Origin of the sequence: Dyadobacter chenhuakuii (assembly GCF_023821985.2) — a bacterium.
Classification (GTDB): Bacteria; Bacteroidota; Bacteroidia; order Cytophagales; family Spirosomataceae; genus Dyadobacter; species Dyadobacter chenhuakuii.
Genome location: NZ_CP098805.1, coordinates 634384 through 692054, shown reverse-complemented (window position 1 = coordinate 692054; position 57671 = coordinate 634384). Strand labels below are relative to the sequence as shown.

Genomic DNA, 57671 nt, shown 5'->3' with positions numbered 1-57671 from the left:
GACGCCTGCATCCGCTGAAAATAATCCTTACCCCGCGCAGACAAATTTTCATTTTCGGTTTCCAGTATCCTCGTCGCGAATGTCTGGATTTTCCGCAATGGCTCCTGCAAATCGTGGCTGGCCACATAGGCAAATTGCGCAAGTTCCATATTGGTCTTCACCAGCTCGCTGTTGGCAATGGTAAGCTCTTTTGTACGGAGCTGAACCTGGGATTCCAGCTCATCAGCCAATGTTCTGTATTTATCTTCGCTTATTTTAAGTGCTAATTCGTCCTCTTTCCGGTCGGTAATGTCCATCATGGTGCCGAGCATCCGGTGCGGACGGTGATGCTCATCATACATAATTTTTCCCTGTGTCCGTATCCAATGGATCGATTCGTCCGGGTGGATAATACGGGCCTCGTAGTAATAGGTGCCGGTCTCCAAAGCAATCTGGAACGCTTTTTCCACCACAGCTTTCCTGTCCTCCGGATGGATCAGCTCACGCATATCCTGATGCGTCAGAAGTTTGGTTTCTTCAAATCCAAAAATAGTAGCAAGGCGGCCGGAATAGATAATGTGCCTGGTTTTCAGATCCAGATCCCACGTAGCAAGCTGCGTTCCGTCAGTGGCCAGGGAAAGTCTTTCCGCAGCATCCGTAATCTGTTTGCGAAATGTTACTTTGTCGGTAACATCATTCAGGGAGATCATTATGCCCGAAACTTCATCATCTGCTTCAACCGTAGGCGCATATTGGAAATCCACGTAATGTTCCTTCGGGCCATCGGGGCCGCTAATGATCATGGATGCCTCGCTATCCCGGTATAATTTACCTGTCTGGTAAGCATTCCTTAGGATTTTACCCATATTCTGGTGTTCCAGCTCGGGAAAAACGTCAAACAACCTTTGCCCAACCACTTCATGCATTTGCCGCCCCCAGAGGTTGGTAAGCATACTTTCGTTGGCAAGGCTGATCACAAACTCCGGGCCTTTCACAATGGCCTTGGCAAATTGCGACTGAGTAACCAGCGTCCTGAACTGCGTTTCGCTGCGTTCAAGCCGGTGTTTGGCAAGCACTTGCTGGGTAACCTCCGTCGCAACCACAAATATGCCCGAAATCTCACCTGTTTCCTCGGTAATGGGCTGATATACAAAATTGAAATAGCATTGCTCCGGCTTGCCGAAACGCCTCATCGTAATCTCAAACTCATTCCCGTTATAGGCAATGCCTGTTTTGATCACATTATTGAGGATTTCTTCAATGGAGACCCTCACCTCGGGAAGTGTAACAAACAGCGGTTTATTGACAAACTCCTCTTCACTTTTATCAATGATACTGAGATACGTATCATTGGCCATCTCCACAAAAAAATCAGGCCCCCGCAGGATAACTATTCCCACGGGCGCCTGTCTCATTGTATTTCTAAACCTGCTTTCGCTATCGACTACGTTAGTTTGCACATTGTAAGATTCTGTTTTGTTGACACGATCATCTGAATCCGTGTGCTGCTGTAAGTTGTCCACTGCTTTCTATAAAAGATCTTTTTACAAACTTAGGAGGTGAACAATTGAGGATTAGTATTGATAGTAAAAATTTTCTGCAACCGGCTTCCAATTATGCTTAGCCCAGTCGATATCGAGGATCTGCTTAATGGCCTGTTTCAGTTTGGGGAAAGATCCTGGTTTCCTTATAAAAAAATTGGCTCCCTGTTCGTGTACTTTCCGCACCATTTCCTCTTGTCCGGTTGTCGAAAATATGACAACGGGGATCGACTCCCAAGCTTTTGTACTCCTGATTTGTTCCAGGCACTCGAAACCGTTTTTTCTGGGCATGTTCAGGTCCAGAAAAATCACGTCTGGCGGCGGCGGAACGTTATTTTCCATTAAATGGATCAATTCAACCCCGTCATTTGCCGTAGTAAGTTCCGTCGATGTGCTCACCTCTCTCAATGCATCTTCGAACAGCATGCAGTCATCTGCATCGTCGTCTGCAAGGAAAATAGTTTTATTTGGAATAGCGCTCATATACGGTATTAAATTTCTCAGTTAACGTTTTCTACTGGCCTTCGACAAACATGGAGAATTCATTCAATGCATTTTCAGCCAAATCATAATAAAGTTAAAAAAGTTTTACCGTTTAATAAAATTTCAGCGCTTAAAATTCGCCTTCAACACCTTCCTTCGGTTTCTTCTTTGCCTGGTGTAATCTGTAATTTAAAGTCAGGTTGATCTGCCTTCTGCGGCCTTGCGAATTATTCACCGTGTAGAAATTCGCCCCTTCAATGACCGACCTGAATTTACGCGAGTTGAAAACATCTATCACGCTCAGCGTCAATGTCCCATTGTTCTTCAAAATATCCCTGCTGGCAGCCAGATCCAGCGTCGCCATTGCTTTGCGTTTGCCCTGTGGAGTCTGTTGCGGCGCTTCGTAATTACCCCTTAACTGGACGTCCGTATTCTTCCATAATGTGAAGCGCGACATCATCCGCACGAACCAGCTGTAAGTATCGCTCTGGAAGTCTTCGTCCAGGCCCGTCCCGTCCGTAATGGCGCGGAAAAAGTTGACGCTGCCATCGAGCTTCCACCATTGATAAGGTGTAAATGAGCTTGTGAATTCTGCACCGTAGGCATCTTCGGTGCCCAGGTTTTCGGGACGCGTGTAAGAGCTTCCGTCTTCCTGCACCATTCTGATACTCGTAATTTTGCCATTCGTATGGCGGTAATATAGTGAAGACGTCAGCGAACCTTTGCCCATATACTTAATGTGCCCGAACTCAAATGCATTGGTAAATTCCGGGTTAAGGTCCGGGTTGCCACTCCAATAATTACGATTGTCACTATAAGTCGCAAAAGGGGTGAGGTCATTATATTGCGGCCTGCGGACGCGACGGCTGAAACTCAGCTGGAATGCGTTCTGCTTGGCAAAATCGTAAGTCACATGGACGCTTGGGAACAAGTTCGCATAATTGCGTTCATTCACTTCGCGGGTTTGCTTTAATTCTGTTGTAACACCTGTCCATTCAGCCCGCAAGCCAGCCTGATAAGAAAATTTGCCCGTTTTATTTCCAACAATCCCGTAGGCTGCATTGATATTTTCTTCATACAAGAAGTCATTAGTCAGATTGGGCAAAGTAATCCAGCCTTCGCTGGTTTCCTGCGTGACCGCATAGTCGTTTGTCATATCGCGTGAACTGCTTCTTGCCCCGGCTTCCAATTTCCCGTCTTTTCCAAAAGGATGCACATAATCCACCTGAAAAAGCAATTGTTTTTCTGTCTCATAGTTCACGGCACGTTGCAGCAGCGGCGGAATATCCGATGGACTGCCGTCGGGCCGGTAAACATTCTCCCGGTAATACTGGTCCGAATCCTCCCAGTTGTCGAGATACCGAACGTCAGCCGTAAGCTCCTGCCCTTTCTTGTTAAATGTCTTCCTGTAAGTCAGCGAATATTCAGAGTTCGGTTCCGTTTCGGTCTCGTCCTGCGTCCGGTTAGTGAAGCTTGTCAGATTGTTGACGCTCCCCAGATAATCCCTGTATTTTAATGTTGAAAAGCGTTTTCCCTTGCTGGTGCGCCAGGTGTAGGAACCGGTCAGAATATTTTTTGGATTAAAATAATAATCTATTCCGCCGCGTGCGCTGTTGTTCATCCCTTTGAGATTGGATGTCATATCCCGCTCCATAATGAAGGTCGAATCGTTGCGGTAAAGCTCCTGGTAGAGGTAATTTTTCCCGGGCGTATTCCGGTAAGACAATGTATAATTGATGAAAAAGTTCAGGTTTTTGCGACGGTAATTTACATTCGCAGCCGCACCATAATTGGTTGGATAACCTGTTATAATGTCAAATGAGCCATTAATCCCCTCTTTACGCTCTTTTTTTAACACAATATTAATTACGCCACCCATCCCCTCGGCCTCATATCGGGCCGAAGGATTGGTAATGATCTCGACGCGCTCGATCATGCTTCCCTGCAATTGCTGCAAGCCGCTGGCGCCCTTGATACTCACTAACCCGGAAGGTTTACCGTCAATTAATATACGCACATTTCCGCTCCCCCTGAGACTGACATTGCCCTCCACATCCACAGCAACCGATGGAATGTTGGTCAGGATATCCACGCCTGTCCCACCCGCATTAGCAAGATCTTTTCCCACATTGAAGATCTTTTTATCCAGCGATAATTCCATTGAGCTTTTCTCTGCCTGCACGGTGACTTCATCCAATGTCCTTGCCGATCCCGAAATTTTAATGGTGCCGATATTCAGGGGTGAGTTGGCGCCGTTAAGCTTGATATCCTGGGTGATTTGTGGTTTATAACCAATAAATTCGGATAACGCATAATAGGAACCGGCAGCGATATCGACAACGAACCCTCCCGTTTCATCCGTAATGGCACCTGCTGTAAAAGTGCTGTCCGCAGTCCGGAAAAGCCTAATGCTCGCATATCCCAGCGGGCTGTTGTTCTGACCGTCAACGATCTTCCCGGTAACGGTCAATTTATTCGCAGTTTGCGCAAGCAATGGCTGACAGCCGCAAATAATCATTATTAACACTCCCAATCTGGCAAACGTATACGTTACCGTTGCCCTACTGAGCCCTCTCGCTGCAATGCTGCTTTTAATAGCCATTATAAAATTTTGTAAGCGTTCTGTCGATATTCTCTTTTTTGTACAAATATAGAAACCTATTTTCTCATTGTTTTTACTCTACCAACTTACTGGACAGACGAATAATTCCGGGGTTGACCTGGACTGTTCACAGATATTTAAAGAAGTTGACTTTGCATCGAATCAAAGTTTATCCGGATGGGTTATCTAACTTTGCATTCTTTTTTAGTATCTGTTAGCGTGCCATGAAAACCGAAGCATCACAAACATTAAAATTAGCTTTACCCATCATCATCGGAGAACTTGCCCAAATGGCCCTCCACCTTATTGACAGTGCGATGGTCGGCGCGATCAGCTACAAGCAACTCGCCGCCGCCGCCTTGGTCATCAATGCCATGAACATTCCTTTTGTGATCGGCATAGGAATGACTATTTCGGTTTCCCAAATGGTTTCTCTGGCCAACGGGCGCCGCGATTCCCAGCTGGTTTCACATTATTTGTTCAATGGTTTTTGCCTTTGCGCATTAACGGCCGTTGCCATCTCGCTTACGCTGGTTTTTGGAAAAGGCTTGCTGCATAACCTGGGACAGGATCCCGAAGTGGTGGAGCTGGCGATCCCGTTTATGAAATTAATGGGCCTTTCCATCATTCCCATGCTGCTCTTCATGACCTTGAAACAATTTGCGGACGGCCTGGAATATACCAGGACGGCCATGATATTGTCGCTGGCCGGGATGCCGCTGAACATTCTGCTGAACTGGCTGCTTATCTACGGCAACTGGGGTTTTCCACGCCTTGAATTGGAAGGTGCAGGCTGGGCAACATTGATCACGCGGTCCTGCATGTTTCTGGCGCTGGCCGCCGTTGTTTTAAAGCACAAAACCTTTTCGCGATACATTGCTGTCAGCAGCAGTCAATGGAAATTTAAAGCGCAAACCTGGAGGGAGCTGCTGCATATTGGCATTCCCAGCAGTTTGCAGATTGGTATGGAGGCCGGGGCATTCGCTGTTTCGGGTATCATTATAGGAACATTGGGCGCGGTGGCGCAAGCCGCGCATCAAATTGCATTAAGCAGCGCTTCCTTAACATTTATGGTTTCTATGGGCCTTGCGCAGGCGGGCTCGATCCGCGTAAGCAACGCGCTGGGCAGGAAAGATTGGCTCAAAATCTTTGTTATCGGAAAAAGCACCATTCTCACCGCATTGATTTACGGAACGCTCTGTGCGATCCTGTTCTCGGTTTTCCGATTCCAGATCCCTACCCTGTTCAATAAGAACACAGAAGTTCTGGCGCTGGCTGCACTCCTCTTATTGTTTGCAGCCGTATTCCAGATCTCCGACAGCACCCAGGCGATCGGCGCGGGGCTTTTGCGTGGGATTAAGGACGTAAAAACGCCAACCGTCCTGATTGGCGTGGCCTATTGGGTCATTGGAATTCCAGTTGGCTATCTGCTGGCATTTCACTTCGGTATGGGCGCTGTGGGCATGTGGCTGGGCCTGATCCTCGGGCTGACGATGGCTTCGATCTTTTTGATCACCCGGTTCTTCAAAATGACAAAACATAGTAATATTTGACAATTTTAAGTCATTTTATGTCGAAATCAATCCATTAAAGAATTGTAAAGTCCGCTAAGTTTGTTTCCGTATTAGGGATAAAATGGCTAAACCTCGTCATCATCCCAGTGTGTTAAAATGTTACGGTTTCACAATAAATAATGACTCAATGGATTTCAATTCCACGTTAAAAAACATCTTTGTTGAAGAACAAGACATTCCCGCAGCGTTTTTGCTGCCTTCATTGATCCACCAGCGCGAGTATCTGAGCAATGGCGAAATGAAGACCTGGGATGGCCCTGTGCATGAGGTTTACTCACCTGTTTGTATCAAAACAGAAAATGGCCTTGAACGCAAACTGATAGGCAGTTATCCGATATGCACAGCCGACGAAGCAGCTGCTTCGCTGGACGCTGCTGTTGCCGCTTACAACAATGGCCGTGGCGAATGGCCTACGATGAGTGTTGCCGAACGAATTCACTGTGTGGAGCAGTTCACCGGTAAAATGATCGAGCAAAAAGACATTATCGTAAAGCTCATCATGTGGGAAATCGGTAAGTCGTTTGCCGATTCAACAAAAGAATTTGACCGGACCGTTGAATACATTTACGCAACCATTGATTCCCTGAAAAACCTGGACCGCGACTCTTCCGGGTTTGACATTGTGGACGGCATTGCCGCTCAGGTAAGACGCTCACCCTTAGGCGTTGTGCTTTGTATGGGACCATTTAATTACCCCTTAAACGAAACTTTCACAACCCTGATCCCCGCATTGATCATGGGTAACACGATACTTTTCAAACCTCCGAAGTTTGGTACATTGCTGCATTATCCTTTGCAGGAAGCCTTCATGAACAGCTTTCCGAAAGGCGTAGTGAATGTGATTTACGGCCGTGGCAATGCGATTGTTCCGGGGCTTATGCAGTCCGGGAAGATCAATGTGCTCACATTGATCGGTTCGAGTAAAGTGGCCAACGAACTGAAAAAATCCCACCCGAAAGTAAACCGCTTACGTGCAGTTCTGGGTCTGGATGCGAAAAATGCAGCGATTGTTACGCCGCATGCAGACATCAACCTCGCTGTAAAAGAGATCATTACGGGCTCGCTTTCCTTCAATGGCCAGCGTTGCACGGCTTTGAAGATCGTCTGGGTACACAGGAGCATTGCGGATCAATTCCTGAAAGAGCTTTGTGATGCGGTCGGTGAATTGAAATTCGGGATGCCGTGGGAAAAAGGCGTCGCCCTCACTCCCCTGCCCGAAACCAATAAAATTGAATATCTGAACGGCTGCATTTCTGATGCACTCGAAAATGGCGCGCAGATCATGAATGAAAACGGCGGCGCTTCGGAAGGCTCGTTCTTTTATCCGGCTGTGGTTTATCCGGTTAATGATAAAATGAAGCTTTATTACGAAGAGCAATTCGGCCCCATCGTGCCCGTTGTGCCGTTTGATGACCTGGAAGAAACGATTGAATATTTAATTGAATCTACACACGGACAGCAGGTTAGTATATTCAGTAACAATGCCGATGAAGTTGCTTCGCTGATCGATCCGCTCGTAAATCAGGTGAGCCGTGTGAATGTGAACAGCCAGTGCCAGCGCGGTCCGGACGTGTTCCCATTCACCGGACGCAAGGACAGCGCGGAAGGAACATTGTCTGTTGCCGACGCGATCCGCTCGTTCTCGATCCGCTCATTGGTTGCATTTAAAATGAACGAAGCGAATAAGCAGCTGATCAACGAAATTGTTCACGAGGATACTTCCAACTTCCTGAGCACTAAATTTATTTTTTAGAAATACCCGTGTTTTAAGCTAAGTGATATTCAAAAAACCGCAGCAGATGTCACAACGAGTGTTTGGACATTTGTTGCGGTTTTTGACTCTTATACTGCACATTGCTTAAAAAGCAGCAGGCCAAAAATCGCCCAACTAGTTTTACAAATTCACCTTCCAAACAGTAACATTGCAATATAAATTATCTTAATTTAGATGAATATTGGAACAGGTTAGCTAATGAGTTCAGTGTTTACAATCGAGTCTTTGGAAATGGTGATTTCCGGTATAAATGCCGGAATATGGGATTGGGATTTTGAAACAAATAAGCAGACTTGGTCAGATCGGCTTTTCGAACTTCTTGAATATCAGCCAGATGAAATTACGCCGGGTTACGAGAATTTCACAGAAATGCTCGTCCATCCCGACGACCGGGTAATTGTGAGAACGGCAATCAATGCCCAGCTCGAACAAAATATCCCCTACAATGTGCAGGTCAGGCTGCGCACAAAATTTAAAGGTTACCGCTATTTCGAATGTTGCGGGAATGCCAAGTTTATCGATGGAAAACCGGTGCGAATGGTGGGGTCCATCACGGATATTCACGAACGCTATTCGCTGCGGGAAAAGCTGAGCGTAGTTTTTGAACGTTCAACGGATGCTCATTTACTGATTGACAGCCAGGGCGTCATAGACTGCAACAAAGCAGCCGTAACGATGCTGCGATGCAAGGACAAGAGCGAGCTGCTCTCAATTCATCCCGCGAAATTTTCACCTGAATTCCAGCCCGACGGAAGGCGCTCTGACGAAAAATCATTGGAAATGGACCGCATTGCGCACGAAACGGGTTATAACCGCTTCGAATGGATCCATAGGCGCCTGGATGGCGATGAGTTTCCGGTAGAAGTGACGTTGAATCCGGTCCATGTCGATGATAAGATGGTGCTCCTGGTGGTATGGCATGACATCAGCCACAGGAAAAATGCGGAAGAATTAATCAGGCGGAACGAAGCCATGCTTGCTGAATCCCAACAACTTACACACAGCGGAAGTTGGGAAGCGGACCTGGTTACCAACCAGAATTACTGGTCCGATGAAGCATTCCGCATCTTTGGCCTCGAACCCAATTCCACGGGCCCGAATACGGAGCTTTTTTCTAAAATGATCCATCCGGATGATATGCACTTATACATTTCGCATATCAAGGATGCTGTAAATAACCTGAACCCGGCGAGCTTTGACCTGCGGATTGTGCTTCCGGATGGTAAGATCAAGTTTATCCATGCCATAGGAAAGCCGTTTGCCGACCATACCGGGCGTGTCGTGAAGCTTTACGGCGCCATTATGGACATTGATGCGCAAAAGAAAAATGAGCAGGAACTGATCAAAGCGAAGGAACAGGCAGAGATGGCGGCTGTGGCGAAATCCCAGTTTTTGTCCACGATGAGCCATGAGATACGGACACCTATGAACGCAGTGATCGGTTTTACGCATTTGCTGCTTCAACACGATCCGAAGCCGGAGCAGATGGAATATCTGAACATTCTGAAATTTTCGGCTGAAAACCTGCTGGTGCTTATCAATGATATCCTGGATTTCAGCAAGATAGAAGCCGGAAAAATTGAGTTTGAAGAGGTCGATTTTAACATTCTCGTATTACTCGAAAACATCCGTTCCGGCAGTATCCAAAGAGCCGACGAGAAAGGGATCTCACTTGAATTGAATGTGGATGAGGCACTTAACCTCAATGTAATAGGCGACCCAGTTCGCCTGGGCCAGATCCTCACCAATCTGGTAAGCAATGCTGTGAAGTTTACCGAATTTGGAAAAGTCACAATTTCTGCCACCATAGCAAAGCGTGATCCGGATTCTGTAACCATTGACTTTGAAATACAAGATACCGGAATCGGAATTCCGTCTGAAAAGCTGGATAACATCTTTGACAGCTTCACGCAGGCAACTTCGGATACGACCAGAAAATACGGAGGCTCGGGCCTTGGCCTTACGATAACAAAAAGACTGCTGGAATTGCAGAAGAGCACCATTAACCTGCGCAGCAAACCAGGAGAAGGTTCGGCCTTTTATTTCAGCCTTACATTTAAACTAAGTGAAAAACAGATTCCGGCCCAAACCAGCCACTCCGTTACGGATATTAAGAGTCTGAAAGGCATGAAAGTGCTGATCGTTGAAGACAATGCGGTCAACATATTCCTGATGAAAAACTTCATGAAGCAGTGGGAAATAGATTACGACGTGGCCGAAAACGGACTTATCGCTTGTGAAATCGTGCAGCAGAATGACTATGATCTTGTTTTGATGGATTTGCAAATGCCCGAAATGGACGGCTACGAAGCCACAGCAAAGATCCGGTATCTGCCCGACCCGAAATATGCACAGCTTCCTATCATTGCACTTACCGCCTCGGCTATGCTGGACATTAAGGACATTGCCTTTAAAGTAGGCATGAACGACTACATCAGCAAACCTTTCACGCCCAACGAATTATATACGAAAATCGCTGCTTACAGAAAAAAATAAAGGCAACCGCCGATGACCGGAAGTTGCCTTGAAGGAACCGCAATAAATTGCGAATAGGTGTGTGATTGTTAATGTTTGTATAGGTGTCAGGCAGTTTGTAAAAAGATTACCCGTTTGTAATATTCCGGGTCGTACTTAACCAGCACCTGGCTGCCTTGTTTCATCGCATCGTATTTGGAGTAGGACAATGTTTCTGTTACTTCTGCAACGAAGTCCGTGCCTTTCGGATGCTGGATTTTTACTTTCATCTGGTATTCGGGTAAATTATTCAAATACTCGCCGGTCGGTTTAATGTTCAGGACCGTTGCATTTGCTTCAATGCCTTCACGTAGGATTTTTTGCTTTTGTTTTGCTCTGTGATTTTTCCGGATAGTGGAAAAGATCCAGAAAATTATCATTCCAAATAATATGATCGTCGCGCCGATCTCTCTATTACTGTCCACGGTTCTGATAGTTTTGAGTGACGTTCAAAATAACCGAAATTGAGCCATACATCCGGTATTTGTGTTATCAAACGGTTCTACACTTATTAAATGGCAAGCCGCCAGGTATTATTACGCGGTAACAAATGCGTTATTCATCGTGATCCAGCGTTGTTGGCTTCTGTTCAATTTTTGGCTGGCTGATCTGTGGAAGCTTGTTATAATCCATCCAATAGTGACAGATCGTTTCCAACATGTATCGCAGCTCTTCAAATTCCTGGGGTTTCAGAAAAAACGAATTAGCGCCTGCCAGGTAACATTTGTTGATAATGTCATTTGAATCGTCATTGCTGAGGATAACGATCGGCATGGTCTTCCATTTTGTTTTTGCGTTGTCCGGTGTCCGGCGGAGTAGTTTCAGCACTTCAAGCCCACTGATGGCAGGCATTTGATGGTCCAGTATGATTAGCGCGGGAAGTCTGCCGGCGTAGTCCGGGGAAGATTGCAGGATCAGAAATTGATATAATTCACTGCCCCCTTGGAAAAAACGCACATGATAATTGGGAAGAAATTTGTTAAAGATTGTCCGGACAAGATATCTATGATCCGCCGAATCGTCTACAAGGTAAATCTCTCTTTGATCCATTTTTATGATAGTACTTGTTTTACTTTCACTTTAATCCTTACGAATTAAGAAAATGGACGTAAAAAATCATTCCTGTCAGCAACCCTGGCTGGCATGGAAGAGTTGACGGGTTAACAATGGAATTAAGTATATAAATTTGTTGACGGAGGGCACACATTTCTACACAACGTCAGGTCAGAAAAAGTCTTTTAAATGCTGGCATGGCAAATTCATTGCCGGCATGACAGACGACTATCGTTTCTGAACCTGACGTTATGAAATAACTTCTAAGCGCTAAGCATTACTCTTCGCTTTGATTTAGTAGCTCTTTTGCACTTTATATTTTGAAAACAAAGCCCAGCCAAGGGCCGCGGCCGCGGCAACTGCCCCAACTGTAAACAGCACTTGGTAAGGTTCGGCAGTTTCTTTCGGTACAGACACTATTCCTTCACTATCCGTAATGGCAGGGCTCATTACATAACGGCCTGTGCTTGGCACCGCTTTCTCTTCAAAATAATAGGCAAGTTCCAGCAGCTGCTGTTGCATTTCCTTTCCATACATGGGTTTGCCATGGCCCGTCGCAAGCACATTAGGTTGTAACGAAGCAAGCTGGTCCACTGAATCTTCCGCTTTCAGCCAGTTGCAGGTGAAGTATTTTGGCGGACCGCTAATGATTTTCTTTTGAAGCAAAACCGCCGTTGCCGACTCCTGTTTGGTGGTTACCACGGCATCGCCCGCGATAAGCACTTTGTCTTTTTCGCGCCAGAAACTTACGTGTCCGGGTGCATGCCCTGGCGTATGAATGTATTTCCATTCGGGCATGAAGGGAATGTCGGCCGTTATGCCCGGAAACTCGCTTACCCGGTCCTGCAAATCAATCGGACTGGATGAATAAAGGTCCGCCATATAAGCCATAAGCCCGCCGCCTACGCTGGAATCGGGTGGTGGATAGCTGGATTTTCCCCTGAGATAAGGCAGTTCCAGATAATGTGCATAAACGGGCACGTCCCATTCTTCCGCCAACTTTTTCAGAGACCCAACATGATCGAAATGACCGTGCGTCAGCACAATTGCCGCCGGCTTCGCTCCTTCCCCAAAAAGCTGGGTTACCATTTTCTTGATTTTTGGATAGGCAGATTTAAGCCCGGCATCTATCAGGACCCAGGACTGATCCTCCTTATTTTGGACAACATATACATTCACCATAATGTCCGTCAACCCCCAAACGCCCTCCGCAACTTTAAAGAAAGCGTCTTTTTCCTGTGTTGTTATTTGCTCCATTTGAATACTCGTTTTGGTTAACAGATTTTAAAAGATACCCCGGCGATCTAAAAACTGTGCCACAACATCCATTAATACATATCATTGTAGGAATGATGCAACTTCACTTGTTGTTACGATCGCTCCTACTATTCTTGTAGGCTCGATTTTTTACGTCCAAAGGCTTTTGAATGATCAAAACCCACAATTATGGAGCAAGTAATAACACAACCATCTGTAAGGTCACAGCATCTCTGGTGGCAAAATGGCGTTATCTACCAGATCTATCCAAGGTCTTTTCAGGATTCAAACGGTGATGGCGTTGGTGATCTGCAAGGCATTATCAGTAGGCTCGACTATTTACAATGGTTGGGTGTGGATTGCGTCTGGCTCTCGCCGATATTTTCTTCGCCAATGGCCGATTTCGGTTACGATATATCAGATTATCAAGGTATACACCCGCTTTTCGGGACAATGGAAGATTTTGATGAATTGCTCGGCGAAGTCCACAACCGGGGCATGAAGCTGCTTCTGGACCTGGTCCCAAACCACACATCAGACCAGCATCCGTGGTTCCTGGAAAGCAGATCTTCCAAGGACAATCCCAAACGCGACTGGTATATCTGGCACGACGGGAAAGCCGATGGCGGGCTGCCTAACAACTGGCTGAGCGTTTTTGGCGGACATGCCTGGGAATGGGACGAAGTTACCCAGCAATATTATTACCACGCATTTTTGAAGGAACAACCTGACCTAAACTGGCGCAACCCGCAAGTTCAGGAGGCCATGATGAATGTAATGCGATTCTGGCTGGACAAAGGGATTGACGGTTTCCGGGTGGATGTTATGTGGCATATGATTAAGGATGAGCAGCTGCGCGATAATCCGCCGTTCCCAGGTTCAACATTTAACCCGAACGACCTGATTTACGATCATTACACACCTGTTTATTCCACGGACCAGCCCGAGGTGCACGAAATTGTACGCATGATGCGCGCCGTTACGGATGAATACGACGATCGCGTGCTGATCGGTGAAATTTATCTGCCGATCCACAAGCTGGTTACCTATTATGGTCAGGACAACAACGGTGCTCACTTGCCATTTAATTTCCAGTTACTAACATTGCCCTGGGACGCACCTGCGATTGCTATGGCGATTGATGAATATGAAGGCGCATTACCAGCCGAAGGGTGGCCAAACTGGGTGCTGGGAAATCATGACAAACCCAGAATATCCAGCCGCGTTGGCCGTGAACAGGCAAAAGTCGCCGCGCTCTTGCTGCTGACATTGCGCGGGACGCCTACTATATATTACGGAGATGAAATCGGAATGCGCGATGTGGCGATTCCGATGAACGAAATTGTAGACCCGCAAGGCCTGAATATGCCCGATCTGAATATCAGCCGCGATCCTGCCCGTACACCTATGCAATGGAGCGGCGAGATTAATGCAGGTTTTTCAAATCACAAGCCATGGCTGAGATTGCCGTTCAACTCCGGACGGGTAAATGTGGAGAAGCAAAAGGGCGATATGTATTCCAAACTGCATTTTTATCGGAAACTGATCAGCCTCCGCAAAGAACATGCAGCGCTGAATGTCGGATCTTACAGGCCTGTTTATGCGGACCAGCAACTGATCTCTTACCTGCGCGAATCGGGCAATGAAAGATTTCTGATTATTTTGAATCTGAGTCACAGACCTGCCTATTTCAAACCCAGACAGGAATCTTACTCGGGTACGGTAATCCTCGGAACAGAAATTGAACGCATCGGCATGCAGGTTGAAGATATCATTACTTTGGGCGGAGACGAAGGACTGCTGATCCGGCTTTCCTGATTACCCCATCACAATGTTAATCTGGATAAAATTTTAAAAGAAGCCTATTAACCCAACAGAAGCTTATAACATCCAACTAAACAAAAAACCAAGTATGAAAGCGCTAAAATCAATCATTACCATGTCTGCCTTTGCCATCTGCATGTCACTTGCTTCTTGCGGAACAGTGAACGACTCCGAAAAGGGAAGCGAAGGTTCAGGAAGCAAGTCAGAAACAACGCCGAATGACAGCAGCGGAGCAGCGAGCCGCGCAGCGACAGGCGTGGGTGAAGATAACCAGAATGACAGCCTGGGTTACCCATCCAACCAATCCAACCTGAATGCTGATTCTACCAGTCGCAAGCATGATGATGAGTCTGTGAAGAAACCACAGTAATTTATTTGAAGATTATGCATAAAAAAAGGGCCGATTTACATCGGTCCTTTTTTAGTTCGTTGATGATGAATGGTTATTGGGACATTCTAGCTGAATCACGAAGACGTTTGATTGTGTCATGTCCGTCTTTCAGGATTGCTTTTTGTCTTGTTATTAATGATCTCAAATCCGGCGTTAACTCATCAGATGCCAGGGCCGTTTCATAAGCCTTTTGCGCAGCGTCTTCGCCGAATTCCGAATTTTCAAGTGATGTTTTTCTACCATCACTGCTGAATGCTGATTTTACATCCATCCAGGTTCTGTATAATTTACCCGAAACCATGGTGCCGGTCGCAGGCTCTCCGCCTAACGCTGTAACCTCTCTTTTAAGTTCGGAAGCAATTTCACGGCTATGGTCTGCCAGGTTGGAATATAGTGATCTTAGATCTGTGTCCGAGCTGTCTGTCTCGTCAGTTGACTTTTTATATCCTTCAACACGGTCGTTATTAATCAGGATTAAATCATTAAGTATGTCTACTACTGCTGAATTACTTGCCACGACTTGTTTGTATTTGGTTATGTCATGCACTCATCAACTATTGTTCCACCGCAAGAATGGGCCAAAAAAACATCCAAAAGCACTTTGGATTTGTGCTAACTAATAAATTTGTGGAGCTTTTTGCGCCGTATACATACAAATTAAGGAGTAACTGCAAGCGGCACTTATTTTTCGCTTAGCTTTTTACGCACTTTACTTAGAAATTCAGGAGAAAAACCCAGGTAGGAGGCGATGTAGTGCTGGGCAACACGTTGTGGAATGGCGGGGTAACGGTTAAGAAAGTCCAGGTATTTTTCAACAGCAGTGGTTGATATGGTTCTGAAAAGACGCTCCTGCAACTGAGCCAGGTTTCGCTGCACCATCAACCGGAACATCCGTTCAAAGCCGGGCACTTTGGCCAGCAGCTTTTCTTTGGTTTCCGGCGTGAGTATAAGCAGTTCGCAATCTTCGAGCGTTTCAATGTAAACCAATCCGGGCGTCTGGTTCTGGAAGCTGGTAATGTCACTCACCCACCAGTCTTCCACCGCAAACTGCAATGTTACTTCTGTACCCGAATTGTCGATGTGATAGGTCCGTATGCAGCCTTTCAGAATGTAGGCTTCGAACTGGCATATTTCCCCTTCCTGTAACAGAAAGCTTTTCTTAGGGTATTTTTTAAATTGAAGCAAAGAATCAAAATATTCGAGATCCTCAGGTGCGAACGTCATGCACCGCAACGCATAATCATTTATTTTTTCAAACATGCTTCAATTTTTCGATTTAACGCTGTGTCAGCGCGTGCTTGATTTCGGAGTAAAGCAAGCCGCTTCCACCTCCATAATGCCGCATACATACTGTTTGAGGCGCAACCGTTTCGCATAAGCGCAAAATCTGCGATTCTGCTTCCTCATCCACGCCGACGCCTAAAAGTACTAAATCAAATTTATTTATCTCAAAAGCCATCCTGGCTTCATCCAAACTGCTCACGCCCGTTCCATTCCACTGATCATTTTTGTTGATCAGGCGGATCATGGTTTCCAGGATCTCCGCATGATCAGCCAGAACGAGAATATTTATATTTGCCATTTTATTTTGGGGTTTAGTTCCGTTGGATCATTATTAATCAGGCAATTGGTTTAATCAGGCTGCATTGCGCCAGACTTCATTTCACCATTTTTCAGGAATTTCCATTAAAAGCACCTCTGCGTCGCTTGTTGCTGTAATGTTCACATCTGCTTCCGGCCACAAGCCATATCCATCCCGCCGCTCCAACGCCTCGCCGTTGACATGAACATTGCCTTTGATCACAAATACATAGAGTCCGTTTCCCGCTTTTTTCAACGAATATCTGGTTCCAAAACCTGCGTCCAGTTCACCAATGTGGAACCACGACTGCTGCTGGATCCATACGCCTGCATCGTCCGGATCAGGTGAAAGGATCTGCAAAAACTTGTTGTGCTTATCGCCTTTGCTATAGTCCAGCTGATCGTAACGCGGGGCAACATTCAATTGATCGGGGTAAAGCCAAATCTGCAAAAATGTCACAGGCTCGTCGGGATGCTTATTGAATTCGGTATGATAGATACCCGTCCCCGCGCTCATAGCTTGAATCTCACCCGGATTGATCACAGCCACATTGCCCATGCTGTCCTGATGCTCCAATGTGCCTTCCAGCGGAATCGAAATGATCTCCATATTATCATGCGGATGCCTGCCAAAACCCTTTCCACCATTTACAATGTCATCATTAAGGACTCGCAAAGCCCCGAACTGGATGCGCTGCGGATCATAATGATCGTGAAAACTGAATGTCTGGGCACTTTTAAGCCAGCCATGATCCGCCACAAAACGGGAATCGGCTTTATGCAAAATACTGTTTTTCATGACTTTCTTATTTAACTTATGCTCAAATTGATGCATTCAAAACGTGCTTATTAGCCAACTGGATTTCTGGTGAAGAAATCGTGTGCTGGCGCCCAGGATAAATGGCAAACGTCACAAATGCATTCATCCGCTCCAAAATCGCAATACTTTCTTTCACTCTCGAAACCGGCACGTGCGGATCCGGATCACCGGTCGCGATGAAAACGGGAGTCATGGCAAAATCACCATTATAATTCCCCTCATTGATTTTTTCACCGATCAGGCCACCTGTAAAGGCAATAATGCCACCATAACGTTTTGCATTTCTGGTCGTATATTCCAATGTGAGACATGCACCCTGCGAAAAACCTGCAAAGTATATGTTCTCCGGTAAAATTCCCGCCGCCTCAATCTCCGTAACAACCTGATCAACAATATCCAGCGCTGAATTTAACGCGGGCTGATTTTCTGTTTCCGGCGCCATAAAACTATACGGATACCAGCTGTTATTGAATGCCTTCGGCGCATAAATGGCCATATCACCTATATTCAAAACGCGTTTTAGGGAAATGATATCCTCCGCAGATCCACCCCTGCCGTGGAGCATGACAATCGCTTTTTTTGCTTCCTCAATGCCCATGCCATCGTTTAATATTTGCTTGCTATGCGTATACATATTGTTGTATTTAAATGAATGAAAATCAGCCGGACAAGATTGAATATCAATGCGTCCGGCTAATTAAAACGTGTTCCTTAAACTAACTTAGGAAGCACACTTTCAATCTGAGCCCTGCGGGGTTCGTATTGAGCGGGAAGCTGCAAACTCGTTCCCAATTCCTCAACCGTTTCATCCGTTGCAAACCCAGGATTATCACTGGCGATTTCAAACAACACACCGCCTGGCTCGCGGAAATACAGCGAATAGAAGTAATTCCGGTCAATTTTATCCGTGATCTGGTGTCCCGCTTCAATCACTTTTTTACGGAATTCCATCAAAATATCATCATTAGCAACGCGGAAAGCTACGTGGTGAACAGATCCGCCAGCTACATGACCGGCACGTTCGCCAGGCACTTCAACCAGGTCAACGATCGCCGCATTTTCAACCGCATCCGTCACAAAACGGTAACGGTTCACATGTTGTTCCAGCAGTTTATAACCAAAAATGTCTGTCAGGATCTTCGCCGTTTCTTCGATTTTGTTGCTGGTGATCGTGATGCTGTGGAATCCGCGTGTGGCGTTTTCCGCAGTCACTTCCGAGGTTTCGTAAGGCGTTCTGTTATCAGCCGTTTTGGACACAGTAAGCTCGAATTTCAAACCATCCGGGTCCAAAAACGTCAGGTATTGCTCTCCGAATTTTTCGGCCACTTTGTTGTAAGTAACGTGGTTGGCATCCAGTCTTTTCAACCAGAAATCAAGACTTCCTTCCGGCACAGAGTAACCGATCTCAGTAACCTGCCGCGTTCCCCGGCGACCCGCAGGAATCTGGCTGCCCCATGGGAAGAATGTCAGGATTGTACCCGGCGTTCCTTCCTTGTCGCCGTAATAAAAGTGATATGTATTAGGGTCATCGAAGTTGACGGTTTTTTTCACCATCCTCAAACCTAAAACCCTTGTATAGAAGTCATAATTTTTTTTAGCATCACCAGCAATAGCCGTAATGTGGTGGATCCCGTTGATTGTATGTTCCATGTTTTCTAAAAAGTTTAGTTCTCTTTGTTTTTGCTGACACAAAGATACCACCCTACGAAAGGGCAAAACATTGAACTAGGACAAGAAAAACGGGACGATGGGAAGTTTCAGGCAATGCGCTTCGCCGCTTCCGCGAGCAAAGCCACATCTTCTGTTACCCGCTTATTTTGCTTTGCAGCTTCCAGGTAGACGCTCATGGGAAACTTGCCGTCGAAAGTGGGGTCGATTTCGACCATGGGGACTTTGAGCCTGGCGTGTTTGATGCTTTCCAGATCGGTGATGGAAACGTAGCTCAATTCTGGTTTTCCCTGGCCCAGATCGCACAAACCGAATGCAATGTTGTTAGTCGCATCCAACTCGGACAATAGCCATATTGCCTTACCATATTTAGAATGAAGCTTCACGACAGGCGGGTGATCCTTGGCCAGGTCGCTTTGAACTTCCTGCGCATTATGGATCATTATTTCTCGTAAATTCTGTGGGATCATCTTTGTCATTCTACAAAAATAGTTGATTTCCGGCTTAAAACCGGGCGTAGAATTAAAGCTACGCGCTGTCTATACGGTTAATAAATAATGCGGAGGGATTGGCAAAAACTGGGAATCATCCCCTATTTTACACCTGGCAATTTTCTCATTTCTCCAAGGCAAAGCCCTGATAGATTGGCAAAACATCAACTCTGGCGAGTCAGGACACTTATGTCGGATTGTCTGAAAAATCTTATAAATAAATTAAACAATAATCACAACCAACTTCTACTCTATGAAGAAAAATCTACTCACAATCTTCTCATTACTTCTTCTACTCCTCAGCCAATCGGTCTTCGCACAGGTCACAGTAACTTTTCCTACGGAACGGGCGGTATTTCAAAGAAACAATGCCAACGAAGCAAACGTATACATCGGAGGGTATATCACTGAACCTTTTGAGCATATCGAAGCGCGGTTCGTGCCCCGCGTTACCGGCGAAGGCGAAGCAGCCCCTGCCGGAGGTGGCTGGACTATTATCGACGCAAGTTTTTCCAGCGGGCATTTTTACGGGATGATGACCGTTAAGGGCGGCTGGTACAGGCTTGAAGTGCGGGCAATAAAGGCTGGCAGCGAGCCAAAACTTTCCAGTGTGGAGCGCGTGGGCGTCGGCGAAATTTTCGTTGTGGCAGGTCAGTCCAACGCAACAGGTGGCGATGCTAATCCTAACGGCCCCGGCGCTTCCAATGACCAGGTAAACAGCGTGAACTTCCAGAATGTGAGCGACGGCGCTGTTACAGAATACAATAATGTTCAGCTGCCCTGCCCGGAATTTGTTCATTTGGATGCCGGCACAAAGACTTCGCCATTTGGCAATTATGCCTGGTGCTGGGGATCATTTGGTGACAAAATTTACGAAAAATACCGCGTCCCGGTCATGATCTTCAATGCCGGCTGGTCGAGTACAGGGATTGAAGAATGGCGGCAGACGATTGATCCTGATGCCATTACCACAGGTCCATTTGGCTATACTTTTCCAAGAGGTTTACCGTTCGGTCACCTCAGGTTAGCGTTAAATAACTACGTTGCTCAGCTTGGCATCCGCGCCGTCCTATGGCACCAGGGAGAAACCGATAACTTTATCGAAAGCTCAATTGTGGGCAGCCCCAAGGACCGTTACCGCGATAAACTTTGGGAGGTGATCAATGCGAGCCGAAATCTTTCGGGCAAAAATAACCTGGCATGGGTTGTAGCGCGGGCTTCGCGCTTCACTTTTGATGGTGCAACAAGGGTTTCTGCGAACGTGATCGCTGCTCAAAATGAGCTGATCGACAATGATGCCACCTATGCGCACGTATACCAGGGCCCCGATACGGACCCGTACTACAGCATTGAATACCGCGCCGATGAAGTCCATTTCCGAGGTGATGGTGTCACGCAATCTCCCGATGGGAATGTGTATTCAGGATTAATTTCCCTCGCGGGATTTTGGAACGACAGGATTACCAGTGATTTTCTCAGCCAGTCCACCCCCTATCCTGCATTGCCCCCCGTGGAAGTCACAGCAACTCAGGCGGCAGGAACCACGGATCTCACATTCGCAGGGCCAGGCATTCCGAGCGGCTCGGTATACAATTGGCTGAGCGCAGATAATTGCAATCAGGTAGAGGCCACATCGCAGCAGTGGACGGCAGGAACAGGGTTTTACAAATTAAAAATTATCGACGCCAATAAAAACACCATCTTCTCCCCTCGCCTCTATGTTTCCGGCACGGCACTCCCTGTAACCTGGAAATATTTTAATGTCCGCAACACAGGAAACAACCGACCTTTGATCCAGTGGGCTACTTCTGAGGAAACGAACGCATCCCATTTTGAGTTGGAGCGCAGTGAAAATGCAGTTGTTTTCACGAGCATTAACACGGTTGCAGCAGCCGGACATTCGAACGCAACGAACGCCTATGCATATCAGGAAGAATTTCTTCCCTCAGGCATTTATTACTATCGTATCAAACAAGTGGATCTGGATGGGAAGTTTAATTTTACCCGGGTTGTAAGCAACATTATTGAAGAAAGCAGCATAATCAAAGCCTACCCTAATCCGGTAACCGATCTGCTGAACATTGAGTCGGAAAAAGTGCTGGGAATTGTGGAAGTGTTTAATGTAGCAGGAACAAAGCTTTATACATCCAAGCAAAATTTGAATACTATGTTCCTGGATATGAGCAAATTCCCAACCGGCCTGTATACTGTCACTTCAAATGGCAAAAGCGCTAAGGTGATAAAAAAATAAGGTTAGAACGCTTGAAGAAGCTGTCGGCTATCTGAGCATTCTTTGTTTTTATCACGCCAGGTTTAGCACGGAAGCATAGGGTGTATTGCTAAATCAGGACATCAGCGGAAGAGAAGGCGTTTCGATCAGCTTGATCGATAACGCTTTCTCTAATTTGCAAATCGTTTCCAAAGTAAGATTCTCCGACCCTTTCACAATCTTGTTGACATATTGAGGAGAGCATTTCAAATTCTCTGCAAGATCTTTTTGCGTCATTTTGCGCTCGCGTAAGGCGCTCAGCACGCTGACGCCAATCGCAAATGAAATCCGCAGCCACGCATGATTGTCCTGCCTGGCCTTCGCCTCGGGCAGCCAAGTAATGTCCTGCTTGGCATTTTTTAGTTTTTCTCTGATCTTTTCCATTTTTTAATCCGGTTAATACATCTCAAAAATCTCCAACTCATTATTTTCAGCATCCCTAAGGTAACCCCGCAAATATTCCAGTTTTTCTAATTCTGTTACGAGATGACTTCGCTCGTTCATAGTCCTTGTCAACTTAATTGCACCACCAGAAACCACAAATAAATTAACATCCACCCTGATTGCATAGATTCGCAACCAACTATGCCTCCGCGAACCTCTCACCTTGCTACTCTCCAGTTCTTCCATTTTTGTTGTTCCATTTCGCAATGGCCTGAACAAGCTCGAAAGCGTCTCATTCTCGTCTGTCAGCCCGGTTTGCGCTACCGCCACTAACTTCCGCTCCAACAAAATCGCTTCATTCATTGTCGCAATAACAGCTTCCTGAACAGTCACATGCTGCCAGAAGGTGTTCAAATCCTGCTTATGTTCTTCAAAAAATGCTTCAAGAAATTCGGCATCATTCCAGAGCTCAAACATTCGCGCGAACGCATTGCATTCTTCTTTCTGGAATTTCGCCGCAAAGAGGCTGTCCCGAACAATCACAAAGATATTACTAATTTTCATAAATCAACCTATAAGTTTATATTTCTTTCATCCATTTTCCTTTTAGACGTTGATTGGTTTTTTGGTCACAATTTTTTACAATAAAGTATTGTAAAGTTATTTTCATGAAAAAGACAGCGTACCATGTTTACATCCATGCGCCGCCGCATCCAGCTTTACACTAACTTCTAACCTACTCCTCCAAACTGGAACGCTTTTTTTCGGGATGGGGAATGAAAAAAGGTGTTAATGTTGTTGTAGAGACATTGCCGGAATTAAAGTCAATTTTTCGCTTGAAATTATGAATTGGATTACAATCAATAGTACGGAAGAGGTCGAGAGAATTTACAAGTCATCTGAGTATGCTATCATTTACAAACATAGCCCGCGTTGCATGACGAGCCTGATGGCTTATCGCCAGTTGAAATCGGATGTAAATTCGGTTCCAGATGTAGATGTGCCTCTTTACATTGTGGATGTGGTCAATAACCGCACTGAATCCATGTCCATAGCGAACACATTTAAAATACAGCATGAATCTCCGCAACTCCTGGTTGTAAAAAATGGGGAATGTGTTTTTGACGCTTCGCACGAGGACATTTCACTGCACGATACGCTGGGCTATTTTCAGTAGGCAAATATTTAGTAAGCAACATGTTAATGTAAAACTTGTTGATAAAAAAGAGATCGTTCAAAGGGATAAACCTTCTGAACGATCTCTTTTTGTTTTGGAATACTAATATTTAAACTTCAAGCACACTATAAGCACAAACCGAGTACTAGGTCGCCAGCGGCGGGCCCGATGGGATCATGATTTTCTCACGCTTCATTTTGAATTTCTGCTTTTTGGCCGTGAACTTCGCAGTCATGTATTCGCCCATGTAAATGGAGCCTGTCATCACATCGTCTTTAACAGTTCCCGAAAACATAAATGTGATGGCATCACCCGGCTGACGGTCTGTACTGCGCATTTTAAACTCATTTCCTTCCACTGTTCCCTGCATTTCGCGGACGCTGAACTCGCCCTTGTGAGAACCTTCAAGCCAGTTGCCATCCTGCTCGATGATGAGCGTTTGCTTGCTTTTGGAAGAGAAAAACTCGACGTCCGCCTCCCAATGTCCCTTCAAAGAAACCGAAGGAGCAGTCATCTCCGCTTTTTGCGGCGTTCTTTTTTGAGATAAAACCTCAAACAGCCGATCTGAAACGACCTTATCGTCACCCGGCTGCATTTGCCCGGTCGTGATCGATACAAATGTGGCCCCGTCGCGCGTTCCTCCACCTAAGGCGATCCGTGGTTTTGTGCGTCCGAAAAGTTCAGCGATTTCCTCACCTGTAATGTTCAGTTTCGCGGTGTCCCACGAAATTCTCAGCTGGGGCGTACGGTTCGAGAGCTGTTTCGGCTCAACAACCGTTGTTTTAACGGAATCAATGGTCGATACTTTTTTGGAAATGTTGTCGAGCCAGGAAAGCCATTTTTTCCATTCGCCTGCATGGTCTCTTTTAATCCATGCCTCCACAGCAGCAACCATTCCCATCGTCTCTTCCCTACCTACCTTATTATCGCGACCGGGACCGTGATGGGGAGCACTTGCCTGCCAGGCAGACATGAGCAAATCTTTCCTGCCCAACACCAAACCGGCACATTGCGGGCCGCACAAGGCCTTTCCACCGCTATAAATCACCACATCCGCGCCCATTTTCAAATGCACGTTCGGAATAGTAAGGTCTTCTGCGGCGGCGTCTACCATGACCGGAATGTTTTTCGGCTTGGCCAGTTTGGAGGTCGCTTCCAGCGACATAGGCCCGCTCATGGACTCGTCGCCAGCCATCAGGTATATCATCGCAGTCCGCGAGCTGATCGCATTCGACAACTCTTCGATCGAGTCAACCGTAATCAGGGTTACGCCTACATTGCGCAGCGCATGATCGTAAACATTGCGGGAATATCTTGGAATAATCACTTCTGTTTTATCAAACCCTGCCAGATTGGGAACACGGATGAGCTTTTCGGGATTACCGCCCGTTACACACGCAACCGTAACATGCTTCATCCCTGCGGCACAACCGGCCGAAACCAAGCCCCACTCCGCACCCGTAAGCTCAGCAAGTCGCTTTCCGGCACCGAATGCCAGCTCGTCATACTGCACAAAAACCTGAGCCGCGGCATCCATTGCAGCTCTTACTTCCGGCCTTTCAATGGATCCGCCAATGATGGTGAATGTTCCGCGACAGTTGATAATCGGCTCCACACCAATAGCCTGGTAAATCTCCTTGCCCGCAGCTACATCCGCATTGCGGGAGACCGTTTCAGCTGATTTTTTCTGCGGAAGCATAATACTCCCAGCAAGCGGAAGCATGGATAAATCTTTAATGGCATCTCTACGTTTCATTACTTTTTCAAAAGAGGTTAAGGAATATTAAAAGTTTGGGAATTCACAAGCGACTTTAAGTATAAAATTTTGCATATTAGCATGACTACCGACCATTATATGGCACATTGCTGAATATCTGGACGAGTTTAACACTAAAACAAAACTTAACCAAATTCGAAAATTTACACACTCGGGCAGGTTACCGGTTTTTTGGAATTTGTAACTAACGGAAAATTAGCGTCCGGGAATTCGCTTAACACATTAATTTTCTTTGGCGGTTTGCGCATACGTCGCATTAATTCGTGATATTTACACTAATAAATACCTTCCTATCATACCTAAATAAAGCTACTGTTTTGCGTTCCGAATCCAAGCTTTACAATTTTTGGATCAAACTGTCTGGGTCATCTGACGAATTCCCTCTAAATGCCCGGATTTTTCACTCCGTTTGTCTTATCTCCCTAGCTGCGCTGATTTACAATGTTCCTTTTAATTACATCATCGGCTTGCCCAAAGTGGCATTCATCAGCTTTCTAGTCCTGGTTGCAGTTGCCGTTTTATATTATAATTCGCGTTTCCGTCATCGGTTTGGCATCTCTATCCTGATCGCCGACATTGTCGGGCTTTTACTGTTTACGGTCAACTACTTTTTGAACTCCGGCCTCCGCGGGCCGACGGATCTTTATTTCCTGCTTCTTCTGTTGCTGAGCATTGGGATAAGCCCGGCAAAGCAGTACAAAATATGGATCCCCGTCAACATATCGGTGGTGTTGGCGCTTAATGTCTTTGAATATTACTATCCGGAAACCGTGCCCTATACGTATGTAAACAGGTTTGCAATGTTAGTGGATCAGATGTCTTCGTATGTGGTGGTGGCCATATTGGCCTATATCTGCACAGATTATATCCGGCGGAGTTATGAAAATGAAAGGCGGTCAGCGGTGGAAAAATCGCTGTTTATAGCAGAGAAAAACCAACAGATTCTTAAACAGAATGTAGAGCTGGAACGCATTAATGCGGAAAAGAACAAACTGATGTCGATCGTCGCACACGACGTGCGGGGGCCATTGGCCAGCATTCAGAGCTTCCTGGAATTGCTTACTGAGTATGATCTGGACGAGACGGAACGGCAAGGCATCAAGCGGGAACTGCTGAATGCCACAAACGACACGATGGCTTTACTATCCAAGTTATTGAATTGGTCAAAATCGCAATTAAATGGTGTTTCCGCTCAAAATGAGGCCCTGAATTTGGATGAGCTGCTGAATTCCACATTATCCCTGGAAAAAAGCAGCGCCATCAGGAAGGATATAAAACTGAACTATGCAATTGATCCGTCGATCGAAATTTTCGCGGATCGTGATATGATGCAGGTTGTATTCAGGAACCTGATCGGCAATGCCATAAAATTCACACCCGAAGGCGGACAGGTAAGCATTGAATCAGAGATATCCGGCAATGAATGTATTATAACGGTTCGCGACAATGGAATCGGGATTTCGCCGGATAAGCAAGCCGTGCTGTTTTCCCTGAATGTTCAATCGACTTACGGCACAAAAAACGAAAAAGGTGTGGGCTTGGGTTTGCTGCTGACGCAAGAATTTTTGGCTGCGCAAAACGGGAAAATCTGGTTTGAATCGACCCCTTCGGAAGGCACAAGCTTCTTTGTTTCTGTTCCCAGACATGGCTACTCTTTGATCAAAAATGATTAGTTTTGATCAAAGAAAATTTTTGAGATGAATTTCCAGGAGCGTAAGAAAAAGATCATGGCTGCGGTTGATGAGTTTGGCAGCTTATCTGTTTTTGAATTGTCCGAAAAACTGGGCATGTCGCCTGCAACGATCCGCCGGGATCTGCACGACATTGCGGAAGAGGGTTTGCTCTTGCGTACGCACGGCGGCGCAATGAAAATTGAAGGGTTATTACTAACCAGTTTTGCCGCCAAAGCAGGTCATAACGAAGATAAAAAAGACAAGATTGCTCAGCTCGCCGCTGGTTATGTGGCCGATAACGACATTATATTTATGGATTGCGGCAGCACGGTTTTCAAAATGTGCCGCTATCTTAAAAAAAGAAAAGGAATTAAGGTCATCACCAATTCGCTGCCAATCATGGCCGAACTGATCGACACGCCTTCGATCAGCCTGAACCTGATCGGCGGTGAAATTGATAAATCGCGCAAAGCGGTTCATGGTCACAAGGCAATCGCGCATATCGAAAGTTACCACGCGCACAAAGCTTTCATTGGAATCGATGGAATTTCGGCGCAAAATGGCCTTACGGCACACAGCGAGCATGAATCGTCAATCACATCTGCATTCATTAAAAATGCTTCGCAAGTGTTTGTATTATGTGATTCTTCCAAAATCGGCAAGGACAGCCATATAAAAGTTGCCAGCCTTTCCCAAGTTAACAGTCTCTTCACGGATCCGGATCTGGATGCTCCAAGAAAAAAAGAGTTAAGTGATACAGGGTTGGACGTGGTTGTTGCCGATTAGTAAACTAGTGTTCTCTTAATGCGTATGACACCCACCGTTATGCTCATTATCAACTTAATACGTTTTTTTTCAGGGCTTCAAAAACGCAATTGTGGAGGTAGCTGTCGGCTGGCATGATATGATGATTCAAGAATGCTATTCAAAGTTCATGGGCACGTTTTAGAATAATTTCTACAAATGTTTGGCTATTGATAAGAAGTTGTATGTTAAATTTGCTATTTTTAAAGGAAGGCAAGCTCACATACTCACTTTGAAACACCTGACAGCAAGAATGAAACAAATACTACTTGTAGAAGACCACTCAGTTGTCAGACTGGCGACCCGCTTTTTAATCAACGACCTCATTGGCTCGGCCAATATTCTGGAAGCATCCAATTTTGAAGAAGCACTAACACAAGTCGCGTCCACACACGTTGATCTCATCATCCTGGACATTGACATTCCTGGTGGCGAAGGTTTCAACATGATCCCGAGAATCAGGAAATTACAACCGAAAGTTTGCATCCTGGTGTTTTCAGGCATGGACGAAGCACTTTATGCCATGCATTACCTGAAAGCAGGGGCCAACGGATTTCTTGCGAAAAACTCACCGCAACAAACCATCAAAACGGCGATTTTATCCGTCCTGGAAAAAGGAAGATATGTAAGCGACGTTGTGCAGCAACAACTCATGCGGCACACTTTCGAAGCCAATACAAACAGTGAACATCCGCTGGAAAACCTGTCTCAAAGGGAGCTGGAAGTGATGGATCTGCTGCTGGACGGCAAGTGGACGAAGGAAATAGCAACACAACTGAACATTACAGGAAGCTCCGTCAGCACGTATAAATCACGGATTTTTGAGAAACTTGAAGTTTCCACTATCATCGAAATGTTTGTAAAGGTAGAGCATTACAAAAACGGAAGCCCTGGTAAATAAGGGCTTACAAATTCTATCCATTTATTAGCTTAATTAGCTGCGGAAGATTTACGCAATGTGATATTTCAAATTATATTTGTAAATCACAAGCTTCAAATGAAGGAACAAAAGACGATTTATTTGGCCGATGACGATCAGGACGACCGTTTCTTCCTGCGGCAAGCCATCCAGGCAGCCAACGCCTCCACCGAAATAATAGAGGTTGAAAACGGCCTGGAACTGATCAAAGCAATGAAACAGCTTTCCGGCCAACAAGCATCACTTATTCTGATGGACATGAATATGCCCAAAATGAATGGCCTCGAAACCATTGCTGCAATCCGCGCAGATGCAGATCTGTCTGCTGTCCCGGTAGTGATGATTTCCACCTCTTCCAACACATTGTTAATTGAGAAAGCTTACCAGGCGGGCGCCGATAGCTTCATTACCAAGCCCAGTACATTTGAAGAATTTAATCAGCTTGGCATTGAATTGACCGAGCAGTTTCTCTCCTAGCTACGCACTTTGGGTGAAGACGAACCAATTGTTACGAATGTTTTTTGTGCAATAACCAAAAAAAACAATTGGTACGGTATTTGTAAACCAGCTTCCAACACACATTTAACCGAAGTGAAATCAGAATAGCTTAATCAAATGAACTCCAACTCCTCTGACTCAATAACCGGTCTTCCAGCATTGCAGAAGGCACGAACAGGCATCAAAGGTCTCGATGAAATCACCCTAGGCGGGTTTCCTCAGGGCAGGCCCACATTGATTTGTGGCTCTGCCGGATGTGGCAAAACACTTTTTTCTATTGAATTTCTGGTTCATGGCGCACTTCAATTTGGAGAGCCGGGAGTGTTCGTTGCATTTGAGGAAAAAAGTGAAGAACTGACCATCAATGTCGCTTCCCTTGGTTTCGACCTGGACCGGATGCAAAAAGACAAGCTGATCAAGCTGGACCATATTCACATCGAACGAAGTGAAATTGAGGAGACTGGCGAGTATGACCTCGACGGGCTGTTCATCAGACTAGGCCACGCCATCGACAGCATTGGTGCAAAACGCGTTGTTTTAGACACCATTGAAAGTCTTTTTTCCGGATTGAACAATGAGGCGATTATACGCGCCGAACTGCGGAGATTATTTGAATGGCTCAAAGAGAAAAAGGTAACGACCATCATAACAGGCGAACGCGGGGAAGGCTCTCTGACACGCCAGGGATTGGAAGAATATGTGTCTGATTGCGTGATTTTGCTGGATCACCGTGTTGCCAATAAGATCTCGACACGTTTGCTGCGCATTGTCAAATACAGAGGCTCAGTACACGGCACCAACGAATATCCGTTCCTGATTGATGAAGACGGCATTTCAGTTTTGCCCGTCACTTCCCTGACCTTGTCCCACAATGCTTCCAGCAAACGCATCTCATCCGGTATTCCGGCATTGAATAAAATGCTGGGCGGAGAAGGTTTTTTTGAAGGAAGCAGCATTCTTGTGTCAGGAACCGCCGGAACTGGGAAAACAAGCATTGCAGGCTCATTTGCTAACGAAACCTGCCTGAATGGCGATCGCTGTATTTATTTTGCTTTTGAAGAATCGCCCAAACAGATCGTGCGCAACATGCGCTCCATAGGCGTCGATTTGCAAAGTCATATAGACAATGGCCTGTTGAAATTCCATGCTTCCCGCCCAACATTGAACGGGCTGGAAATGCATTTGCTTTCTATAAACAAACTGATCTCGCAATTTAAACCAAAAACAGTTGTTGTAGATCCCATAACGAACCTGATCACGGTCGGGACGGTAAGTGAAGTAAAAAGTGTGCTCATCAGGCTGATCGATTTTCTTCAGGCAGAAGGAACCACCGTCATGTTTACAGCGCTCTCGTTAAACGACAGCATTTCCGAACAGACGGACGAAAGTGTTTCTTCCCTGGTAGATGCCTGGCTGCTTGTTCGCGACATTGAGATGAACGGAGAGCGCAACAGGGGCCTTTATGTGATGAAATCCCGTGGAATGAAGCATTCTAATCAGGTCCGGGAGTTTGTGATCAGTGATAATGGATTGGATCTGGTGGATGTGTTCCTTGGACCAGAGGGCGTACTTACCGGATCAGCGAGAGCGGCACAACAACTGCTCGAACGAACGGGCGTTGTCTTGCGCGACCATGCAGTAACAAGAAAGGATAGAGAGATTGAGCGGAAGAAAATGGTGCTGGAAGCGAAAATTGAAAGCCTGAAAGAAGAATTCGCATCCTTGCAAGAGGAGTTGAATAAAACCTTTATTGAAGAGGAGCTCAAAAAAGAAGTCTTCGAAAAGAATCGGCAGGAACTTTCCCAGATTCGGGATGGCAACAAAAAAGAGTAATAACCGCACCAATCAGATATAAATGGAAGAATCAGAAGAAATTTGGGAGCTAAGATTGTATGTAGCCGGCAAAACCACCAAATCGGTCACCGCGCTCGCTAATCTTAAAAAATATTGCGAAGAATATTTAAAGGATAAATATGTCATTGAAGTAGTTGATCTGCTGTTACAGCCGCAATTGGCGGAGGGCGACCAGATACTTGCAATTCCTACGCTTGTGAAAAAAGTCCCTGAGCCAATCCGCAAGATTATCGGCGACCTTTCGAACGAGGAAAAAGTATTGGTTGGACTTAATATACGCCCTGCAAAGAGAACAGAATGAGCGATAACACAGACATTAGCCCGTCAAATGGGGATGAAGCTGAGATTCACTACGAGCTAAGGCTGTTCATTACAGGCGCGTCCATCAATTCCAGAAGGGCGGTAGTTAATGTGAAGGAAATCTGTGAAACATACCTCAAAGGCAGATACTCTCTGGAAATCATTGATGTTTACCAACAAAAAACCATAGCTGAAAAAGAACAGATCATTGCCTTACCTCTACTCATTAAAAGTGCGCCGCTACCGGCACGAAGACTGATCGGAGACATGTCCGATACAGAAAAAGTACTCAAAGGTCTGGGAATTTCAATTGGAACATGAACACGCATAAGACATATGAAGAGCTGTTAAGGGAGAACGAAGAGCTGCACGCGCAACTTGAAGAAGCTACGGAGACCATCCATGCGATCCGTTCAGGCCAAGTGGACGCATTGGTTGTTCAGAATCCCGATGGCGGGCATCAGCTTTATACATTGAAAACCGCTGATCAAACCTACCGCGTATTCATTGAGAAAATGAATGAAGGCGCTGTAACGCTCAATCATGAGGGCCTGATATTGTATTGCAACTCTATGTTTGCCTCTATGATCAACCTCCCGCTTTCGAAGGTGGTGGGGCTGCATTTTGCCGATTTCATTGCCGATGGATTTCTTGAAATATACCTGGATCTTTTCGATAACGGTTGGAGCGAGGATAGCAAAACAGAGCTTTGCATTAGCAGAGGCGGCGCGCAGGTTCCCTGCCAGCTGTCCGTAACCATGCTGCAATTGGACGAAGGCCCGGCGCTCAGCATTATATTGACAGACTTGTCTTTTCAGAAAGAAATCCAACAACTACTGAAACAGAACAACTTACGTCTCGCAGAAATTAACACCGAGCTGGAAACCAGCAACCACGACCTGCAACAATTTGCATCCGTAGCCTCCCACGACTTGCAGGAGCCGCTGCGCAAAATATTGATTTTCTCCACGATGCTCAGGAACAAGCTTGTCAATGAGCTGACGGAAGAGAACATTACATATCTGGACAAAATCATCGCATCTTCTCAAAGGATGCGCAACATGATCACCGATATACTAAGTTATTCAAGGCTTTCAACTAATCTTAACAACTATTCCTTGACCAGCTTAAATGAGGTCGTTAATGAGGTGCTGGAAGATTATGAGATCCTCATTTTGGAAAGGAACGCAGAGGTTATAGTTGACCAACTGCCTGATATAGAAGTCAACAGAGGGCAAATTAAACAGGTTTTCCAAAACCTGATCAGCAACTCCATCAAGTTCTCCAAACCCGGGCTTGCACCGGTAATACGCATTTCGGGAGGCGTCCACGAGGACGCGGAAGGTACATTGAAAGATGCATCAACGGCAGCGACCTGCTACATTACGGTTTCTGACAACGGCATTGGTTTTGACGAGCTGTATAACGAGAAGATTTTCTCTCTGTTTGAGCGGTTAAATAACAAAGACAAGTATGAAGGATCCGGGATTGGTCTGGCCATTACCAAAAAGATCATTGACAAGCACAACGGAAGCATTGCTGTGTCCAGCAAAGAGGGTGAAGGCGCCATTTTTGAACTGACATTGCCTGTAAATCAGCGTATTTGACGCGTGTGATTTAACTATTTTTAAGATTTCGCTTATCGGTTAATGTATAATTTTGAAGATCATCGAAATCTTCAAAATGCATCCCATCGATCCCCAAACGCTCCAAGAATTACAAATCCTTCCCAAAAGCTCGCGGGATCCCAGCATTCTTCATTTTTTTGACCATACTGCGACCGAAGGCGGTCGGGATTGCCTGCGGGAAATGCTGTTAAAGCCAAAGCGCTCGCTGGATGAAATACATTCATTTCAGGAACTGCTGAAAGCATTTATTCAAATGCCGGATGCATTCAAAGTAGACATTCCCAGAACTTACGTATCCGCAGCAGAGGCGTACTATGCTTCCAACATCGCCTATTCCATGTCGCAGGATGTGTTCCAGCACTGGTTCGACACCTGGATTTTCTCATGGCGTAGTCCTTCCGAGTTTTACATTGTCCGAAGCGGTTTTACAGCAACATTCAGGCTTTTAAAAGCCATTGAAGAAATGATCTCTGAACTTCCCGAAGCACTGCCTGAACTTCTGGCTGATGACATTCTTTTCGTGAAAGCTCTTCTTAATAAAAAAGGCATGAATAGTTTGCTGAAGATACAGGATAGCAAGCTGACCAGGCGGACTGTTTTCTTCTGGGATTACTTTCTACGCATCTCAAATAAGAAAGACTTTCGGAGAATACTGGACATTTTTTACAAGCTCGATGCGCTCCGGAGCATTGCCCTAACAGCCACTATTCATCATCTTCAATTTCCAATTTTTGTAGCAAATGCCGAACAAGTCCACTTTAAGGCCGAACAGCTATGGCATCCTTTGATCGAAAATGCGGTTCCCAACAGTCTTACCCTGCACAGCCAAACCCCCGTTTGCATGCTTACGGGAGCTAATACGAGTGGCAAAACTACTTTTTTAAAAACGTGCGGTATCGCCGTCTATCTAGCGCATGCCGGCTTTCCCGTCCCCGCAGCAATGCTTCGACTAACATTTGCAGACAGACTATTCACTTCCATTCACCTTTCCGACAACATTGCGTTGGGTTACAGCCACTTTTTCGGCGAGGTTATGCGTATCAAAGTCATTGCGGAAGCCCTCCATGCACAAGAATCCTGCTTCGTTATCATTGACGAGCTGTTCCGCGGCACCAACCAAGAAGACTCTTTATATTGTTCTATGACGGTAATCGATGGTTTTGCAAGAAAAAAGCAGTCACTATTTATGGTTTCCACGCATTTGGAACCGCTGCTTAAACATTATGAAAGCAATGTGCAGCTGTGCTTCAGATGTTTCAGAACCAATATTGCCGGCGACGACTTTGTCAACACCTACCAAATCGAAAACGGCATTTCCAAAGAACGGCTGGGACAGGTAATTTTAAGAAAAGCAGGCGTCAAGGAGCTTTTACATGGTTGAAAATGCGCGGCAATTCGAAGAGTGGCTATAATTTCCGTTCAACCCACACGGCAAGAAAGCAAACAATAATCAATGCAAACCACATCCAATCCGGAAGTTTTTGCTTGACTTCGTTTGCATGTTGCGATGAAATGCCGGTTTCATTCCGCAACTTTTTTTGCAGGCTGTTGTAGATTTTTATGAAGTTCGTTAGCCTGGCTGTGTTATAAAGATCTCCGGCAGTAGCCTGATTTTCAACAAACATTTCCATTTTCAGAGAGTCGCGCGAGCTTATCCAGCCAATTTCTGTGGGCTTAAAAAAGGCCTTGGCTGATCCCTCATTTATAGGTGAAGTGCTTAAAAAGACTGAGTCGGAACCGATCTTTATGAAATTTGATAAATTAGAAAATCCATTCAATGTCACCTCGGTATCAACGCCCTCGAACAAAGGTGCCTGCACTTGAATGTTATTGGTGGTTGCGGGCACAACGGGTGCCAGAATTGCATCCCAAACCTTTTGATAAGCAGCACTATCGCCTGCCAGTTGCAGTGGAAAAGTTTCATTTAACAAGCTCACGCCTACCCTTCCGCGAATCCTCTCAACTGCAATAGGCAGTGTCCCGGAAGTAAAATAACGATTGCCCGGTACGAAACGGAAAGGCAGCGCCGTAAGCCCGGGACTTACCGAAACGGATTCTTCCACCGATATCCTATTCACCTTCAGCTGGGTTCCCAAGGAAGCGTTTATAGCCTTGATCTCATCCTCTGGCTTGGTAACATTAATAAACAAGACACTTTTACCAGCTGCTAAGACCTTCTTAACCAATCTATTGTTAACATTTCCAGCGTCAGTTACGACAACGTCAGGATCCTTTGCCCTGTTAATCGTCTCCTGGCTCCGGATGTTTTTGGACAATGTTGCTGCATAGATCACGGCGTGCCCGGCTTTGCCGAGCCAGTTTGCCAGCGCCCGGCTTTCAAAATCAGGGCTGTCCAGTAAAAACTGAAATGTGAATTTCTGTGATGGCCGCGCATAGAAACGGATTGTATCTCGAATTTCGCCGTCCATAGCAAGCTCGATAAGCGTCCTTTCTTCCGTAAACACCGGAAATTGCAGGCGGAACTGATTAAACCCTTTTTGTAATGCAATGCTATCGAGCACATTATCACCGTATTTTAATTTCAAAACCTGCGGTTTGGATGAAAGCACATTACCCTGCACAACCTGCATCTCCCCTTTTCGAACAACGCCTTTCCAGTGTAACTGCTGCCATTTGTCTTCCGCCAAATAAGGAATCCACTGAATCCGTTTCGGCGCGGCTTGCAGGATTGTGTTAAATATTTCGGGCTGAAAGTCCTGGCCTGCCAGAATCAGTGTATCAAATCTTGCACTTTTAATGTCGCTGGAAACCGTTTTTTTAAGGCTGTTAATGCTGTCTGCTAATGCATTAGCATACGATGACGGAATATCATTACCAATTAGAAAACCCGTCACCGTTTCTGCCTTTTTGAGCAAATATGGCCGAATGATAAAAGCCACAACAGCCAACCATAACAACACGTTCAGGCTCAGTCTGAGCCAGTGCCGCGGGGTCAATTGATTATCCTTTTTCGCACGTAAGATCAGCCACAGTTGCAAAGGCAACAGTAACAGCGCAAGTGCCGGAATAATGAGGTTAAGGGGCTCAGACCAGTTAAAATCGAATTGAATCATACGTATTTGTTGAGCCAACCAGCTGTTTTTATTTTAATGCAGCTTTCTCCAAAATGCTTCTTCCAACCTTTTCTCGCTGGAATAATGGCTTCGGCTTTGCTCAGAATGATTGGTGTATTTATATAAACCGTTTCTCAGGCGCTGTTTTTCATTGGACGACAACTTTCTCCCATTAACAAGTTTCTGAAGCGCGCCAATCATTTCCCAATTCCCTAACCCGCCATTGAACGGTCCGCTGTTCATGAGCCGGTCTGAGAATGCAGTTCCAGCCAGTCGCAATCTGGCCCGTTGTTCGTTGTCAAGCTTTTCGTAGCCCAAAAATCCTGAAACTTCTGCTGCCAGCTGAGCAATCGTTTTATTTTTATAGAACTTTTCAACACTTAAATCTGTGCTGATCTGCTTCAATTCACCGCTCAAACGCTTCTCTTTTTCCTTGATCGGCGGCGGATCATAACCGCTTTTTTTGACATACGTCCGGGCTTTTTGCTGAGCAGTTTTTAAGAATTCAAGGGCCTTATGCTCAAACGGGAGCGCTTTTTCCGGCTCATACAACCGTAAATGCAACTCTGACTGCCACATTTGTTCCAAGGCCATTTTCAGCAAACTCCGCGTCGATTGTTCATAAAATGTGTTCGTCTCCGCATCGTCATGCGCATGAACATATTGCTCCATCAATGCCGCCAGCGGATCCTTCTCTCCTGCATCCCCATGCGCTTTTTCATGCGCGTGCCCGTCATGGTCGTGCTGATGCTCCGGCTCTGCTGCGCGGCTGTCCGCAGCGCGGCTGTGCGAAGCTTCTCCCTCACCATCCGACTTGTGCGTAAAAGCATCCAGCATATTGCCTCCATCGGCTTCCGGCGGTGCACCGCCGCCGCCAATGCTCGTTTCAAATTCCTCTCCCAAATACTGCCCATAACGCAGCCTCAGCACTTTTTGATCAAAACCAATCTCATTGGAAACTGAGGCAAATTCCTTCGCAGGGATCTTTTTACGTTTGGCAATTAATTTTTCGGTGTCAATGATGATTTGTCGCTGGCTTCTGAAATATTCAGGCATAATGTTCACGGCCATTGTCGCCAGTTCTGCCTCCTCGACTTGGGAAGTGTCTTTGTAAACCAAGAAGTAAGTGTCTGATTTGCTGAAATTTGGCTGAGGTGACTTGTTGTCAACTGCTGCCCAATAGTAGTAAAGTTCGTCGCCCGGAGTAAAGTTTAGCTCATTGAGGTCGATTACCTTTTGTAAATCAGCCTCTTTAAAATCTGTCGGGGATAATGGGAATTTCACCTCGCGGAACTTCACATTTTCCCCTGAGCCGCGTGCAAGCGTGGCTACTATAAATGCCTGACTAACACGGAAATCGTCCGAAATTTTTGCCGTAACCTTGATCGTCTTAGTGTCTTTCAGGAAATGATATTTATACAATTCTTTTGACGCAGGCTCTATTTTTGGCGCAAGATCGGGCAAGGCTTCGAGCCGGTAAAAATCAGATTGGTATATAAGCGAATCTTTCCAATAACCCTTAATGGAATACAACCCGGATCCTGTAATCTTGTCTGAATGTGTAAAAAAGCTATTCTCCCTTCGAAACGAGACCTCCTCACCCTGGCGGTTAGCGAGACGAAGGACAAGGTTTTCTGAATGGGTGAATTTCACATTCCATGTTAACGCCGAGCCGGTTACAACACTCACATTCAGGTCACTCAACTGCTGCTTAGGCAATTTCGTATAGGCGGGTGGCGCAATGTTGATGGTGGCAGATTCGTATCTGGGTGCAAGGGTAACATTCGCTTTTTGTGGCCCCTGTTTCCTTATGTGATCTTGACCTGTTGTATTTTCATTAAATGAAATGGATGGATAAATGATATAAAATGCCACCGCAGTCAGAAACAGGGCCAAATAGGCGATGAGGCCGTTATAAAGTTTGGTGAAAGGAAAGTCAAAATTGCGGTTCGCGATGCGCTCTAACTGCAATTGCTCTGCAACATTCAATTCGGTTTTTTCCAGGAGGTGGAGGCTGTATTCCGTTTCGCCGACATGGTTGTGGATCAGCGAGATTGCTATTTCCCTGTTGTTTTTATAAATCCCTGTGAAAACAATCCCGGCTCCCAAAGCCGCAAACGCAGCAAATATGCTGACCATATGCAACGGCCCTGAAAAAACCGAAACGAAAAGGTAGGCAGAACCGGCCAGCAGCAAGCAACGGAAAATCGCGCTCACATACAGCTGGCTCGTCACCAAAACGATCAGTTTCCTTAACTCATGCATTGCGCGCCGTTTTGTGATTGAGTGAAATCCAACGTTCCAGCATGACTACCAGCACAAACAATAACAATAACCATTGATACAAACCATCCGAATGCTGTTCTTTCAGCGGTTCCACGCTGCCAAATGCTGATTCCAACTGCCTTTGGCTTAAAGGCCTGAGATTTTTATCTAATTGATAATGCGTGATCAACATTTCACCTAGCCACTCGGGCAACTGTCCGTTCTGCACCATTGCGGATGTCGCCAACCGCAATGAATCACTTACTGAAATGACATTATCAAACACCTGATTATCACTGCCTTTTTGGGGAATAACATACAAAGTTTGCTCATTTCGCAGGGTAATTGGCTTATCCGTAAATATCCAATCGTATTTGCTTTTTAACCCGGTTGCCCTATCAATGCTGACAGGAATTTCAAAAACATCTTTCAATGCTTCCAAGCCAGCCTGAACCGTCTCCGCTTCGTCCTGATTTTCGTAGTCAATCAAAACATTAATGTTATCGCGACCCGTTTTCTGAGCGAACCCGATCAAAGGGTTCTCCGCCTGCTGCGCTGAATCCTTAACTGCATATAATTTGTAAGTTCCAGGGACCACAATTTTTGGTAACCGGCTTATATCCTGATTATTAAGCAGATATAAGTTCAAATGCGTGTTATCCCCCACAATGCTATTAATGTTCTGCTGTAAAAAGAATAAGCTGCCCTTTGTCTCAGGAATGTTCGTTAGGTCTGCCAGTGGCTTCAAATCAGCGCTAATGAAGACGACCCTTTCTTTCCGTTGCAATGCATTTTCAAGCTCGAAACGAAAGTTACTGGTCACCTTTGGGTCAGCCTGGACCAGATGCACTTGCTCTTTTTCCTGATCCCTGCCGAACTGGTTTAAGATAGGCCCACTCAGCAGCATTGAAAGTAAAATCACTAGTAAACAACGGATCAACAGCAGGGGAATTTCGTCTATTCTAATGCCTCGGTGCCTTAACGAAGTCTTATCCACAAGCCATTGTGAAGCCGCCCAGGCAATCTGTTTGCCTTTTTTTTGATACCAGAAATGGATAATTACCGGTAAAGCAACCGCTAGCATTCCCCAAAGCATATATGGATTCAGAAATCCCATTTATCCTTTCCGTTTGGTTAAATACGCCTTCAAAACCATTCCTATGGGGTCGCTCATGCGCACACGCACCAGGGTCACATGCGGGATCTGCAAAGCCTCCTTCAATTGAAGTAAATACCGATCAGCCGATTCACGGAATTTTTCCCGAACAGATCCTGCGTCCAGTTCTATCTCCTTACCCGTTTCCAAATCCTTAAAACGATAGAAACCTTCGAGGTTAAAATCCATTTCCTGATCACCAAGGATTTGAAATACAACGATTTCACGATAAGGCCCCGCAAGGGAACGGATCAGATCCAGCCATTCGTCGTGTGTTTGCAAAAAATCACTTACAAAAATCAGCTGCTCCTTTTTCTTCGATTGAAACTCGGGAAACTTGATTTTCTGACCGGTTTTGACTTCCCTATCCCACATTCCACTCGCAATAGTTTTCTCTAAACCAACCAAAATCTTCTGGAAAGCCTGCTTACCGGAAGACGATGCGCCAGTCGCGGAAATGGTGTGGATCGAGCTGTCTTTCAATGTATAAAGCGACATTTGATCATTCTGAATGTAGCAGAGATACGCCAGTGAGGCCAATAAAATCTGCCCATACTGCAGCCGACTCACACCATTTTCAACATAATTCATGGAACCGGAAAGGTCCAGTACAAACCGCACCTGCTTATCGCTCTCCGTTGAGGATTCGCGGATCAAATGCTTATCCGTGCGTGCAAACAGCTTCCAATCAATCCGTTTGGGATCATCCCCGGGCTCATAATGTCGATATTGCTCAAACTCCACTCCTATCCCCGACCGCTTGCTGGCATGGATTCCCAGCATCAGCTCCTCGCTCACCAGCTTGCCGGTCAGTTGCAGATTATTCAGCTTGATGAGCTGCGAAGCAAGCAGGCCGGTGGTCGCTGCCATATGAATAATGTTAAATGTCTCTGGAATTAGAAAAACGAAACTGAGTTGTGTCACCCGACCAACATCAGTTCTTCACAGCAGGCAGCAATTGATCGATCACCTGATCGGTGGTTATGCCTTCTGCCTCCGCACGAAAATTCATGGCGATCCGGTGCCGTAATACCGGGTAAGCCAATGTCTGAATATCTTCCGGAATCACCGCGAAGCGTTCGTGCAGGACCGCGCGGGCTTTTGCGCAGAGTACGAGCGCCTGCCCTGCCCTGGGCCCCGCTCCCCAATCGCACCATTCCCTCACAAAATCCGATGGGCTTCCCTCGGGCCTTGTTGCCCTAACGAGCTTATTGATCCGCGTAATCAGCTCGTCGCTAATGTGAACTTGCCGGGTCAGCTGTTGTAAGGCAACGATTTCCGTGTCGGCCAGGACACGGTTAATGCCAGGCTTCAGCGATCCGGTTGTGCCTTTCAGCACGTCGAGCTCCTCCTGCTCATTGGGATAATTTAATTTGATATACAACAAAAACCGATCAAGCTGCGCCTCAGGTAATGGATAAGTGCCTGCCTGCTCGATCGGGTTTTGCGTTGCAATGATCAGGAATGGGTTCGGAAGCTCGTAGTTGGTTCCGCCGTAGGTTACAGTTTTTTCCTGCATGGCTTCGAGCAATGCGGCCTGCGTTTTAGGCGGCGTCCGGTTAATTTCATCGGCCAGCACTACATTCGCAAACACAGGGCCGCGGTTGAATTTGAAGAATTTCTTGCCGGTTTCATGATCTTCTTCCAGAATTTCGGTCCCTACAATGTCTCCGGGCATCAGATCGGGCGTAAACTGGATCCTTTTGAAGCTCATATGCAGCGCTTCGGACATGGTTTTTACCATTAATGTCTTTGCCAAACCCGGAACGCCTTCCAACAGGCAATGCCCTCCGGCAAGCAGGGAAATCAATATTTCATCAATCGCTTCCTGCTGACCAACAATCACTTTGGCAATTTCCTTTTTCAGAAGCGGCAGCCTGGCAACCAGCTCTTTGTAATGGCTCAACTCCAATTTTTCCAAACCTCAGAATGCAGTTTTAATTATTAAAAAGTTAAAAGTCGACAAGTGTAATGATCGTGTTAATCATGCTAAACTGGCTATGCATTTAGCGCATAGACTACAATATTCACACCAAAACGTGTATTGTCAACTGCCAGAAAACGCTTGTTACGAAAATCATAATCCCATTCGCAGCCGTAATCTTTATTGCTATATAACACACCGATCCGTCCATTGATCGTAATCGCTTTGAGATAATCATGCACAAGATCATCGCCCCAGCCATTCAACTCGAATGAAGTCGTTGGCGGCCCTTCCTCAAATTTGAAAAAACTGGAATAAATAGGGTGGCTATTGGGGATCTTTTGCAAGGCTTTGGGACCAAACGTCCGTTCCATTTCCTGCTCAAACGATTTGGCGAAAAGTCCATCGATATCATGATTGCAATCGTCCACAAAAACGAAGCCGCCGTTTTGCACATATCGTCTAAAATGTTCCCTTTCCTGCGTGGAAAACTCAACCAGCTTGTGCCCGCTCAGGTAGCAAAAAGGACTTTTGAAAATTTCATTGCTGTTCAATTGTACTACTTTTTCCTTCTCATCAATCGGAATTGTGGTGTATTCAACCAGCGAATGCAGCAGATTGGACGGCATTCGCTGGTCGGTGTCCCAGTTTCCGGACGTGTATTGAATTCGAGTAAAGAAAAAAGGCTTCAAACCGCGTCGGAAAGTGAAGAAAAAGTAAACTCCCTGATTTTCATTGGCGGAACCATATAATTCCTGTCCGATTCCGTACTCACGACCCTTTCTGATCTACCCAATGTTTCGAGGTTATTCAGCATAATGACAGGACTTTCGTTAAAACGGAAATTTTTGACCGGATGCTTAATAACGCCGTTTTCAATGTAAAATGTGCCGTCCCGCGTAAGGCCGGTCAGTAACAATGTTTGCGGGTCCACTTCCCGGATATACCAGAGTTTGGTAACCAAAATCCCCTGTTTCGTGGATTTGATCAGTTCTTCCATGGTGGCGGTTCCGCCGTCCATAATCACATTGCTGGGAGAAGGAACGGCCTTTACATTGTTTTTTTGTGCCCAATAGCGCGAGTAGACCATGTTTTTGACAACCCCTTTTTCTATCCAGGCCATTTTGTTCAAAGGCTGCCCATCTCCTGCCCAGGGCGATGCCGGCAGATCCGGATGCGTGGGATCGGAGTAAATGTTCACGCGCTCGTCGACGATTTTCTCGCCCAACTTGGTCTTCCCGCCTGGCTTGCTTAAAAAGGAGCGGCCTTCGTCAGCGCTTCTTGCATCAAAATTGAAATATATATTTTCCAGTAAAACCGCCGCCGCCGTTGGTTCCAGAATGACGGTGTATTTTCCCGGCTCCAATGCTTTCGCATTCATGGAACCCATCGCTTTCTGGATCGCTATGGTCGTTGCAGCAGCCGTATCGAGCTTGTTCACATCACTATAACCCCGCGCAATGTAGCCAGAGCCCGTGCCATCCGGCGTGCGAACCGTGAGGGAAAAATTGACGCTTGTGCTTGGGTAATAAGCGAATAACCCTTTGGAATTCATCATGGCGGAATAGCCTTTCTGGTTGTCCAGGAAGCCCGCTGCCGTCAGGTTTTTCCCTCTCGATAGTTCCAGGCTTTTCGCAACGGCATCGGCGCGCTTATCAGCATTGATGCCAGCCGTCGATTCGAAGAAACCGGATGATTTGAGATAAGTCTGCGGACCCAGAATGCTCACATATTCAGGATTTTCGGGCGCCAGCTGAGCAAGCTCCTCAGACCTCCTTACCACTTTTTCTAGCGACTCATCGCTGAACTCATCAATGGTGGCGACACCCACTTTTTTGCCAAAAGCCGATTGTACGGATAAATTTTGGTTGACCAGCGATCCGCTTGTGGACACTTCGTTCCTTGCGTAACGCAGGTTGCCCCGCTCCTCTCCCAGCAGATTAATTTCGCATTCGTCCGCTTTGGAGTAAGCCAGCACTTTCTGCATTAATGCTTTTGCTTCCGATTCAGATAGTATGATAGACATGGCTGGTTATATTTTTCTGGCTGTATTGATCACATTAACCCCGTTAAAACGCGTTGTCGAACTTCCGTGCGATACAGCGCTGGATTGCGAGGGCTGGCCTTTGCCGTCGAAGAATGAGCCGCCTAGACGATAGTCCTTTTCATCACAAACCTGCACGCAAGAATTCCAGAACTCCTGTGTATTGGATTGATAAGCCACATCTTTCAGCATGCCGACAATCTTACCGTCCTTGATTTCATAAAACAACTGCCCGCCAAACTGGAAATTATATCGCTGCTGATCAATCGAGAACGAGCCGTCACCAATAATGTAAATGCCTTTTTTGACATCCTTGATCATGTCGTCCACGGATAACGGCGTCTTGCCAGCAGCCAGCGAAACATTCGGCATTCTCTGGAATTGTACGGAAGACCAGCTATCGGCATAGCAGCAGCCATGCGACTCTTTCTCACCGATAATGTGCGCCTGGTCGCGGATTGCCTGATAATTGACTAAGACACCATCCTTCACCAGGTCCCATTTCTTTGTATTAACACCTTCATCATCCCAGCCAACAGCTCCCAAAGATCCTTCCTGCAATTTGTCGGCGATCAGGTTCACTTGTTTGCTGCCATACTGGAAGTCTTTGGATTTCCATTTATCCAATGTTGCAAAAGAAGTCCCTGCAAAATTGGCCTCATAACCGAGCACACGGTCCAGTTCGAGCGGGTGGCCGACGGATTCGTGAATGGTCAGCCAGAGGTGCGACGGATCCAGAATAAGGTCATATTTGCCTGCCTCCACTGATTTTGCCGTCAACTTTTCTTTGGCTTGTTTGGCTGCCGCAGTAGCATCTTCCAGCATGTCGTAACCTTTGTTGTAGCGCGTGGTCACGCCGGTAATTTTGTCGGACGGGTTGGCTTGCAGATAATCGTAACCCATGCCCATTGGTGCGCTTAATGCGTTCCTGGTTTCAAATTTTCCACTTTTCGGATCAATGGCCGTAACATTGAAGATCGGCCAGATCCGGTGAACGTCCTGGTCAATATACGAACCATCGGTGGAAGCAAAATATTTTTGTTCATTAACTAAAAAAAGCACTGAATTCACATAATTAGCGCCATTCTTCATCGCTGCATCATTTACAGAAAGCAGCAGGTCAACCTTCTCCTTAATAGGCACTTCGAAAGCATTTTTCTTAATCGGCGCTTTCCAGCTTACTTCACCAAAGCCTTTTTGCGGGGCCAGTTGCACGGGCTCTTTCATTAGCTTTGCATTCGCTTTCGCAATTGCTACGGCATCTTCGGCGGCTTTTGCCATTTGCGCCTCATTATTTACATCAACAACAGCGGCAAACCCCCAGCATCCGTTTGCAACTACGCGCACGCCCACGCCGTAGGATTCCGTGTTTACAATGTTCTGCACTTTGTCTTCACGGGTTACCACAAACTGATTGAGATAACGTCCGATCCTGACGTCGGCATAGGAAGCGCCTTTGGATTTTGCAGCATTCAGCGCGGCATCAGCCAGTCGTTTTTTGACGGCTTCATCCACACTTTTTTCAAGAAATGCTTCGGGGGAGACATTTCTGCCCATTGCAAAAGCAGGCATCATGAACGCTCCCGTTCCGAGTCCAGCCAATTGTATAAAGTCTCTGCGTTTCAAAGTATATGGTTGCTAATAGTGACGAATTGGGTCATTGGAATAAAAGGCGTAATGCATAAGCTAGCGAAAAGCTGCAACAGATTCAATGCACTTTTTATGTAAGGAAATTAAAAATACATGAGTGGTCATGTGCGCTAAACTGCGTCCGAGAGACTCGTAAATGTGAAATCGCGGATTTTTAGCGGCGGTACCAGGTTGCCGCCCGCACGAACGGGCTTGCCAATCGCCTCTATATTATTGAGCATGATAACCGGACTTTCATTAAACCGGAAATTCTTAACCGGATATTTGATCTGCCCGTTTTCAATGTAGAATGTGCCGTCCCGCGTCAGACCCGTGTAAAGCAATGTCTGCGGGTCCACCGCGCGGATATACCAAAGCCGGGTTACCAGAATGCCCTTTTCAGTTCCTTTGATAAGATCGGCCAACGATTCGTTTCCACCCTGAAAAATAAATCCGGATGGAGGAGCAATGGCCTTAACACCTTGTTTTTGTGCCCAAAAGCGCGAGTAAGACATATTTTTAACCACACCATTCTCTATCCATATCACTTTCTCCTGTGGCCTGCCATCGCCACTGAATGGCGATCCGGGGATTTCCTGATTTTGAGGATCTGAATAAATGTTCACGCGTTCATCGAAAAGCTTTTCACCGAGCCGCGTTCCACCTCCTTTTTTACCCAAAAAACTTCTGCCTTCATCCGCATTACGTGCATCCATGCTGCGCATCATGTTATCCAAAAGATCAACGCCCGCAGTCGGTTCCAGGATTACGGTGTATTTTCCCGGTTCCAATGCTTTTGCCGTTGCAGAAGCCATCGCCTTTTGCATCGCAACTTCTGTTGCCGAAGCGGTGCTGAGCTTAGAGGCATCATTGTAATCCCGCGCAGCATAGCCGGAGCCTTTGCCATCGGCCGTTCTAACAGTGATAGAAAAATCAATGGAGGTAGATCTGTTATATCCAAAAAGCCCCTTATTGTTGCCCATTGCATTAAATCCCGCCGCATCTTCCAGATAACCAGCCGCGGTCAGATTCTTTTTAATGCAAGGATCAATGCTATCGAAAGCTGCTTTGGCGCGATAATCCGGATTGATTGCTGCCGTGCTTTCTGCAAAAGAATTGGTTTCAAGATATTGCTGGGGCCCGAGCATAGGAACATATTCCGGGTTGTCGGGTGCGAGTTTGGCTATTTCTTCGGCCCGTCTTACTGTCTTTTCCAGAGAAGCATCATCAAACTCATTAATGGTTGACGTGCCTGATTTCTTGCCAAAAACAGACGTTACGGACAAGGAAAGATCAGTCGTTTCTCCGCTTGTGGATACGGAATTGCGTGCGTAGCGAATGTTGCCTGTCCGGTTGCCAAAAAGGCCTACGCTTATTTCATCGGCTTTGGAAAATGCCAATACTTTATCAATTATTTTCTTCGCTTCGTCTCTGGATAAAATAGCCATGTTGATTTCAATTTTGAATGAGTGAATGAGTGAATGATTGAATGTTACAGTAGATGATTGATATTGAAGCTATACATGTCGCCCCAACAAGGGTATGCATTAGCAAATCATTCACTCATTCACTCATTCAGTCATTCAATCCTTATATCTTCCGTCCTGTATTGATCACATTCACCCCGTCAAAACGGGACGTTGAACTTCCGTGTGACACTGCGCTCACTTGTGCAGGTTGCCCTTTTCCATCGAAAAACGACCCGAATGTGCGGTAATCGTCCTTATCGCAAAGCTGCGTGCAGGAATTCCAGAACTCTTGTGTATTGGACTGGTAAGCAACGTCGTCCAGCATGCCTGTGATTGCCCCGTTCTTGATTTCGTAAAACACCTGACCGCCAAACTGGAAGTTATAACGCTGCTGATCAATGGAATATGAACCCCGGCCAATGATATAAATGCCTTTTTCCACGCCTTTGATCATGTCCATTACGCTCCGTTTCTCAGTGCCCGGCTTCAACGAGATGTTGGGCATCCGTTGAAATTGAACGGAATTCCAGTTATCTGCATAGCAGCAGCCGTGCGATTCTTTTTCACCAATGATCTTCACCTGATCGCGAATGGCCTGGTAATTCACCAAAACGCCATCTTTGATAATATCCCACTCCTTGCACGGCACGCCCTCATCGTCATAACCGACAGCCCCAAGCGTATTCGGCTGCGTTTTGTCCGCCACAATGTTTACGAGTTTGCTGCCATAGGCGAAGTTTTTAGACTCCCATTTATCCAATGTTGCAAAACTTGTCCCTGCATAATTGGCCTCATAACCCAGCACACGATCCAGCTCAGTGGGGTGCCCAACGGATTCGTGAATGGTTAGGCCAAGATGGTTGGGATCCAGGACCAGGTCATACTTGCCGGGAAGCACCGATTTTGCAGTCATTTTTTCCTTAGCCTGCTTCGCTGCATTGATCGCATCTTCCACCATGTCGTAAGAGTTCCGGTAACCGACCAGACCATTCGGGCCGGCGATTTTTTCCGAAGCTAAGCCATCCAGATATTCATAGCCCATGCCCATGGGCGAGCTGATGGCATCGCGGGTTTTGAATTTACCGGCAGCTTTATCGGTGACTGTTACCGTAAATGTAGGCCATATGCGGTGCACGTCCTGGTCAATAAATGAGCCGTCGGACGAAGCAAAATATTTCTGTTCATTCACAAAAAACATATTGGAGGTGACGAAGCCCGCACCGTTTTTCATGGCCTCACCATTCACATTCATGAGCAGGTCAATCTTTTCCTGAATGGGAATTTCAAATGCATTCTTCTTGATCGGCGTCTTCCACGTTTTGTCGCCAACTCCTTTCTGCTCAGCCAACACGACCGGTTCTTTTTGAAATTTGGAATTTGCTTTCGCAATCTCAACAGCCGTTGCAGCGCACTTGGCAATGCCCTCGGCCGTTACATCGCTGGTGGCCGAAAAACCCCAGGTTCCGCTCGCTATTACCCGGATCCCAACGCCGTAGGATTCCGTATTCACGATATTCTGAACCTGTTTTTCACGTGTAAATAAATATTGCTGTAAGTAGCGCCCGATCCGGACGTCGGTATAAGTTGCGCCTTTGCTTTTGGCCGCATTGAGAGCGATTTCTGCAAATTTTTTCTTGGCAGCGACATCAATCCAGGGTTCGAGCAGATGCGCGGCGCTCACAGGATTTCCCACGACTGGCACGGACGAAAGCATTAAAGCTCCTGCGCCCATTCCTGTCATTTGCATAAAATCTCGTCTTTTCATCGAATATTTCAGGAAATAAAAATGGAAGATTACCGGGTTATGAAATGGCCGAATACAGCCTAACTGGACCGAAACAGCGACTTCATGAGGAATGTTGATATTGAAAACACAATGTAAAAAATATTTCCAACAAATATTGCTGTGGCAATTTTTTTAGCATTTCAATAACCGGCACCCCTCAAAGAAAAATGAGCGTGCCCCTTGTCGGAACACGCTCACTCACTGCTTCTTAAATGTTTTACATCATATTGGTGATGATCAGCCGTCTTAAATCCTGTTCATCCCACGGTTTTGTTACAAAATTGTGGAGATAACCTTTCACTTCCGCATGCTTGAATTCAGCATTGTAAGCCTGCCCTGTGAGCAGGACGCGGATACTTTCAGGATATTGTTTTGACGCCATTTTCAAAAATTCCAGACCCGTCATATCAGGCATCTGGTGATCGACGAAAATGACATCGATTTGTTCTTCTTCTAAAACTTTGCGGCCTTTATCCAAGGTGTCGGCGAGGTAAATTGTCGCGTCTCTTCGGAAGGAAGCTTTAAAGGAGTTGAGATTATTGATCTCATGATCAATGTAAAGTATGCTCATAATATTCTGATAGTGGGTTACGGTTGTCGCTAAAATACAACTTTTTACTTTTCTCGAATAGTTTTAAAAACAATACTTTACACTCCTGCTGTTTACCTCCACAAAAGTCCCCAAAAATTGCTACCAGCCACTCACTGCAAGGTTATTGTCTGACTCATAGTACTCCTGCCAAACATCTACCAGATTGGGATCTCCCTGCCATGCCGAGCCATCAAAATTAGTGATCAGGTTATTATCTAAATCCTGTTTGAAGATGACGTGATGAATGTTTCCATCCTTCGTGCGCATGAATGCCTTCACAGCATATTTCCTGACATAGGTTGTCTGCCATTTACGCGGGTTAGGGATCGGATCCGCCACGTCGCCGGCTCCGTAAAAACGCCTGTAAAAATCGGCTATCGCCGCCTCCTGGTTATATTCAAACGATTGATCAGCCTGGAAAAAATTAGACTTGAAAAAGTCTCTTAACTGCTCTGGTGTTGGTTTCATTGCTAAGTCTCATAAAGCATGCGCTGGACATTCGGCTGCCCATCTTGTAAGATACGATTAATATCTGCCAAAAGCTAAAAAACAGGAGAGACAGGACAATTGATTTGAGATCGTCGGCAACCGCATGATAAAAGGCAGTTGCCGCCTGATAAATGGCGCCGGCTGTTCGTACTCGTTGGTAACAACCTCACAACTGTTTCCACCTTATTGCAACATCTATTTACAGAAAAAGTAAAGCTATTATGACAAAACAACTATTACCTTGCAGCCTCTCGGCGAGACTGATCCTGCTCCTGTCCATTGCTGTTTTCTCTTGTGAAAAAAGAGAGAAAATGCCCGATCCTACCCTGACTAAAAACGTAAAAACGGATGCGAATGCGTTCGTCGTGGGGCAGCTTCTGTTACAAACCACAATGCCCGGCTTTGACATAACGGACATTCAGTACAATGCGAATAATTCACTCAAAAGTTACCGGACCGAAGGCGGAGCTTATGTCACAACTTTGACCTATGCCCCTGACAAAGTGATCTACACAACCATTTACGGCGGCAAAAAGAGCTCCGACATTGTGTATGATCTTGTAAATCAATACGCAACCAGGAAAGTTGAAACATTTTATACGAGCGGCGGCAACATTACCGATGTGATACAGACCGATTACATTTATCAGGCCGGAAAGGTGGTTAAAGAATATTACCGGGAAAATAATCTCCCTGATGGCCATCTTGTGTATTACTATGACGACCAAAATGTTTCTTTCCAGGAGCGCTATGATGCGGACGGCGCGATTGTGAATAAAGTGAGCTACGAATACTATTTGAAACATGCAGATAAGTCCGCTCATTTCAGCCAGTTCAATCTCAAAATGGACGCAAAATTGTTTCCTCCGAAGACATTGAACCTCGTAGAGAACAAGTATCTGAAAAAACCGGCCAAAAACCCTGTTGCCACGCATTACACATACTTACTGAATGCTTCCGGCTATCCTACTAGCGGCAGTGTTACCGGACCTGATCCTTATAACTGGACAAGCAACTGGCAGTAATGTTGCCATGAACCGGTCAGTGAACCAACAATTTTTGCGTGTACAATCGATATCCTTGCTGGTTTTTTATTTGTAAAATATAAATATCCGCTGGAAGATCGAATGTGTCGAAACGCGTGGCTATCCCTGGATTTATATCGAATCGCTTCCGGGGAACCCCACGTTTGTTAACGACCTCACCTGTGAGCAGATCCGTATTTTCTGCCGACTCGGTTTGTATTTCATAAATGTTTTGCTGCTTTTGCAAAACATTTATTTTCATTCCATTGCAAGCGTCCGGAGCGTAAAGGATACGCGTAAATTGATATCGTCCATCATAATCGACTTGTTTGAGCCTGTAATAATTACGCGGATTAGGGAGGGAATCTGTGAAACGATATTGCTTAGATATGCTGCTTGATCCCGCTGCGCTTACCCGGCCGATATCCTCAAACGTTTTCGCATCGGCACTGCGCTGAATAACGAAATAATCCGCATTGACTTCCTGGCTGGTTGTCCAGTGCAGGTTTACATGACATTGTTCGGACTGTGCTTCAAAGCTTGCAAAATGAACCGGAAGTGCATCATTGATGGCAGTGCTGAAAAATGCAAACGGAGCGATTGTGACAGCGATTTCCTGGATCGTGAATTCCGACATTTCAACAGCCTCACGCGCGTCCGTATAGCGACGTAGCACAGGATAAGGGTCTTCTTTTTTGAAACCATAGGGATATCGGTTTGCCGAGTCCTGGATTGCAAAGCTGGACGGCCTGTTCATAACCAGCGACGCAGCAGGGCCAAATACCGGGATGCCGGGAACTGGCTCGGTGTATTTGTTTGGAACCGTTGACCAATGAAGAGGAAATTTCGGAGCATTTTTGCCAACGCCGGTAATCATGCTTTTAGACAACGGATTGTTGCCCAAAGGAATATCAAGCTGAATTTTTGCCAGATCCAGCAGTTCGGGCTTGGACAGCAGATAACTGAAGATGATATAGTCAAATGCATAGCTCTGGGCCATGCCAAAAGTCCCGTAGCCGACATAACCCTTAAAAGGATGATATGCACCGTGATACGCATGAATGTCCATTGTCCTCTGGTAGTAATTGACCAGCACCTCGGTATTCAGCTTGGACTTAAACTCCGCAACAGGAGCATTACTAACTGGAAATTTGGTTGTAGAATAAGCCCACGCCGCTTTGAAAGTATGGTGTGCCCAGCTCATGGTAGCATGGAACTCGTGAGGGATCTTGGCATAGTAATCCAGAAAAGCATTGTTATACATGACTTCGCCCGTCGTCTTATAGAGCTCGGCAGCCGCCCAGGCGCGGTTATCCAGGTCAATAGGATCCGGATAAGGTCCAGCCGAAATGCCGGGCACATTCACAGGAGCTGATGCTTGCGGATGCAGTTGCAGGAAACCCCAGGCTTTTTTCGCCATATCGAGACAATTCTGGGCGTAATTAGGGAAATAGGCTTTCAGATTTCGGGCCGCCATGGCCATCGCTGCTGCGAAAAGTGCTGTGGACTGCGTTGTTTTCTCAGAAACGAAAAGTGTACTGACCTCATCTTCCGGCAATCCGGTTGACCAGGTGGCAGGTGTAACCCGGAAATACACGCCACCATCTTGTGCCTGCATTTGTTTCAGCCAATCGGTTTCATATTTGATCTCATCGAGCAGGTCAGGAATGCTGTTGCCACTTTCGGGAATGTTGTAATAATTGTCCGGAAACTTTTGCGGATACAGCTCAAAAGCAGTAAAAAGAATAAATAAAGCACTCGCCGCCGTAGGGACATAGCGACCGTAGTCACCCGCATCCAGCCAGCCTTGGGCCATCGGAATTTTACTGCCGACAGCTGGATCGGAGGCACTGTGCAGCGGAGATGATGCGTGAGAAGAATGAATTTCCACCACCGACGCCGACAGACCGCCACGCTGCCAATTGCCGGTATGCTGCGAATCCAGCTTGCCCGATCTTTGGTAATACAAAGCCCTGGCCGTGTGCTTATGTAAGTCGTCGTACACTTCATCAGCAATGGTGAATGTTTCCGAACGGCCATAACTCTCTACATACAAATAATATGTGCCGGGAATGGTCACTTCCGAAAAATCCAGGTCCAAAACCAATTCGCCGCTGAATGATGAATCAGCTTTCAAAAACTTACTTACGCCGCTATAAACAACTTGATCTGCCTCGTCTCGAACCTCAAAAACCGGTGTATTGACCGAATCAACGGGCATAAACCAGGCATCGCCCAGAAAGTTGCCCAGCTTGCCCAGTTTCGGGCTATCGGGCAAATACCCAACCTGGTTGGCCTTTACGTTTCCGTAAATTGCAAGGTCATTGAAAGTGAACGCCGTGTCCAATGCAGCTGCATTACCAGATAGGTCCCTGATGTCAGTGACTGTCAAATTGTATAAGCCAGCATTATTCAATGGTTTATCAAAAATCAGATACAGCTCATACGCAACGATTGGCACTCCGGACGTCGGAAGTAACCCCTTAACATAATGATGCCGTCCGATTTTAACGGGATGTTGCTGTTGCAGATACGCCGGATTTGCCTGGCTCGCCAAACTGTAATTGGCATTTTTATAGCATCCTGCCGTATCAAACCGTTCACTAACGCTGAGCTTTAAAACCCGGCTGGAAACCGGTTGTAATGAGAGCTTGGGCGATTTTAAGTCGACCACCTGAATGTCATCGATAAAGTAGAAAAGTTGGTTTGAAGTTGTAGTTGCAAATTCGAGATATTCAATAGAACTGAGGTCATAACCTTGCTTTTTGAACAATGTCAGCGGAATTCTGACTTCCTTATAATCGGTAGCAATCCCGCCCGCACCCTGTATATAAGTGCCAATATCGACCCAATTGCTCTGCGCGAAGTAAGTGATAAGCCGTATGGAAGTCGTCTGCGAGTTTTGATTTGACTTTATAAAAAAACGAAGCTCATCGAACCCCGAAATATCCGCCCGCCAGGCATTGCTGCAATTAAACCCGATTTTCGGCATATGAAACTTATCCGGCTCCGCGCGAAAACAAGCACCACCGGCAAAAGCATCGGATCCCGAAATTACGGACCCGTATGCCTTATTACAACTAGCCGGATTTGCTTCACCGTCCCAGATTGTTTTTGTTTGAGAAAAGCATGGCCCAGCAATGACTGCCATGAAGAGAAAGAATATTTTGCACATATAGCACTTGAATGTTTGCAACATACAAGCGCTAAATCGGTGCCATACCAACTGTTTTTAAGCAGAGAGTTTTCCGGAGGCGGGTTTGAATGATTGATCGGTCAAATGATCTTGGAAGCGACTTTAAATTGTGGGGTTAAACGCATAAGACGTGGCTCTTACGATCTAATAACCTTTGGAGATCAAATCACTGTTTAGATTTTGAAACGCATCCCTAAGCTTATCGTGCCGCGGATTATCATTTCGGAGGATTAGCGAAGCATAACCATAGAATGTGTCAGCTCCTTGCAGATCAATGTCATACTTTTCGATCAATGTCGGTTTGTGTTCAGAAGCCTTTTTGTACCAATCTTTAAATAGTTTGCGACGGCACAGTTCGCGTGCATCATTGTTAGCACAAATCGAAACAATAGATTTAGTGGGGAACTTGGTCAGAAACTCCTCCATGATAGCGAAAATCGTATCCCGCACGCGGAAATCTATTTTTGCTCTTCGCTTTAAATTGCAATTTGAATCCAAGAAAAAAGCTTCAGACCTTCTCTCATTTGGAGAAAACCCAAAGCTCACAACATGTTCATTCAAATCTAAACAATCTTCAAAATAGTTAGTCCCGACAAAGAAAGCTGAATATTGATCGCCGGAATCAGTTACAAAATTGTAAGAAAGATTTACCTCAACGAAACTATAATGGTTTAATAAATTTGATTCCTCTGGCATTCAGCTCATCAATTGAAATTTCCCCTTGAAAAAAGCGGTAAATCGCTTTTTTGTCATCCAGCATTCTAAGAAAAACAGGCTGCTTCTGATCTGTATTGACACCAGCAACAACTTTTGTATTCGATTTCTTTGTTGTTTGTATCATTGTAAGTTGAGTTTCGTTTCTTAAAGATATTAAATGTTACGCGCCTATTCTAGCAGCAAAGCAGACCGTTTACCCTTCGGTTGAAATGAGCAAACGATCGGCTAAATATATTCTATACAAGGTTTCTCAACCCTAAAAATCCAAAATCCAAATCTCAATTATGCGCCTGCAAAACGCCAATACATTTATCAAATCGCTGCAACTGCATTAAAGATTAAACTCCCCCGGAGCATCGCAGCCTCAGAAACTTAGAAGCTCCGGGGTTTTTTATTACTGGATATAAGTCGAGTTTTCCGACAAAAATCAGTCAAAAATTTTAGTTTGGTGTGAATGTTACCTCAATTTTGACATCGATTTTACCAAAGTCTGACAAAATGTTTTCCATTCTCTTTTCAGAAATTCCTTGCTGATAAGTATAATCCTTCCAAGCACTTGTATACCTACCCTTCTTCACGTCCGGCGGCAAAGCCGGATAAATGTGCTTCGCCCACCAGTCAAAGGCCTCTTTCATCGTTGAGAATTTCTTCATAGCCAAGGATAGAAATCAAGTCGGAATTTCCGACAAAAAATTACAAATATCATTTGTTAGGCTTTATTCAAGAAGCCGCATTATTTGTCAATTTCTCTCAATCCAATCATAAAGATCCTCCAGCGATTTCCCCATTGTGGCAAGATTGGTTTTCGAATGAAGTGCGGGAATATCTTTATACGCAGGTCTATGGGTAATGGTTCGAAGACATCTTGGGCATTTCCAATGTTCATGAGATGCTTTCATACGCAAATAATGGCATCGTGCGCTTCGAGGAAACGTATCCAGTCTTTAAGCTTAACAGGCCGATTATTTCCCAACTATGCAGCTTGTAAGATGGAGGTTTTTACTCGCTCAGGAAAATCGAAATTTTGTAATATTTCTTTTTCTTCAAAGTGGAGCCAGGGGAGCGGCTGGTCCGACGATGGCTGTGGATTCCATCCCATCCTGGACAGTTCATCTTTTCGCTCGGACTCGCTGATACCGAACAGATCCTCAAAAAGCGTCTCTAAATTTTCCTTTAACGCGTTTACGGAATCCTCCTCATCAATGCCATAACCGGAAACATTGAGGGACGGTATGATACTTAATGTATGGTCGCCCTGCTGGCCCGTGTAGACAATAAGAATGCCTTCGATTTCGTCTTCGGCCAACGTGAGAATCTCTGACTGACATTTTTCAGCTTCATCCCAGTGGCTAACTTCTCGCAGTTCAAAGGTCGTCATGTCCGACAGTTTTGTTTTCATGAGTTTTGCCGGGAGATGTTTGATGTTATTTCACAAAGAAATACCCAGGCCTCAACTAGACACAATTTACAAATTTTCCGGTCAGTATGAATTATTTGTCGGCGCACAAAAAAAGCACCTAACAAATGTTAAGTGCTTGCGTGATCCGGATGTGATTCGAACACATGACCTGCTGCTTAGAAGGCAGCTGCTCTATCCAGCTGAGCTACCGGACCGTAGTCAAAAAAATAGGCAGTCAGCGATTCGCAGTTTTATCTGCAACGGCCTAACTGCCTAAATCTTTTTTGTCGGGGAGACAGGATTCGAACCTGCGACCCTCTGGTCCCAAACCAGATGCGCTACCGGGCTGCGCCACTCCCCGAGTTATTTTACTTGTTAGGCTGAGTCTCGATTTCGTCAAAGGTCAGCCCCTCTTTTTACTCTATTTTAGATCGGTGTAGAGGAAGCGGGATTCGAACCCGCGGTACCCTTGCGAGTACGGCAGTTTAGCAAACTACTGGTTTCAGCCACTCACCCATCCCTCCTTCTTTCCGTTCTGGGTTGCAAATATAGAAGGTTGCCGTTCAGAAAAACAAACATTTCCCTAAAAAAACTTTATCAGAAGCCACAATTCCCTATTTTTGAAAAATTTTAAATTACCCAAAGCGTTCATTATGAACTGGAATTACCCCTTTGACACCACTGAATTTTTTTTCATATTTTTTTTCATTTTAATCTACACAGCCTACATTATCCGCACCGTCCGCATCGCCCGGCAGTTGCAAACCACCGCAAGAACCCTCATCCTGAAACTATTTTTAAGGTCCATTACATTCGCATTATTGATCATCAGTTTACTCGGACCGTCGTTCGGGGAGGCCGACCGGCAGATCCAGTCCAAAGGCAAGGACATTTTTTTGATCGTGGACCTTTCCAAATCCATGGATGCAGCGGATGTGACCCCGTCGCGGTTGGAAAAAGTGAAATTTGAGATGAACAGATTTGTGCAGAATGAGCGGGCAAACCGGATCGGGATCATAATTTTTTCGAATGAAGCATTCATCCACGTGCCGCTGACTTATGATGGCGCTGCTTTGGAATTGTTTATACAATCTTTACAAACGGATTTACTGGCGACGGGCGGGACCAACATTTGCGATGCAACCGAACTGGCTTACAACAAATTAATGAATGCTGCCGATCCCGGTGGACGCTCGAAAATGATGATCCTTTTTACGGATGGTGAGAACAATTCATCTTGCAGCGGGCCGTTGTACAACAATTTACGTCGGTTTGGAATAGGCGTTTACACGGTGGCGGTGGGGACGAAAGTGGGCATCAGCATCCAGCAGGACGGCAAGCCGCTGATGGATAAAAACGACAAACTGGTGATCAGCAAACTGGATGAAAACTTCCTTAAAACGATGGCAACCGCGGCGAGAGGAACTTACTATGAGCTTAATAATACCAAAAATGACATGTTGAAACTCATCAATGACGTCAACCAGGCGGAGGGGACATTGGTCGATTCGCGGACAATTACGGTGGTGAGTAACAAATACTATTATTTCCTGGGCGCAGCACTGATCCTGATCCTGCTGGACGTTTTAATTACGATAGGAACGTTCCGACTATAAGGATTCATGCTTATTTTTGCGACACAAATCGACCGCCTATGACCGCCATTATTCTTTATATTCTGCTTTGGCTCTGGGATAATCGGACATTTGACTCCATTACCAAGGCCAATGAGCGGAAACTGGGCGCGGAGCAGGCATATAACAACAAACAATACAAGCAGTCGGCCGATTTGTATTACCAAATTACGTACGGCTCCCTTTTTTCCGACCCGGCGGCGCGCCTGAATCTGGCCCACTCCTACTATCAGATGGGCAATTACAAATTGGCGCTGAAACATTACGAACTGCTGGATCACATTGATGATAACACCATTGCATCCATTGCGAACAGCCAAATCGCATTAATTCGAGTGAATCAAAAGGACACAGTGAACGCACTCGACCATTTGAAAACAGCGCTGCGGCTGGAACCAGGAAACAGCCTGGCACGGAGCAATTACATTGTTTTGAAA

52 protein-coding genes and 3 tRNA genes (2 of these 55 only partly in view) are annotated in these 57671 nt (G+C 45.8%); 19 read left to right on the top strand and 36 right to left on the bottom strand.

Features of this window, described 5'->3' with window-relative positions; all coding sequences use genetic code 11:
* The 3 genes from NFI80_RS02875 to NFI80_RS02865 form a co-directional block, all read right to left on the bottom strand.
* Window positions 1-1439: the 5' portion of a PAS domain-containing sensor histidine kinase gene (locus NFI80_RS02875; protein WP_235164964.1), read on the bottom strand. Its footprint begins 556 nt before the window's first position; the window shows 1439 of its 1995 coding nt (coding positions 1-1439); it begins with the start codon at window positions 1437-1439; the stop codon falls past the left edge of the window.
* A 114-nt stretch (window positions 1440-1553) separates the two neighbouring features.
* The gene (locus NFI80_RS02870; RefSeq protein WP_026629914.1) at window positions 1554-2003 is read right to left on the bottom strand and encodes a response regulator; all 450 of its coding nucleotides are present in this window, start codon (window positions 2001-2003) and stop codon (window positions 1554-1556) included.
* A gap of 130 nt (window positions 2004-2133) precedes the next feature.
* Window positions 2134-4605, bottom strand: coding sequence for a TonB-dependent receptor (locus NFI80_RS02865; protein ID WP_374759672.1), 2472 nt, complete (start codon window positions 4603-4605; stop codon window positions 2134-2136).
* Between the two features lie 224 nt (window positions 4606-4829).
* Between NFI80_RS02865 and NFI80_RS02860 the strand changes: the two genes are divergently transcribed.
* The 3 genes from NFI80_RS02860 (at window position 4830) to NFI80_RS02850 (ending at window position 10449) form a co-directional block, all read left to right on the top strand.
* Entirely contained in the window at window positions 4830-6158 is a 1329-nt protein-coding gene (locus NFI80_RS02860) for an MATE family efflux transporter (protein ID WP_233797685.1), read from the top strand.
* A gap of 148 nt (window positions 6159-6306) precedes the next feature.
* Window positions 6307-7932 (top strand): NADP-dependent glyceraldehyde-3-phosphate dehydrogenase, encoded by a 1626-nt coding sequence (locus tag NFI80_RS02855; protein ID WP_233797684.1) that lies wholly within the window; start codon window positions 6307-6309, stop codon window positions 7930-7932.
* A gap of 219 nt (window positions 7933-8151) precedes the next feature.
* On the top strand, window positions 8152-10449 hold the full coding sequence (locus tag NFI80_RS02850) for a PAS domain-containing protein (protein ID WP_235164965.1): 2298 nt from the start codon (window positions 8152-8154) through the stop codon (window positions 10447-10449).
* Window positions 10450-10535: 86 nt separating this feature from the next.
* On the opposite strand, the gene NFI80_RS02845 is transcribed toward NFI80_RS02850, so the two are convergent.
* The 3 genes from NFI80_RS02845 to NFI80_RS02835 form a co-directional block, all read right to left on the bottom strand.
* Window positions 10536-10892: a hypothetical protein gene (locus tag NFI80_RS02845; protein ID WP_235160147.1), complete on the bottom strand. Its 357-nt coding sequence runs from the start codon at window positions 10890-10892 to the stop codon at window positions 10536-10538.
* Between the two features lie 130 nt (window positions 10893-11022).
* The gene (locus tag NFI80_RS02840; RefSeq protein ID WP_235160146.1) at window positions 11023-11517 is read right to left on the bottom strand and encodes a response regulator; all 495 of its coding nucleotides are present in this window, start codon (window positions 11515-11517) and stop codon (window positions 11023-11025) included.
* Window positions 11518-11814: 297 nt separating this feature from the next.
* Complete coding sequence (locus NFI80_RS02835; RefSeq protein ID WP_235164966.1) at window positions 11815-12777, bottom strand: MBL fold metallo-hydrolase; 963 nt, start codon at window positions 12775-12777, stop codon at window positions 11815-11817.
* Window positions 12778-12966: 189 nt separating this feature from the next.
* On the opposite strand from NFI80_RS02835, the gene NFI80_RS02830 reads away from it, so the two are divergent.
* Both NFI80_RS02830 and NFI80_RS02825 read left to right on the top strand, forming a co-directional pair.
* On the top strand, window positions 12967-14595 hold the full coding sequence (locus NFI80_RS02830) for an alpha-amylase family glycosyl hydrolase (RefSeq protein ID WP_235164967.1): 1629 nt from the start codon (window positions 12967-12969) through the stop codon (window positions 14593-14595).
* A 94-nt stretch (window positions 14596-14689) separates the two neighbouring features.
* Window positions 14690-14971 carry a hypothetical protein gene (locus tag NFI80_RS02825; protein ID WP_235164968.1) on the top strand — a complete coding sequence of 94 codons (282 nt, stop codon included), beginning with the start codon at window positions 14690-14692 and terminating at the stop codon, window positions 14969-14971.
* A gap of 73 nt (window positions 14972-15044) precedes the next feature.
* Here NFI80_RS02825 and NFI80_RS02820 read toward each other — a convergent pair whose 3' ends face one another.
* The 7 genes from NFI80_RS02820 to NFI80_RS02790 all read right to left on the bottom strand — a co-directional run bounded on the left by NFI80_RS02820 (window position 15045) and on the right by NFI80_RS02790 (window position 19540).
* The gene (locus NFI80_RS02820) at window positions 15045-15509 is read right to left on the bottom strand and encodes a PA2169 family four-helix-bundle protein (protein ID WP_235164969.1); all 465 of its coding nucleotides are present in this window, start codon (window positions 15507-15509) and stop codon (window positions 15045-15047) included.
* A gap of 164 nt (window positions 15510-15673) precedes the next feature.
* Window positions 15674-16252, bottom strand: a complete 579-nt coding sequence (locus NFI80_RS02815) for a Crp/Fnr family transcriptional regulator (protein WP_235160141.1) — start codon at window positions 16250-16252, stop codon at window positions 15674-15676.
* Between the two features lie 16 nt (window positions 16253-16268).
* A complete protein-coding gene (locus tag NFI80_RS02810) occupies window positions 16269-16574 on the bottom strand; it encodes a response regulator (protein ID WP_235164970.1) in 306 nt (101 codons plus the stop codon).
* A gap of 81 nt (window positions 16575-16655) precedes the next feature.
* Window positions 16656-17372 carry a pirin family protein gene (locus NFI80_RS02805; protein WP_235164971.1) on the bottom strand — a complete coding sequence of 239 codons (717 nt, stop codon included), beginning with the start codon at window positions 17370-17372 and terminating at the stop codon, window positions 16656-16658.
* A 22-nt stretch (window positions 17373-17394) separates the two neighbouring features.
* A complete protein-coding gene (locus tag NFI80_RS02800; protein WP_235164972.1) occupies window positions 17395-18027 on the bottom strand; it encodes an alpha/beta hydrolase in 633 nt (210 codons plus the stop codon).
* 77 nt (window positions 18028-18104) lie between these two features.
* Entirely contained in the window at window positions 18105-19043 is a 939-nt protein-coding gene (locus NFI80_RS02795) for a ring-cleaving dioxygenase (RefSeq protein ID WP_235164973.1), read from the bottom strand.
* 107 nt (window positions 19044-19150) lie between these two features.
* Complete coding sequence (locus tag NFI80_RS02790; protein ID WP_235164974.1) at window positions 19151-19540, bottom strand: DUF2958 domain-containing protein; 390 nt, start codon at window positions 19538-19540, stop codon at window positions 19151-19153.
* Between the two features lie 265 nt (window positions 19541-19805).
* Between NFI80_RS02790 and NFI80_RS02785 the strand changes: the two genes are divergently transcribed.
* Window positions 19806-21803, top strand: coding sequence for a T9SS type A sorting domain-containing protein (locus NFI80_RS02785; protein WP_235164975.1), 1998 nt, complete (start codon window positions 19806-19808; stop codon window positions 21801-21803).
* A 93-nt stretch (window positions 21804-21896) separates the two neighbouring features.
* Here the strand turns inward: NFI80_RS02785 and NFI80_RS02780 are convergent, their stop codons facing one another.
* Window positions 21897-22205 carry a helix-turn-helix transcriptional regulator gene (locus NFI80_RS02780; RefSeq protein WP_235164976.1) on the bottom strand — a complete coding sequence of 103 codons (309 nt, stop codon included), beginning with the start codon at window positions 22203-22205 and terminating at the stop codon, window positions 21897-21899.
* Between the two features lie 12 nt (window positions 22206-22217).
* A complete protein-coding gene (locus tag NFI80_RS02775; RefSeq protein WP_235164977.1) occupies window positions 22218-22769 on the bottom strand; it encodes a hypothetical protein in 552 nt (183 codons plus the stop codon).
* A 280-nt stretch (window positions 22770-23049) separates the two neighbouring features.
* Between NFI80_RS02775 and ytxJ the strand changes: the two genes are divergently transcribed.
* Window positions 23050-23382 (top strand): bacillithiol system redox-active protein YtxJ, encoded by a 333-nt coding sequence (ytxJ, locus tag NFI80_RS02770; RefSeq protein ID WP_026629896.1) that lies wholly within the window; start codon window positions 23050-23052, stop codon window positions 23380-23382.
* 145 nt (window positions 23383-23527) lie between these two features.
* Here ytxJ and NFI80_RS02765 read toward each other — a convergent pair whose 3' ends face one another.
* Window positions 23528-25138, bottom strand: a complete 1611-nt coding sequence (locus NFI80_RS02765) for an aminotransferase class V-fold PLP-dependent enzyme (protein ID WP_235164978.1) — start codon at window positions 25136-25138, stop codon at window positions 23528-23530.
* A gap of 338 nt (window positions 25139-25476) precedes the next feature.
* On the opposite strand from NFI80_RS02765, the gene NFI80_RS02760 reads away from it, so the two are divergent.
* The 9 genes from NFI80_RS02760 (at window position 25477) to NFI80_RS02720 (ending at window position 34216) form a co-directional block, all read left to right on the top strand.
* Window positions 25477-26832 (top strand): sensor histidine kinase, encoded by a 1356-nt coding sequence (locus tag NFI80_RS02760; RefSeq protein WP_235164979.1) that lies wholly within the window; start codon window positions 25477-25479, stop codon window positions 26830-26832.
* A 24-nt stretch (window positions 26833-26856) separates the two neighbouring features.
* On the top strand, window positions 26857-27618 hold the full coding sequence (locus NFI80_RS02755) for a DeoR/GlpR family DNA-binding transcription regulator (protein ID WP_235164980.1): 762 nt from the start codon (window positions 26857-26859) through the stop codon (window positions 27616-27618).
* Between the two features lie 271 nt (window positions 27619-27889).
* The gene (locus NFI80_RS02750; protein ID WP_235164981.1) at window positions 27890-28537 is read left to right on the top strand and encodes a response regulator; all 648 of its coding nucleotides are present in this window, start codon (window positions 27890-27892) and stop codon (window positions 28535-28537) included.
* Window positions 28538-28633: 96 nt separating this feature from the next.
* Window positions 28634-29032, top strand: coding sequence for a response regulator (locus NFI80_RS02745; protein ID WP_235164982.1), 399 nt, complete (start codon window positions 28634-28636; stop codon window positions 29030-29032).
* Window positions 29033-29170: 138 nt separating this feature from the next.
* Window positions 29171-30886: a circadian clock protein KaiC gene (gene kaiC / locus NFI80_RS02740; protein ID WP_235164983.1), complete on the top strand. Its 1716-nt coding sequence runs from the start codon at window positions 29171-29173 to the stop codon at window positions 30884-30886.
* Between the two features lie 22 nt (window positions 30887-30908).
* Entirely contained in the window at window positions 30909-31208 is a 300-nt protein-coding gene (locus NFI80_RS02735; protein WP_235164984.1) for a circadian clock KaiB family protein, read from the top strand.
* The gene (locus tag NFI80_RS02730; RefSeq protein ID WP_235164985.1) at window positions 31205-31528 is read left to right on the top strand and encodes a circadian clock KaiB family protein; all 324 of its coding nucleotides are present in this window, start codon (window positions 31205-31207) and stop codon (window positions 31526-31528) included. The genes NFI80_RS02735 and NFI80_RS02730 overlap by 4 nt, the downstream gene beginning before the upstream one ends.
* Entirely contained in the window at window positions 31525-32814 is a 1290-nt protein-coding gene (locus tag NFI80_RS02725; RefSeq protein WP_235164986.1) for a sensor histidine kinase, read from the top strand. Before NFI80_RS02730 ends, NFI80_RS02725 begins: the two co-directional genes overlap by 4 nt.
* A gap of 52 nt (window positions 32815-32866) precedes the next feature.
* On the top strand, window positions 32867-34216 hold the full coding sequence (locus tag NFI80_RS02720; protein WP_235164987.1) for a MutS-related protein: 1350 nt from the start codon (window positions 32867-32869) through the stop codon (window positions 34214-34216).
* 25 nt (window positions 34217-34241) lie between these two features.
* On the opposite strand, the gene NFI80_RS02715 is transcribed toward NFI80_RS02720, so the two are convergent.
* The 12 genes from NFI80_RS02715 to NFI80_RS02660 form a co-directional block, all read right to left on the bottom strand.
* Window positions 34242-35909, bottom strand: coding sequence for a hypothetical protein (locus tag NFI80_RS02715; RefSeq protein ID WP_235164988.1), 1668 nt, complete (start codon window positions 35907-35909; stop codon window positions 34242-34244).
* Window positions 35910-35942: 33 nt separating this feature from the next.
* A complete protein-coding gene (locus tag NFI80_RS02710) occupies window positions 35943-38174 on the bottom strand; it encodes a DUF4175 family protein (protein ID WP_235164989.1) in 2232 nt (743 codons plus the stop codon).
* Window positions 38167-39291 (bottom strand): BatA domain-containing protein, encoded by a 1125-nt coding sequence (locus NFI80_RS02705; protein ID WP_235164990.1) that lies wholly within the window; start codon window positions 39289-39291, stop codon window positions 38167-38169. The genes NFI80_RS02710 and NFI80_RS02705 overlap by 8 nt, the downstream gene beginning before the upstream one ends.
* A complete protein-coding gene (locus tag NFI80_RS02700; RefSeq protein WP_235164991.1) occupies window positions 39292-40200 on the bottom strand; it encodes a DUF58 domain-containing protein in 909 nt (302 codons plus the stop codon). It abuts the gene before it with no gap.
* A 64-nt stretch (window positions 40201-40264) separates the two neighbouring features.
* The gene (locus NFI80_RS02695) at window positions 40265-41251 is read right to left on the bottom strand and encodes an AAA family ATPase (protein WP_235164992.1); all 987 of its coding nucleotides are present in this window, start codon (window positions 41249-41251) and stop codon (window positions 40265-40267) included.
* Between the two features lie 77 nt (window positions 41252-41328).
* A complete protein-coding gene (locus NFI80_RS02690; protein WP_235164993.1) occupies window positions 41329-41946 on the bottom strand; it encodes a DUF4159 domain-containing protein in 618 nt (205 codons plus the stop codon).
* A complete protein-coding gene (locus tag NFI80_RS02685) occupies window positions 41943-43280 on the bottom strand; it encodes a TldD/PmbA family protein (RefSeq protein ID WP_026629880.1) in 1338 nt (445 codons plus the stop codon). The genes NFI80_RS02690 and NFI80_RS02685 overlap by 4 nt, the downstream gene beginning before the upstream one ends.
* Window positions 43281-43286: 6 nt before the next feature.
* Complete coding sequence (locus NFI80_RS02680; RefSeq protein ID WP_235164994.1) at window positions 43287-44924, bottom strand: TldD/PmbA family protein; 1638 nt, start codon at window positions 44922-44924, stop codon at window positions 43287-43289.
* A 134-nt stretch (window positions 44925-45058) separates the two neighbouring features.
* Window positions 45059-46375: a TldD/PmbA family protein gene (locus tag NFI80_RS02675; protein ID WP_233797651.1), complete on the bottom strand. Its 1317-nt coding sequence runs from the start codon at window positions 46373-46375 to the stop codon at window positions 45059-45061.
* A gap of 142 nt (window positions 46376-46517) precedes the next feature.
* On the bottom strand, window positions 46518-48161 hold the full coding sequence (locus NFI80_RS02670; RefSeq protein ID WP_235164995.1) for a TldD/PmbA family protein: 1644 nt from the start codon (window positions 48159-48161) through the stop codon (window positions 46518-46520).
* Between the two features lie 238 nt (window positions 48162-48399).
* Window positions 48400-48753, bottom strand: a complete 354-nt coding sequence (locus tag NFI80_RS02665; protein WP_233797649.1) for a response regulator — start codon at window positions 48751-48753, stop codon at window positions 48400-48402.
* 120 nt (window positions 48754-48873) lie between these two features.
* Window positions 48874-49242 carry a hypothetical protein gene (locus tag NFI80_RS02660; RefSeq protein WP_026629875.1) on the bottom strand — a complete coding sequence of 123 codons (369 nt, stop codon included), beginning with the start codon at window positions 49240-49242 and terminating at the stop codon, window positions 48874-48876.
* 242 nt (window positions 49243-49484) lie between these two features.
* Between NFI80_RS02660 and NFI80_RS02655 the strand changes: the two genes are divergently transcribed.
* Window positions 49485-50288 carry a hypothetical protein gene (locus NFI80_RS02655; RefSeq protein ID WP_235164996.1) on the top strand — a complete coding sequence of 268 codons (804 nt, stop codon included), beginning with the start codon at window positions 49485-49487 and terminating at the stop codon, window positions 50286-50288.
* A gap of 16 nt (window positions 50289-50304) precedes the next feature.
* Here NFI80_RS02655 and NFI80_RS02650 read toward each other — a convergent pair whose 3' ends face one another.
* From NFI80_RS02650 to NFI80_RS02615, 8 genes are all read right to left on the bottom strand, one after another.
* Entirely contained in the window at window positions 50305-53439 is a 3135-nt protein-coding gene (locus NFI80_RS02650; protein WP_235164997.1) for a glycoside hydrolase family 9 protein, read from the bottom strand.
* 189 nt (window positions 53440-53628) lie between these two features.
* Entirely contained in the window at window positions 53629-54180 is a 552-nt protein-coding gene (locus tag NFI80_RS02645) for a DUF6169 family protein (protein WP_235164998.1), read from the bottom strand.
* Window positions 54146-54325, bottom strand: a complete 180-nt coding sequence (locus NFI80_RS02640; protein ID WP_235164999.1) for a hypothetical protein — start codon at window positions 54323-54325, stop codon at window positions 54146-54148. Before NFI80_RS02640 ends, NFI80_RS02645 begins: the two co-directional genes overlap by 35 nt.
* Window positions 54326-54641: 316 nt before the next feature.
* Entirely contained in the window at window positions 54642-54854 is a 213-nt protein-coding gene (locus NFI80_RS02635) for a hypothetical protein (RefSeq protein WP_235165000.1), read from the bottom strand.
* A gap of 320 nt (window positions 54855-55174) precedes the next feature.
* Window positions 55175-55600: a hypothetical protein gene (locus NFI80_RS02630; protein ID WP_235165001.1), complete on the bottom strand. Its 426-nt coding sequence runs from the start codon at window positions 55598-55600 to the stop codon at window positions 55175-55177.
* A gap of 141 nt (window positions 55601-55741) precedes the next feature.
* A tRNA-Arg gene (locus NFI80_RS02625) sits at window positions 55742-55815 on the bottom strand.
* 72 nt (window positions 55816-55887) lie between these two features.
* Window positions 55888-55961: transfer RNA gene (locus tag NFI80_RS02620), tRNA-Pro, on the bottom strand.
* A gap of 76 nt (window positions 55962-56037) precedes the next feature.
* Window positions 56038-56124, bottom strand: a tRNA-Ser gene (locus NFI80_RS02615).
* Between the two features lie 129 nt (window positions 56125-56253).
* Between NFI80_RS02615 and NFI80_RS02610 the strand changes: the two genes are divergently transcribed.
* A complete protein-coding gene (locus NFI80_RS02610; protein ID WP_233797641.1) occupies window positions 56254-57216 on the top strand; it encodes a vWA domain-containing protein in 963 nt (320 codons plus the stop codon).
* 38 nt (window positions 57217-57254) lie between these two features.
* Window positions 57255-57671 carry the 5' portion of a hypothetical protein gene (locus tag NFI80_RS02605; RefSeq protein WP_235165002.1) on the top strand. 303 nt of this gene lie beyond the right edge of the window, so 417 of the gene's 720 nt are visible here — the first part of the coding sequence; it begins with the start codon at window positions 57255-57257; its stop codon lies off the right edge, out of view.

Coding starts and splice junctions, on each gene's coding strand:
- NFI80_RS02870 (WP_026629914.1), bottom strand. CDS start 2,003: ATGAGCGCTATTCCAAATAAAACTATTTTCCTTGCAGACGACGATGCA.
- NFI80_RS02865 (WP_374759672.1), bottom strand. CDS start 4,605: ATGGCTATTAAAAGCAGCATTGCAGCGAGAGGGCTCAGTAGGGCAACG.
- NFI80_RS02860 (WP_233797685.1), top strand. CDS start 4,830: ATGAAAACCGAAGCATCACAAACATTAAAATTAGCTTTACCCATCATC.
- NFI80_RS02855 (WP_233797684.1), top strand. CDS start 6,307: ATGGATTTCAATTCCACGTTAAAAAACATCTTTGTTGAAGAACAAGAC.
- NFI80_RS02850 (WP_235164965.1), top strand. CDS start 8,152: ATGAGTTCAGTGTTTACAATCGAGTCTTTGGAAATGGTGATTTCCGGT.
- NFI80_RS02840 (WP_235160146.1), bottom strand. CDS start 11,517: ATGGATCAAAGAGAGATTTACCTTGTAGACGATTCGGCGGATCATAGA.
- NFI80_RS02835 (WP_235164966.1), bottom strand. CDS start 12,777: ATGGAGCAAATAACAACACAGGAAAAAGACGCTTTCTTTAAAGTTGCG.
- NFI80_RS02830 (WP_235164967.1), top strand. CDS start 12,967: ATGGAGCAAGTAATAACACAACCATCTGTAAGGTCACAGCATCTCTGG.
- NFI80_RS02825 (WP_235164968.1), top strand. CDS start 14,690: ATGAAAGCGCTAAAATCAATCATTACCATGTCTGCCTTTGCCATCTGC.
- NFI80_RS02815 (WP_235160141.1), bottom strand. CDS start 16,252: ATGTTTGAAAAAATAAATGATTATGCGTTGCGGTGCATGACGTTCGCA.
- NFI80_RS02810 (WP_235164970.1), bottom strand. CDS start 16,574: ATGGCAAATATAAATATTCTCGTTCTGGCTGATCATGCGGAGATCCTG.
- NFI80_RS02805 (WP_235164971.1), bottom strand. CDS start 17,372: ATGAAAAACAGTATTTTGCATAAAGCCGATTCCCGTTTTGTGGCGGAT.
- NFI80_RS02800 (WP_235164972.1), bottom strand. CDS start 18,027: ATGTATACGCATAGCAAGCAAATATTAAACGATGGCATGGGCATTGAG.
- NFI80_RS02795 (WP_235164973.1), bottom strand. CDS start 19,043: ATGGAACATACAATCAACGGGATCCACCACATTACGGCTATTGCTGGT.
- NFI80_RS02790 (WP_235164974.1), bottom strand. CDS start 19,540: ATGACAAAGATGATCCCACAGAATTTACGAGAAATAATGATCCATAAT.
- NFI80_RS02785 (WP_235164975.1), top strand. CDS start 19,806: ATGAAGAAAAATCTACTCACAATCTTCTCATTACTTCTTCTACTCCTC.
- NFI80_RS02780 (WP_235164976.1), bottom strand. CDS start 22,205: ATGGAAAAGATCAGAGAAAAACTAAAAAATGCCAAGCAGGACATTACT.
- NFI80_RS02775 (WP_235164977.1), bottom strand. CDS start 22,769: ATGAAAATTAGTAATATCTTTGTGATTGTTCGGGACAGCCTCTTTGCG.
- ytxJ (WP_026629896.1), top strand. CDS start 23,050: ATGAATTGGATTACAATCAATAGTACGGAAGAGGTCGAGAGAATTTAC.
- NFI80_RS02765 (WP_235164978.1), bottom strand. CDS start 25,138: ATGAAACGTAGAGATGCCATTAAAGATTTATCCATGCTTCCGCTTGCT.
- NFI80_RS02755 (WP_235164980.1), top strand. CDS start 26,857: ATGAATTTCCAGGAGCGTAAGAAAAAGATCATGGCTGCGGTTGATGAG.
- NFI80_RS02750 (WP_235164981.1), top strand. CDS start 27,890: ATGAAACAAATACTACTTGTAGAAGACCACTCAGTTGTCAGACTGGCG.
- NFI80_RS02745 (WP_235164982.1), top strand. CDS start 28,634: ATGAAGGAACAAAAGACGATTTATTTGGCCGATGACGATCAGGACGAC.
- kaiC (WP_235164983.1), top strand. CDS start 29,171: ATGAACTCCAACTCCTCTGACTCAATAACCGGTCTTCCAGCATTGCAG.
- NFI80_RS02735 (WP_235164984.1), top strand. CDS start 30,909: ATGGAAGAATCAGAAGAAATTTGGGAGCTAAGATTGTATGTAGCCGGC.
- NFI80_RS02730 (WP_235164985.1), top strand. CDS start 31,205: ATGAGCGATAACACAGACATTAGCCCGTCAAATGGGGATGAAGCTGAG.
- NFI80_RS02725 (WP_235164986.1), top strand. CDS start 31,525: ATGAACACGCATAAGACATATGAAGAGCTGTTAAGGGAGAACGAAGAG.
- NFI80_RS02715 (WP_235164988.1), bottom strand. CDS start 35,909: ATGATTCAATTCGATTTTAACTGGTCTGAGCCCCTTAACCTCATTATT.
- NFI80_RS02710 (WP_235164989.1), bottom strand. CDS start 38,174: ATGCATGAGTTAAGGAAACTGATCGTTTTGGTGACGAGCCAGCTGTAT.
- NFI80_RS02705 (WP_235164990.1), bottom strand. CDS start 39,291: ATGGGATTTCTGAATCCATATATGCTTTGGGGAATGCTAGCGGTTGCT.
- NFI80_RS02700 (WP_235164991.1), bottom strand. CDS start 40,200: ATGGCAGCGACCACCGGCCTGCTTGCTTCGCAGCTCATCAAGCTGAAT.
- NFI80_RS02685 (WP_026629880.1), bottom strand. CDS start 43,280: ATGTCTATCATACTATCTGAATCGGAAGCAAAAGCATTAATGCAGAAA.
- NFI80_RS02675 (WP_233797651.1), bottom strand. CDS start 46,375: ATGGCTATTTTATCCAGAGACGAAGCGAAGAAAATAATTGATAAAGTA.
- NFI80_RS02670 (WP_235164995.1), bottom strand. CDS start 48,161: ATGAAAAGACGAGATTTTATGCAAATGACAGGAATGGGCGCAGGAGCT.
- NFI80_RS02665 (WP_233797649.1), bottom strand. CDS start 48,753: ATGAGCATACTTTACATTGATCATGAGATCAATAATCTCAACTCCTTT.
- NFI80_RS02660 (WP_026629875.1), bottom strand. CDS start 49,242: ATGAAACCAACACCAGAGCAGTTAAGAGACTTTTTCAAGTCTAATTTT.
- NFI80_RS02655 (WP_235164996.1), top strand. CDS start 49,485: ATGACAAAACAACTATTACCTTGCAGCCTCTCGGCGAGACTGATCCTG.
- NFI80_RS02650 (WP_235164997.1), bottom strand. CDS start 53,439: ATGGCAGTCATTGCTGGGCCATGCTTTTCTCAAACAAAAACAATCTGG.
- NFI80_RS02645 (WP_235164998.1), bottom strand. CDS start 54,180: ATGCCAGAGGAATCAAATTTATTAAACCATTATAGTTTCGTTGAGGTA.
- NFI80_RS02640 (WP_235164999.1), bottom strand. CDS start 54,325: ATGATACAAACAACAAAGAAATCGAATACAAAAGTTGTTGCTGGTGTC.
- NFI80_RS02635 (WP_235165000.1), bottom strand. CDS start 54,854: ATGAAGAAATTCTCAACGATGAAAGAGGCCTTTGACTGGTGGGCGAAG.
- NFI80_RS02630 (WP_235165001.1), bottom strand. CDS start 55,600: ATGAAAACAAAACTGTCGGACATGACGACCTTTGAACTGCGAGAAGTT.
- NFI80_RS02610 (WP_233797641.1), top strand. CDS start 56,254: ATGAACTGGAATTACCCCTTTGACACCACTGAATTTTTTTTCATATTT.